The sequence below is a fragment of the Streptomyces sulfonofaciens genome (assembly GCF_014656295.1).
Taxonomy (GTDB): Bacteria; Actinomycetota; Actinomycetes; order Streptomycetales; family Streptomycetaceae; genus Streptomyces; species Streptomyces sulfonofaciens.
Window position 1 is genome coordinate 57,672 of record NZ_BNCD01000026.1, and the last position, 45,504, is coordinate 103,175.

Consider the following 45,504-nt stretch of genomic DNA (forward strand, 5'->3'; position numbering starts at 1 on the left):
GTGACCCCTTCGACGAACGCCCGCTGCGCGAAGAAGAACACGACGATCACAGGGGCCATGACCAGAACGGTCGCGGCCATGGTCAGGTTCCAGTCGGTGTGGTGGGCGCCCTTGAACGACTCCAGGCCGTAGCTGAGCGTCCAGGCTCCGGGGTTCTCGGACGCGTAGATCTGCGGTCCGAAGTAGTCGTTCCAGGCGTAGAAGAACTGGAAGAGCGCGACGGCCGCGATCCCCGGGCGCGCCATGGGCAGCACGATCCGCAGCAGCACCCGCAGTTCCCCGCAGCCGTCGACCCTGGCTGCGTCCAGGTACTCGTCCGGGATCGTCATCAGGAACTGCCGCAGCAGGAAGATGGAGAACGCGTCGCCGAACGCCATCGGGACGATCAGCGGCCACAGCGTGCCGGACAGGCCCAGCTCCTTGGCCCAGAACAGGTACATCGGGATGATGATCACCTGCGGCGGCAGCATCATCATCGAGATCACCAGCATCAGCGACAGATGCCGGCCGCGGAAGCGGAACTTGGCGAGCGCGTACGCCACCGGCACCGACGAGACCACGGTCAGCACGGTGCCGAGGCCCGCGTAGAGCAGCGTGTTGCGCCACCAGGTGAGGAACCCCGGAGTGTCGAACACGGCGCGGTAGTTGGACCACTGCCAGGTGCTCGGTACCAGGTCGCGGGTCAGGGCCTGTTGGTCGGTCATCAGCGAGGTCAGGACCACGAACACGAACGGGAGGACGAAGAAGAGCGCGGCGGCCACCCCCAGGGCGTGCACGGCGATCCACTCCAGCAGCGCTGTGCGGCGCGCCCTGCGGGCGGCCCGGCCCGGCGCGGCCGCCCGGGTGGGACGGGCGGGCACGCGGCCCGCGGACGTGTCGGTCATCGCTTCACTCACCCGTCCCGATCAGCCCGCCCCTGCGCCGCATCAGCAGTGCGGTGAACGCCATGGCCAGCGCGAACAGCACCAGTGCGATGACGCACGCGGAGCCGTAGTCGAAGCGCTGGAACCCGAGGTTGTACACCAGTTGCGGCAGGGTCAGGGTCGACTTGTCGGGATAGCCGGGCTCGAACTGCTGCCCGGAGCCCCCGATGACGCCCGAGGCGACCTTTCCGGCCACCAGGGGCTGTGTGTAGTACTGCATCGTCTGGATGACGCCGGTGACCACGGCGAACACCACGATCGGCGAGATGTTCGGCAGCGTGACGTAGCGGAACCGCTGCCAGGCCGAGGAGCCGTCCAACTCGGCCGCCTCGTACTGCTCCCTGGGAACGTCGAGCAGCGCGGCCATGAAGATGACCATCAGGTCGCCCACGCCCCACAGCGCCAGCATGGTGAGCGCGGGCTTGGACCACGACGGGTCGTCGAACCATCCGGGTGCGGGCAGTCCTGCGCGTTCGAGGAGCGAGTCGACGGGACCCGTCCCGGGGTTGAGCAGGAACGCGAAGGCCATGGTGGCGGCCACCGGAGGCGCCAGGTACGGCAGGTAGAAGAGGGTGCGGAAGACGCCCGTGGCCGTCTTGATCCTGGTGATCAGCAGACCGATGCCGAGGCCGAAGACCACCCGGCAGGCGACCATGACCAGCACCAGCCAGAGGGTGTTCCACAGCGCAGGCCAGAACAGCGGGTAGGCGTCGAACACGTACGACCAGTTGGCGAACGAGTTCCACACGGGCGGTTTGAACCCGTCGTACTTCATCAGCGAGAAGTAGACAGTCGAGAGAAGCGGATAGGCGAAGAAGACCGAGAAACCTATCAGCCACGGCGACAGGAAGGCCATCGTGCGCAAGCCGGAGCGGCGGCGCTTCGCGCGCAGGGTGTTGGTGCTCATCGCGGGCTCCCGGCCGTCACTTCTGCTGGGCGATGTCCGTGTCGATCTCCTTGGCGGTCTTCTCCAGGCCCGCCTTGAGATCGGTGGTGGCGCCCTTCTCGTAGGAGAAGCCGAGGTTCTGGATCGAGGTGAGGTACTGGCCGCCGTTCGGGGAGGCCGGGGTGGTGGTGCTGTGCGGGTTCTGGGCGATGTCCAGGAAGGTCTTGAAGCGCGGATCGTACGACAGCCTGCCGGACTTCAGGGCGGCCAGCGTGGAGGGCACGTTGTGGATGGCGTTGGCGAAGTCCACCACCGCGTCGGTGTCGGTGGTCAGGAACTTCACGAACTCCCAGGCGGCGTTCTGCTTCTTGCTGGTGGCGGCTATCCCGGCGATGGTGCCGGTGATGTAGCCCTTGCCGTACTGCTCGCGCTGGTCGTCGGGCACCGGCAGCGGCGCGACGCCGATCCGGAAGTGCGGATGGGCGGCCTCGGCCATGCCGAGCCGCCACTCCCCGTCGAGCTGCATGGCGACCTGCCCGGTCTGGAAGGGGTGCTTGGCGCCCCACTCGTCGCCGAAGGTGGACCGGTACTTCTCCAGCTTCCGGTAACCGCCCAGATCGTCGACGAGCTTCTTCTGGAACGCGAAGCCCTTGGCGAGGGCCGGGTCCTCGGCCACGGACGAGGTGCCGTCCTCGGCGAAGTACGTCGGCGACCACTGCGCGAAGTAGTGCTCGGTCGTCGATTCGTAGCCGTGGTAGGTCGGCATGAAGCCGAGCTGTGCGTACGAGTCGCCCTCGGGCCTCGTCAGCTTCTTCGCGTCGGCCTCGAACTCCGACCAGGTCCTCGGCGGCGCCTTGATGCCGGCCGCCTCGAACGCGTCCTTGTTGTAGTACAGGCCGTAGGCGTCGCCGAGCAGCGGGGCCGCGCAGCGCACGCCGTCGTACTGGGTGTAGTCGGCCATCGGCTTCGGGAACGTCTTCAGCGGGTCGATGCCCGACTTCTGAAAGAACGGCTCCAGGTCGACGAAGGCACCGGAGGAGCAGAACTTGCCGACGTTGTTGGTGGTGAAGGAGGAGACCACGTCCGGCGCGTCCGCGCCGCCCGCCCGCAGCGCCTGGTTGACCTTGTCGTCGTTGATGTTGCCGACGACCTTCACATGGATGTTGGGGTGGGCCTTCTCGAAGGCCCGCACGTCCGCGTCCACCGCCTTCACCTCGTTCGGTGCGCTCCAGCCGTGCCAGAACGTGATGGTGGTCTCCTCGGAGGCGTCGTCCGTGGCACCGGAGCCCGACTGCCCGGTACACGCCGCGGCGAACAGGGCGGTGGAGGCGACGGCGAGCGCCGCGGCGGCCTTCCTACGGCTTACGGACATGGGCATCTCCCAGGGATGAGGGGGCGGGTCAGCGGCGGCCGGTGTCGAAGACCTCGTCACGGGTGGTGGCGAGCGCGCTCTCCAGGGCGCCGCGCAGCACCGGGTGCTCCGTCACCTCGCCCACGACGAGCCGGGGCCGGGAGGCGGCCAGATCGTCGAGCTCGGCCTGCACCAGGGCCCGCAGCGGTTCGCCGCCGGCGGTGAACAGTGCGCCGCTGAGCACGACGAGTTCGGGGTCGAGCACGGACACCAGCGAGGCGAGACCGGTGGCGAGACGGGTCGCATAGGTCTCCAGCAGCCTCAGCCAGGGACCCTCCTGCCGGGCCGCGGCCTCCGCGACGGTCGCGGCGGCCACCTCCGCGTACGGGCCCTGCGGCACCGGGCTGACGCCCAGCTCGCGGGCCAGCCCGGGCACCGCCTGGGAGCCGGCCAGCTCCTGGTAGCCGCCGCTGTTGGCCCGGGTCACCTGCCGGACGAGCGGTGCGCCGGGCACCGGCAGGAAGCCGACCTCGCCGGCGCCGCCGCGCCAGCCGCGGTGCAGCCGGCCGCCGATGACGAGCGCGGCACCCAGGCCCTCCTCGTTCCACAGCAGCACGAAGTCGTCGTGGCCGCGGGCCGCGCCGAGCCGCTGCTCGGCGAGTGCGGCGAGGTTGACGTCGTTCTCGTACTCCAGGGGGATCGGGAGGGCGGCGGCCAGCTCGTCCAGCAGTGCGGGGGAGTGCCAGCCGGGCAGGTGCGAGGCGTACCGCAGGCGGCCGGTGTTCGGGTCGAAGGCGCCCGGTGTGCCGATGACCACCCGGTGCAGGTCGCCGCGGGTGAGCCCGGCGGCCCCGGCGGCCCTGTCGACGGCCTCGGTGACCTGCTGGACGACGGAGGCGCCGGGGTGCCGCTGCCTGGTGCGCAGTTCGTGGCGGCCCACCGTGGTGCCGGTGATGTCGGCGACCGCGGCGAGGATGCGGTCGGGGGTCACGTCGAGTCCCGCGGCGTGGGCGGCGGCCGGGTTGACGGCGTAGAGCTGGGCGTTGGGGCCCGGCCGGCCCTCGCTGGTGCCGGTGGCCAGGACCAGGCCCGCGGCCTCCAGGCGGGCCAGCAGTTGGGAGGCGGTCGGCTTGGACAGGCCGGTCAGATTGCCGATCCTGGTACGGGACAGCGGGCCGTGGGCGAGCAGCAGGTCCAGGGCGGCGCGGTCGTTCATGGCGCGCAGCACGCTCGGGGTGCCGGGGGTCCCCGCGGAACCTGCCATCAGACGACACCAGTCCTTCGCCCTGCCGGAGCACTGTTAGGAAAGTTTCCTATTGGCGTGATCAACGTAGGGGCGCCCGGAACGGGCCGTCAAGAGCGGACGCCCCCGGGGCAACCAAGTCGTTACCTCGGGGGCGCGGGGCCGGGGCCGGGGGCGCGGGGCCGGGGGCTGCCAGGGGCTACTTGGGGCCCTGGGGCCGTACCGGGGTGGGATTGAGCGGTTCCGCGGCGGCCGAGGCGTGGGCGGAGGGGGCCGACACGCTCGCCGCGGGGTCCGGTGCGGGCTCCTCGTCCGGCTGGGCCGGCGCCTGGCCGATGATCGGAATGCCGGCCCGGTCGAAGGCGCGCTTGATGCGCCAGCGCAGCTCGCGCTCGATGGTCACGGACTGCCCGGGCATGGTCTTGGCCGACACGTGCACCACCATCGAGTCGAGCAGCACGCTGTCCAGGCCCAGCACCTCCACGGGGCCCCACAGGCGCTCGTTCCACGGCTCGTCGGCGGCCAGCGAACGGCCCACCTCGACCAGCGTCGAGCGGACCTCGTCCAGGTCCTCCTCCGGGCGGACGGTGACGTCCACGTGCGCGGTGGACCAGCCCTGGCTGAGGTTGCCGATCCGTTTGATCTCGCCGTTGCGCACGTACCAGATGGCGCCGTTGTCGCCGCGCAGCTTCGTGACCCGCAGGCCCACCTCGATGACCTCGCCCGAGGCGACGCCCGCGTCGATGGTGTCCCCGACGCCGTACTGGTCCTCCAGGATCATGAAGACGCCGGAGAGGAAGTCGGTGACCAGGTTGCGGGCGCCGAAGCCGATCGCCACACCCGCCACACCCGCCGACGCCAGCAGCGGCGCCAGGTTGATCTTGAAGGCGGAGAGGATCATCAGCGCGGCGGTGCCGAGCACCAGGAAGGACGCCACGGAGCGGAGCACGGAACCGATCGCCTGGGAGCGCTGTCTGCGTCGCTCCGCATTGACCAGCAGCCCGCCGAGCGCGGTGCCGTCCACTGCCTGCGCCGTGCGGTTCATCCGGTCGATGAGCCGGGTGATGGTGCGCCTGATGATCGTGCGCAGGACCACGGCGATCACGATGATCAGCAGGATCCGCAGGCCGACGCCGAGCCAGGTGGACCAGTTCTGCTCGAACCAGCTCGCCGCGAGTGTGGCCCTCTTGTGAGCGTCCTGGAGCGGGTGAGGCTCGGGAGCCGGGCTCGGAGGAGCCTGAACCGGCAGGACGGACAGGAACACAGCGGGTACCTCCGTGGACGGACATGCGTACGACGGCCCGCGGGGCGCGGAACCGCGGTGAGCCCCGCCCCGCGGGCTCGACGGGGCCGGGCAGCGCCGTGAACAGCGCAGGCGCGCCCGCGCCGTGCTCACCGTGGTCCGCGCCGTACGGACAGGCCAACCACACTAACGGGGCATTGTGTGTGCATCGTCGTGATGTTCGAGGGAGAGACCGTGTTCACCTGGGGATGAAGGACGTGTGGTGGAAAACACTTCCAGCCCGTTACCGGTTCATGCTGGCGCTTCGACCAGGCATGAGGGGAGACTGAAGCAGATCGTCCCGGCGCGAGCCACGCGCCGCCGGCGTACAAGGAGGCATCCGTGCCGCATGTCCTGGTCCTCAACGCGTCGTACGAGCCCCTCGGCGTCGTACCGCTCCGCCGCGCGCTCGTCCTCGTCCTTGAGAACAAGGCAGTCTCTCTCGAGGAATCCGGCGCCTTCATGCACAGCGCCACCGTCAGCCTTCCCGCGCCCAGCGTGGTGCGGCTGAAGAGGTTCGTGCGGGTCCCCTACCGGGGGCCCGTTCCGCTGACCCGCCGTGCCCTGTTCGCCCGAGACGGCGGCCGCTGCATGTACTGCGGTGGCGTCGCAACCAGCGTCGACCACGTCATCCCGCGCAGTCGCGGGGGCAAGCACGTCTGGGACAATGTGGTGGCGTCCTGCCGCCGCTGCAACCACGTCAAGGCCGACCGCCATCTGATGGAGCTCGGCTGGCGGCTGCGCCACAAGCCCGCGCCTCCCACCGGCCTGGCCTGGCGCATCATCGGCACCGGGCATAGGGACCCGCGCTGGCTGCCCTACTTGCAGCCGTACGGCGCGGACGACGCGATGGCCCGGATCGACGGTATATCCGCCTGAGGATCCGGGCCTTCGTCGTCCTCGGGACCGGGACGCGACCGAGGACGGACGCCTGGGTGCCGCCCGCGGGGGCGGCACCTGCCGTGCGCGGGTGGCACGCGCCGGCGCCTGGGTGCCGGTATGCGGGCGCCGGTGTGCGATCGGCGCGCCGGCGTGTGGGCGACCCGTGCCACCCCGGCTCACCCGGCGACGGCGTACGCCCGGACCGACCAGAGCGAGTAGCCGAAGCGGGTGGCCCGCCGCTCGCCCTGTACGCGCACGTAGCGGACGCCACGGGCGTCCATGCGGACCACCTCCCGGCCGCCGACACCGTCGCGCACGAGCGCGGCGGTGCGCCAGGCCCTGCCGTCGGCGGACACCTGGACGCGGTACGCCGCCGCGTACGCGTCCTGCCAGTACAGCACCAGCGCGCCCAGCCTGGCCGGCCGTGCCAGCCGCATCTGCCACCAGGCGCCGTCGTCGGCCGGTGACGACCAGCGGGTGCCCGCCTCGCCGTCCAGGGCCGCCGACGCGGGGAAGCGCGGGGTCTCGTCGCCCGAGGACGCCGCCCGCGCACCGCGCGCCAGGTCGGGCCCCGAGGTGCGGGGGAAGGCGCGCACCGTCACCATCCGGGTCTCACCGGCGAAGCTCAGCGGGATCCGGTACGTGCCCGGGCGCGTACCGGGCCGCACGGACAACTCCACGGGGACACCGACCCCGGTGCCGCGCGGCACCGCCGACCGCCCGGGCACACGCACCGAGAAGCCCTCCGGGGTCCGCACGGACAGCCGTCCCCGCACGGCGCCGGGGCGCAGCGACGCCAGGTGCACCGTGAGGTGCACCGGGGCCCCGCCGATGGCGGCGTCCGCCTCCGACCTGGCCAGGGTGAAGCGGGCGGCGGGGCCGTCGGTGCACCAGGGGACCACCCGGCGCACCGCGGACACGGGCGCGCCGGCCACCCGGACCGCGTCCACGCGCGCGTGCCCGCCGAGGTGCCCCTCGACGCCCGCCTCCGTCCAGCCGCTCCCGGCGAGCGTGCCGAGGCGCTGCCAGCCCCCGCCCGGGACGTGCGCCTCCACCCGTCCCGCGGTACCGGGCTCGGCCAGGACCGTCACGGTGCCGAGGGGGCGCGGGTGCGCGAAGCGGACGGTCAGGGCGTCAGGGCCGGCCCCGCGATCGGCGCGGTCCCGGTCGAGGCCGTCCGGGCCCACCCAGGTGTCGTACGCCTTCCGGGCCCGGTCCAGGAACGGGTCGAGCACTCCCTCGCCGACGGTCGCCCTGCGCCCGTGCGGCTCGTCGCGCAGGTGCCGCAGCGCCCGTGCCGCGCGCCAGGCCGCCGGGCCGTCGCCGCGGTCCTGGGCGGCCAGCATGTCGAGGGCGCTCTGCCCGGCAGCGCCGTACCGCGCGAGCCGCTCCGACCAGGGGCGCACCTCGTCACCGAGCGCCGTGCCGGACAACTGCCGCGGAACGCCGCGCAGGACTTGGAAGGCGGCCCTGAGCCGGTCGGCCGCCGCCGCGGGGTCCGCCGGGTCCGCCGGGTCCGCCGGGTCCGCCGGGTCCGCCGGGTCCGCCGGGTCCGTGGGGTCCGCCGGGTCCGTGGGGCCCGCTCCCGCGCCGCCGGCGGGCGCGCCACCGCCCTCCTGCGCCCCCGCCCCGGCGCTCGCCGCGCCTCGGGAGCCGTGCGTGCCCGCGGGGTCGTCCGCTTCTGCGGGGCCGCGCACCCCTGCGGGGCCGCGCGACTCGCCGGGGGCCGCGGTCCCCGCCCCCGCCGCGCTCGGTGTGCCCGTGGTGCCGGTCGTGCCGGTCGGGTCCGTCCCGCGGGCCGTCCAGAACGCGTCGATCAGCGGGCGCAGATACGCCGACTCCTGCCCGCCGAGGACCGAGGAGGCGTCGTTGGCCGCCAGTGCCCGTACGGCCGTCACACGCTCGCGCGGGGCTGCGGCACCGGGCGCCGTCTCGGCGGCGGCCGCGGCGATCGCGGCCTGCCAGGATTCCGCGGGCCGGTAGCCGCGCGGGTTCCAGGCGAAGTCCGCGGCGGTGAAGAGCGGGATGCGGGAGGCGGCCGGTTGCTGCATGGCGGTGGACAGGAGTGCGGCGGAGCCGGCGGCCACCGCGGGTTCGCGCCCCGAGTAGGGGCCGAGGAGGACGCGGTCCGGGGCGTAGTCGTTGACCGGGTAGTTGTCCATGGTGACGAGCGGGTGGCCGAACGCGTCGCGGGTGGCGGCGAGTTCCCGGCCCGTGATGGTTCTGGGCACCACGCCCACTCCGGTCCAGGCGACCTCCACCGCGTCGTCCAGGTGCCGGGCGAGCGCGCCGCGGTACGGCGTGGAACCGGCCTGGTAGTACTCGGTCGGCATGACGGAGAGGGCCGCGGCACCCGGATGGCGCTCCGCGAGGTGCCGCGCGACCGCGTTCGCGACCCGCGCCTGCGCCCGCGCCGCCGCCTCGGGGCCCGAGCCGAAGGCGTCCGCGTCCCGGGAGCAGTGCCACTCCGTGTAGCTGACGTCCTGGAACTGCAACTGGAACGCGCGCACCCCCAGTGCCCACATCGCGTCGATCTTCCGGTCCAGCGCCCGCACGTCGTCGTCGGAGGACATGCACATGGCCTGCCCGGGTGCCACCGCCCAGGCCAGCGTGACGTGGTTGCGGCGGGCGCGGTCGGCGAGCGCGCGGAAACCGGCTCGCTGGTCCCCGGGGTAGGGCTCGCGCCAGCGGGCCTGCCGGTAGGGGTCGTCGCCGGACGCGTACAGATAGCGGTTCTGCTTGGTGCGCCCCATGAAGTCGAGCTGGGCCAGGCGCTGCTCGCGCGTCCACGGTGTGCCGTAGAAGCCCTCGGTGACCCCCCGCACGCGCGTGCCGGGCCAGTCGCGCACCACCGCGGGCGCGATCCGGTGTCCGGTCACCAGCCCGCGCAGCGTCTGCACGCCGTGGAAGACGCCGTCGGGGCCCGCGCCCGCGAGCGCCACCGTGTCCCGGCCCTCCAGGCGGCCCACGGCGAGCCGGTAGCCGCCCGGGGGCAGAGCGCCGCGGGCGGGCGCGTGCAGCGATCGAAGGGCGGCGGCGAGCGTCGGCACGCGGCGGTGGGCGGCGCGGGCGGAGGCGGAGCCAGGAAGGTCGGCGGTGTCGGCGCCCACCCGGACGACGAGGGCGCCGCCAGCGGGCAGCGGCGCGTCGTCGCGCACCTCGGTGATCCGCCGTGCCCCCGCCCCGCGTAACAGCGCGCGCAGGGCGTCGAGGGCGTACGGATCGGGCCGGTCCCGGTGGTCCGTGACGAGGACGGCCTCGTCGCCCACGGGGACGGCGGAGGTGCGGACGGCGCGGATCGACTGCGGGCGCGGCCATACGGCGGGCGGGGCGGGGGCGGCCGTGCGGCGGCCGGGGCGCGGCGGTTGCGGGGGAGGGGCGGTGGTGCCTGGCTCGGTGCCGGTGCCGGTGCCGGTGCCGGTGCCTGCGGCGTCGCTCGGGACGGCGGTGCGGGTGGTGGTGCCCTCGCCCGTGGCGTCCTGGCCCGCCCGGGCCTCGCCCGGGCCGGTGCCCTCGCCCGTACCGCCTCCCGGCCCGCCCGTGCCGCCTTCCGGACCCTCGGCGCCCGCGCCCGCCGCCACGTCCTGCGCACCGGCTGCCACGTCCTCGGAGCCGGCGGCTGCCACGTCCTGCGCGGCGGCTGTCCGCCCCAGGGCGGCCGCCTGGGGGCCGGGCCCGCCCCCGAGCGCTCCGGCGATCACTGCCACCGCGAGCGCTGCCGCGCTCTTGCCGCGCCCCAGTCGCACCGTCACTCTCCCTCGATCGGCCGATTCTGCGGTGTTGCCGGTGTTGCCGGGGTCCCCGGCGTCTGCGGCAGGGCCGTGCGGGTCGCCCGCCGTTGCCCACCGAGAGCCCCGCAGCGAACGGCACCGAGCCCACCACCCGTCCGTCCGGAGTGTCAACGGGAGGGGGCCACTCCACGTCACAGCACGGCGCGTGACGGCGCGTGCACGCCGCGGCGACGCCGCCTCCTGGATCGGGCACCTCCTCTGGTCCAGAATGTGACCAAGAACACGTTGAGAGGCGTAGGACGTCTGTGGTCGAGCCCGCTGGGTAGGGGCTGCCCTGACCAGACCTGCCGCCCCTGACAAGGAGGCCCCCGGTGGCCGCAACGGCGAACCTTCTGCGCTCGACCCTCTCCAAACGCCCGGACGGTACGGACCGCCCGGACGCGGCACCCGCTGCGGACGGCACGTACCGTCCGGTCCCCCGGTACACGCCCGAGGCCCCGGCCGTCATCGGCGTCCGGGGCCCGCTGCTGGCCGCCGTGCCGGAGCCGGGCCCCGCGCCGGACGACTCCGGGGCCTTCAGCGCGGAGAGCGCGGAGAGCGAACCCCCACTGACCAGCGAGCCGCCGATGGCCGACGCCGCCCCGCTCACCAGCGAGCCACCGCTCGCCGACGCCGCCCCGCTCACCAGTGAGCCCACCGCCACCGGCACGGCCGCGGGCACGGACCCCTCGGTGGAGTAGATGTCCCTGTCCCGGCTCGCCGAGCTGTACGGCGTCGCCACCTCGTACTCCCCGTCCCCGGGCCGTACCGTCCACGTGGCGGACGCCGCGGTGGTCGCGGCACTGGCCGCCCTGGACGTGGACGCCGGCACCCCGGAGGCGGCGGCACGCGCGCTCGCCGAGCGCGAGACGGAACTGGCCGAACGGCTGCTGCCCGAGACGGTCGTCTGGTGGCAGGGCCGTGCGCCGCGGGCCCTCCAGGGCCTGCCGGAGGGGACCCGGCTGCACGTCGAGACGGAACAGGGCGGCACGCACGCGTGGACGACGCCTTCCGCACCGGCCGCACAGGGCGCGCCCTCCGGCCCCGCCCCGCCCTCGCTGCCCCGGGGCGCGCACGTGCTCACCGCGACCGCGCCGGACGGCCGCAGCGCACGCGTGCACCTCGTCGTCGCGCCCGAGCACATGCCCGACCTCTCCGTCGAACGGGTGCACGGCCTGCTCCTCCAGCTCTACTCGCTGCTTTCCGAGCGCTCCTGGGGCATGGGCGACCTGGGGGACCTCGCCGAGGTCGCGGCCTGGGCGGGTCAGGTGATGGGCAGCGGGTTCGTGCAGATCAACCCGCTGCACGCGGCGGTGCCCGGCGTGCCCACCGACCCCTCTCCGTACCGCCCCTCCACCCGGTACTTCACGGACCCCGTCCACCTGCGCATCGAGGACGTCCCCGAGTACGCCTACCTGTGCGCCGAGGACCGCGCCGAGGCCGCCGACCTCCTGGAGCGCGCCGCGGCCCTGCGCGCTGCCGTGCTGCACGACGGCGCCCTGATCGACCGCGACGCGGTGTGGGCGCTCAAGCGCCGCGCCCTGGAACTGCTGGTGGCCCGTGTCCCCCTCGCCCCCGGCCGGCGTGCCGCCTACAACGCCTTCCTGGCCACCGCGGGCCAGGGCCTGGAGGACCACGCCACCTGGTGCGCCCTCGCCGACGCCCACGGTCCCGACTGGCGCGGCTGGCCCGAGGGGCTGCGCGACCCCCGCTCCGCGGAGACCGCACGCGCGCGCGTGGAGCTGCTGGACGGCGTCGACTTCCACAGCCGCCTCGCCTGGCTCGCGGACGGCCAGCTCGAAGCGGCCCAGCGCGCGGCGCACGGGGCGGGCATGCCGGTGGGCGTGGTGCACGACCTGGCGATCGGCGTCCATCCGAACGGCTCCGACGCCTGGGCGCAGCAGCAGTTCCTGGCGCCCGGCATGTCGGTCGGCGCCCCGCCGGACGCGTTCAACTCCCGTGGCCAGGACTGGGGCCTGCCGCCGTGGCGTCCCGACCGGCTCGCCGCCGCGGGCTACGCCCCGTACCGGACGCTCCTGCGCTGCCTGCTCCGGCACGCCGGGGGGCTGCGCATCGACCATGTGATGGGGCTCTTCCGGCTCTGGTGGGTGCCCGAGGGGCAGGCGCCCACCGAAGGCACCTACGTCCATTACGACGCCGAGGCGATGCTCGCCGTGCTGGCGCTGGAGGCGCACCGTACGGGCGCCGTGGTGATCGGCGAGGACCTGGGCACCGTGGCGCCCGGAGTGCGGGAGACGCTGCGCGGGCACGGGGTGCTCGGCACGTCCGTGCTCTGGTTCGAACGGGACTGGGAAGGGGACGGGCAGCCGCTGCCGCCCGAGCGGTGGCGCACCGACTGCCTGGCCGCCGCCACCACCCACGACCTGCCGCCCACCTCGGCCCGGCTCACCGGCGAGCACGTCGACCTGCGGCACGGCCTGGGCCTGCTGACCCGTCCGCTCGCCGAGGAGCAGGCCGCGGCCGCCGAGGAGACGGCGGAGTGGCTGGAACTGCTGGGCCGGCTCGGGCTGCTGGAGGACGGCACGTCCGGCGGGGTGGCGACGGCGGCCCACGACGAGGCCGGGTCGGCGGAGGACTTCCAGTTCGCGGGCGACGAGGAGCGGATCCGTGCGGTCCACCGGTATCTGCTGCGCACCCCGGCCCGCATGATCGGCGTCTGGCTGCCCGACATGGTCGGCGACCGCCGTCCGCAGAACCTGCCCGGCACCTGGCGCGAGTACCCGAACTGGCGGCTGCCGGTGGCCGACGCCGATGGCCGCCCCGTCACCCTGGAGGAGCTCACCGGATCGCGGCGGCTGCACGCCCTGCTGAAGGTCGTGCGCGGGGAACGGTGACCCCGGGCGCGCGGCGCCGGAAGGCGTTCGCTACTTTGGGCAGCGTGGAGAAGACAAACGCCCAGCAGGCCCGGCGGGCCCCGTACGCGCTGCGCGCCGGCTCCCTCGCCGCCGCCACGACGCTGATGACCCTGCTCCTCACGTCCCCCGCGCTCGCGCTGACCCGCGACGACGGCGACGACCCGGGCCACGGCCTCTCGGTGGCCGAGACCCTGGGCCTCTACGTCTTCACGCCGCTCGCGATCTTCCTGATCATCGCCGGTCTGGTGTCCCTGGGCAGCAGGCCCCGCAAGGGGCAGAAGCAGGGCTGACCGCCCGCTCCCGCCCCTCCCGCGTCCGCCGTCCGAGGGCGCCGCCCGCGCACCAGCGAAGGCGGCGCCCTCGGCGCGCGAGGACACCCTGCCGCCCCTCCTGCCTCCCGGGCGCCCTCGCGTCCGCCGCCGAGCGGGGCGCACGGAGGCGTCCGCGCGGGCCCGCTCAGCCATTCCCGGGAGCGGGCGCGACCGGCGCCCCGGCCTCCTCCGTGAGGTACCGCTGCACCGTCGGCGCCAGCCAGTGCACGAGGTCGTCGCGGCTCATCGCGACCGCGGGCGGGAAGCACAGCACGTACCGGGTGAGCGCCATGCCCAGGATCTGCGAGGCGACGAGCGCGGCACGCTCCGGTGCCTCGGCCGGGTCGGGACAGACCGTCCGCGCCACCGGGAGTAGCTGCTCCTTGAAGATCTCCTGGGTGCGCTCGGCGCCCGCCGCGTTGGTGACCCCCACCCTCAGCAGTGCCTTCAGCACCTCGGCCTCCTCCCAGACGCTCAGGAAGTGCCGTACCAGCGCCCGGCCGACGCCGTCCCGCGGGACGGCGGAGAGGTCGGGAAGCCGCAGGTCGAACTCGACGGCGGCGGCGAACAGCCCCTCCTTGTTGCGGTAGTACCGCATCACCATCGACGGGTCGATGCCGGCGTCCTTCGCGATCGACCGGATCGTGGCGCGCTCGTAGCCGTCGGAGGCGAAGCGCTCACGGGCCGCCGCGAGGATGGCGGTACGGGTCGCGTCCGAGCGGCGCGGGCGTGCGGACGGTTCGTTCTGGGCCATGCCAACAACTGTAGGCCAACGGGTGTTGACACCCCATGAGTGCGGTCCTACGTTGGTCAACGTACGTTGGCCAACATGTGTTGACCGCGCTGTCGTCGACATCAGGAGGCTGCGATGGACGGCACGACCGGCACCGAGGACGGGTCCGTCCCGCCCCCTGCCGACCACGGCGCACCGGAGCGCTCCGTGGTCGTGGTCGGCGCCGGCCCCACGGGGCTGCTGCTCGCCGGGGACCTCGCCGAGGCCGGGGTGCCCGTCACCCTCGTCGAGAAGCGCGCGCCGGGCATCAGCAACCTCTCGCGCGCGTTCGTGCTGCACGCCCGCACCCTGGAGCAGCTCGACACGAGGCCGGCCGCCGCCGGGCCCGGCGACGGCGCCCCGCCCCCGGCCGCCCCGCGGGCCCCGAGCCTCGCCGACGAACTGGTGGCGAGGGGGCGGGCGCTTGACACCCTGCGCCTGTTCGACCGCCTGACCCTCAGGCTCGACACCCTCCCGTCACGCTTCAACTTCCTGCTGGTGCTGCCGCAGTACGAGGTGGAGGAGGCGCTGCGGCGGCGCGCGGCCGCGGCCGGAGCGCGCTTCGCGTACGAGAGCGAGGTGACCGGGCTCGACCAGGACGAGGACGGCGTCACCCTCCGGGTGCGCGGCCCCGGCGGGCGGCAGGACACGTTGCGCGCCGCGTACGCGGCGGGCGCGGACGGGCTGCGCAGCGCCGTGCGGCAGGCCGTCGGACTGCCCTTTCCGGGCCGGTCGGTGATCCGCTCGATGGTGCTCGCGGACGTCCGGCTCACCCGGCCGCCCGGGTCCGTGCTGACCGTCGGTGCCGTGGGCGGCGCCTTCGCGTTCCTCGTGCCCTTCGGAGACGGGTACCACCGCGTCATGGGCTGGCACCGCGCACGCGACGTGCCCGACAGCGCGCCCCTCGACCTCGACGAGGTCAGGGAGATCACCCGGCTCGCCCTCGGCCAGGACTTCGGCATGCACGACGCGCGCTGGATGTCACGCTTCCACAGCGACGAACGCCAGGTCCCCGCCTACCGGGTGGGCCGGGTGCTGCTCGCCGGGGACGCCGCGCACGTGCACACTCCGGCCGGCGGACAGGGCATGAACACGGGGCTGCAGGACGCCGCCAACCTCGGCTGGAAACTGGCGGCCGTGCTCAGCGGCCGGGCGGAGGAGTCGCTCCTGGACAGCTACCAGGCCGAGCGGCACCCGGTGGGCCGGTCCGTGCTGCGCAGCAGCGGGGGTCTGATCCGGCTGGCCATGGCCGACCGGCCCTGGACGCGCGCCGCACGCGCCGCGGCCACCGCCCTCCTGGGAGCGGCCCGGCCGGCCCGCGCCGGACTCGTCGGCCGGATCACCGGGACCGGATACGCCTACCGGGCGCCGCGCGGCAGCCACCCGCTCACCGGCAAGCGGGTGCCGGACGTGCCGCTGGCCGATGGCGGACGGCTGCACGAGGCGCTGCGCGGCGGCCGTTTCGTCCTGATCGGCCCTGCCGGAACGGATGTCGGCGACCACACCGGACGGGTCGTTGCGGCCCACTGGGCGAGCGGCCGCCGCACCACGGTGCTGGTCCGGCCCGACGGGTACGCGGCGTGGGCGGCCGAGTCGCCCGACCGCGCGGCACTGTCCGCCGCGCTGGCCCGGCACGCGGGGGCGCCGTGCGGTACCGGGCCGGCCTCGCACGCCGGCCGCTGACCGCCGTTCGCGTGGCGGCCCCGGTGCGAGGCGGTGCGGAGGGCGGTGCGCGGGCGCGCGCTCGGATGCCACCGCGGGCGATGTTCGCGTCCTGTCCGCCGGTGACGCCCGTCTTTCCCGCCTGCCGGTGGTGCGCGCGTGTCCCGTCCGCCGGTGACGCGCTTGGCCTGCCGGTGGCGCGCCCGTCTCCCGTCTGCCGGTGGCCGCCGGCTAAGGCCCTGACGCCTCATCCGGTGGCCACCGCGGGTGCGCAGCGGCTGCTCGCGCAGTTTCCCCGCGCCCCTCGGGGCGCCCCGGGAAGGGGTGCCCCGTCACTCAGGCGGTTCTCAGGCGGTTTCTCAGACGTCGGCCGCCTGCGCCCGCAGCGCCCGCTCCACGCCGGCGCGTGATTCGAGGACCACGCGCCGCAGGGCGGCGCTCGGCGACGCGGACGCCAGCCACTCGTCCGTGGCCGCCAGCGTCGCCTCCTCGACCTGAACCGCCGGGTACAGGCCGTGCGCGATCTGCTGCGCCATCTCGTGGGAACGGCTGTCCCAGGCGTCCTTCACCACGGCGAAGTACTTCTCCGTGTACGGCGCCAGCAGCTCCTGCTGGTCGGTCTGGACGAACCCGCCGATCACCGCCTCCTGGAGCGCGTTCGGCAGCTTGTCGGACTCCACCACCGCCTCCCACGCCTCTGCCTTCGCCTCGGCGGTGGGCCGTGCCGCTCGCGCCGTCGCGGCGTGCCGCTCGCCGGCCGCCGTCCTGTCGCGCTCGTACTCCGCGGAGATCTCCGCCTCGTCGTACCGTCCCACCGCCGCGAGCCGCTGCACGAACGCCCAGCGCAGCTCGGTGTCGACGGCCAGGCCCTCGATGGTCTGGGTACCTTCGAGCAGCGCTTCGAGCAGGTCGAGCTGCTCGGGTCCGCGTGCCGTCGCCGCGAAGGCACGCGCCCAGGCCAGTTGGTGGTCGCTGCCCGCCTCGGCGGCCCGCAGGTGCGCGAGGGTCGCCTCGGTCCAGCGGGTCAGCCCCGCCTCGCGCCACGACGGGTTCGCGTACAGGTCGAGTGCCAGCTTCACCTGGCGGTGCAGCGACTGGACGACGCCGATGTCCGACTCCTTGCCGATGCCGGACAGCACCAGGTCCAGATAGGCGCGGGTGGGCAGCTCCGCGTCGCGGGTCATGTCCCACGCCGCCGCCCAGCACAGGGCCCGTGCGAGGCCGGACTCGAAGTCGCCCAGGTGCTCGACGACGGTCCTGAGGGACGCCTCGTCGAGCCGGACCTTGGCGTAGGAGAGGTCGTCGTCGTTGAGCAGGACCACCGCGGGCCTCGGCCTGCCCAGCAGCTCGGGCACCCCGGTCAGCTCGCCGTCGACGTCGAGTTCCAGGCGCTCTGCGCGCACCAGCCTGCGGGTGCCCTCGTCGTCGTCCGCGAGGTCGTAGAGGCCGATCGCGATGCGGTGCGGGCGCAGCGTCGCCTCGCCCTTGGCGCCGGACGGCAGCGCGGGCGCCTCCTGGCGGACCGCGAAGGAGGTGAAGACGCCCGCGTCGTCGGTCTCGAACTCGGGCCGCAGGATGTTGATGCCCGCCGTCTCCAGCCACAGCTTCGACCAGGTCTTCAGGTCCCGCCCCGAGGTCTCCTCCAGGGCGGTGAGCAGGTCGCTCAGCCGGGTGTTGCCGAACGCGTGCCGCTTGAAGTACGTCTGCACGCCGCGGAAGAACTCGTCCTGGCCGACATAGGCCACCAACTGCTTGAGGACGCTCGCGCCCTTGGCGTAGGTGATGCCGTCGAAGTTCACCAGGACGTCGTCGAGGTCGTTGATCTCGGCCATGATCGGGTGGGTGGACGGCAACTGGTCCTGCCGGTAGGCCCAGGTCTTCATGGAGTTCGCGAACGTCGTCCAGGACTGCGGCCAGCGCGAGCCGGGCGCGTCCGCCAGGCAGGAGGCCTCGGCGAAGGTGGCGAACGACTCGTTCAGCCAGAGGTCGTTCCACCACTCCATGGTGACCAGGTCGCCGAACCACATGTGGGCCAGCTCGTGCACGATCGTCGTGGCGCGCATCTCGTAGGCCGCGTCCGTCACCTTCGAGCGGAAGACGTACTGGTCCCGGATGGTGACCGCGCCGGCGTTCTCCATCGCGCCGGCGTTGAACTCCGGCACGAACAACTGGTCGTACTTCAGGAACGGGTACGGGTAGTCGAACTTCTCCTGGAAGAAGTCGAACGCCACCCGGGTCACCTCGAAGATCGCGTCCGCGTCGAGGTACTCGGCGAGCGACGGACGGCAGTAGATGCCGAGCGGCACCCGCTGCCCGTCCTTCTCGTAGACGCTGTGCACCGCGTGGTAGGGGCCCGCGATCAGGGCCGTGATGTAGGAGGAGATGCGCGGCGTGGGCTCGAAGGCCCACACGCCGTCCACCGGCTCGGGCGCCGGGGAGTTGGAGACGACCGTCCAGCCGGCCGGCGCCTTGACGGTGAACTGGAAGGTCGCCTTGAGGTCCGGCTGCTCGAAGCTGGCGAAGACCCGGCGCGCGTCCGGCACCTCGAACTGCGTGTACAGGTACGCCTGCTGGTCCACCGGGTCGACGAACCGGTGCAGGCCCTCTCCGGTGTTCGTGTACGCGCAGTCGGCGACGACCGTCAGTTCGTTCGCGCCCGCCCGCAGGCCGGGCAGCGTGATGCGCGAGTCGGCGAAGGCGGTCTCGGGGTCGAGCGCCCCGCCGTTCAGCACGATCTCCCGGACCGCGGGCGCCACCAGGTCGATGAACGTCTCGGCACCCGCCTCGGCGGAGTCGAAGCGGACCGTGGTCCGCGACCGGTAGGTGCCCCCATCCTGCGCGCCGGAGAGATCGAGGTCGATCTCGTACGAGTGAACGGTGAGCAGCTTCGCCCGCTGCTGGGCCTCGTCTCGGGTCAGATTGGTGCCAGGCACTCGGTCATCTCCTCGTGGGTCAGAGCCTTTGCGGCCATCCTTCCACGTCGGGCTGTCGCCGCGGAGTGGCATCAGGGGTCCTACCATCGGTAGGATCACAAGTATGAAGATCAGTGTGAGCCTGCCGGAGGAAGACGTTTCCTTCGTGGACGAGTACGGCGAGAAGAACGACGCCGGCTCCAGGTCCGCCGTGATCCACACCGCCATCCGGATGCTTCGCGACGCATCCCTGGAGGACCAGTACCTGGCCGCCTGGGACGAGTGGTACGCGAGCGGGGAGGCCGAACCCTGGGGCGGGACCGTGCAGGACGGCTTCGCGGACGAGGACCGGACCGATCGGTGAGGCGCGGTGACATCTGGCTCGTGGACCTCGAACCCGCCCGGGGCCGCGAGACCGGCACACTGTCCCCTGCCGTGCTCGTCACCAACGACGCGGCCAACCGGGCGGCCGCCCGAGGGGGCCGGGGCGTCCTCGCGGTGGTCCCCGTCACCTCGAACACCGCGCGGATCCTGCCGTTCCAGGTGCTGCTCGACGCGGGGAACTGCGGGCTGGAACGGGATTCCAAGGCCCAGTGCGAGCAGATCCGCGCCCTGGACTTCAGCAGGTTCCGCCATCTGGTCGGGGCCGTTCCGCCCAAGGCCCTGGCCGAGATCGACGGGGCGCTGCGCAGGCAGCTCGCCCTCTGAGGCACGGGCGCGGGTGCGGGCCCGGCGCCATGTCCGTAATCCGCCGGTGCGCGAGGGCGTCCGGGCGGATGCTCGGTGCATGACCACGCACACCGCATCCCGCCTCGCCCACACCGCCCGCCCCATCGAGCCGGCCGCACTGGCCGAGCTGCGCCGCACCGACGACGCCGGCCGCCCCTGCGTCCCGTACACCGCGGCCGATCCCGACGCCGGCAGTCCGCTGCGCTGCTGCCTGCGGGCGATCCGGCCCGGTGAGCGCATCGCCCTCGTGTCGTACGCACCGCTGCGGCGGTGGGCGGCGGACACCGGCGCCCGGCCGGGGGCCTACGACGAGCAGGGCCCCGTCTTCATCCACGCCCGGCCCTGCGCGGGCCCCGCCGCCGACCCGGACGGCTACCCCTTCGCCAGGACGGGTGCGCTGCGCACCGTGCGCCGCTACGACTCCCGGGGACGCATCGCGGGAGGCCGGCTGCTGGAGATCCCCGAGGACGCCGTCGCCGGCTTCGACGCGGCCTTCGCGGAGGCGTTCGCCGACCCGGACGTGGCCCTGGTGCACGTCCGCGCCGTCGAGTACGGCTGCCTGCACTTCGAGGTGCGCAGGCCCTGACACACGCCCGACGCGGGTGCACGCGCGCGGGGCACCGACAGTAAGCGGCCACCGCGGGCAAGGGGTGCCCGGGTGAGCGGGGCGCCACGGGCAGGTGGGGCAGCACGGGCAGGCGCGGCCTCGGGTAAGGGGCGGCCGCACAGGGCGGCGCCCCTTACCCGGGTCCCGCGGCCGGGTCAGGCGGCCGCGGCCGTCAGCTCCCGCGCCACCAGTTCCGCGACCTGCACGGCGTTCAGCGCGGCCCCCTTGCGGAGGTTGTCGCTGGACACGAAGAGGGACAGGCCGTTGTCCACCGTCTCGTCGGCACGGATCCGGCCCACGTACGAGGGGTCCCTGCCGGCGGCCTGGAGCGGGGTGGGAATGTCGGAGAGCTCCACGCCGGGAGCGGCGGCCAGCAGCTCACGGGCGCGCTCGACGCTCAGCGGGCGGGCGAAGCGGGCGTTTATCTGGAGGGAGTGCCCGGAGAAGACCGGGACCCGTACACAGGTGCCGGACACCTTGAGCGCGGGGACCTGGAGGATCTTGCGGGACTCGTGGCGGAGCTTCTGCTCCTCGTCCGTCTCGCCGAGGCCGTCGTCGACGAGCGAGCCGGCGAAGGGCAGCACGTTGAAGGCGATGGGGCGCTTGTAGACGCTCGGCTCGGGGAAGTCGACCGCCGTGCCGTCGTGCGTCAGCTTGTCCGCCTCGGGGACCACCTTCTGGGTCTGCCCGTGCAGCTCCGCGACGCCCTTGAGCCCGGATCCGGACACCGCCTGGTAGGTCGCGACCACCAGCGCCTCCAGGCCCGCCTCGGCGTGCAGCGGCTTCAGCACCGGCATGGCGGCCATCGTGGTGCAGTTCGGGTTGGCGATGATCCCCTTGGGGCGGTGGGCCGCCGCCTGCGGGTTCACCTCGGACACGACCAGCGGGACGTCGGGGTCGCGGCGCCAGGCGGAGGAGTTGTCGATCACCACGGCGCCCTGGCCCGCGACCTTCTCCGCCAGCGCCTTCGAGGTCGCGCCGCCCGCCGAGAAGAGGACGATGTCCAGACCGGTGTAGTCGGCGGTGGCGGCGTCCTCCACCGTCACCGCGGTGCCCTTCCAGTCGAGCGTGGAACCGGCGGAGCGTGCCGAGGCGAACAGGCGCAGCTCCTTCACCGGGAAGTCCCGCTCGGCGAGGATCCTGCGCATGACCGTGCCCACCTGACCGGTGGCTCCGACGATTCCGACCCTCACGGGGACTCTCCTTAGCTCGCTGTCATGGTCCGGCCGCCCGCCCTGGCGGTCATGCGAACCGTGTCCGGCAATCCATGATGCGTATGTCCGTGGCCACCCTGTCCAATCGTTTGTCCGCCAGGTGGGAAACGTGACCAGCGCCACGTCCCCCGTCCGGACCCGGCCGGGCCCCCGGCGAACGGATCAGGGCGGGCGCCCACCGGCGCCCGCCCCGTCCGTCATGCCCAGGGCACCGAGTGCCCCGGTGGCCGCGTCACTGCGTGACCTTCCCGATCGTCACGCTCGCCGTACCGGCGACCATGCCGCGCTCGTTCAGCATCTGGAGCTCACCGAAGAGCTGCCGCCCCTCGGCGGCCGGCGCCTTGGCCACGACCTCCGCGGAGATCTCCGCCGACGCGCCGTTGGCCAGCTTCACGTGCTGCGACGGGTCGACCGAGACCTGGCCGAGGGAGGTCGAGTAGAAGACGTCGCGGTAGTCGTACGCCGTCGAGCCGGACGGCACCGAGTAGCCCACGACCTCGACGGTGTAGGTCCCCGGATCCGGGTTCGAGATGCTCACCGCCTCCTCGGAGTCGCCGTCCGCGGACTGCGCGACGACGTTGCCGTCCGCGTCGTAGACCGTGAGGTCGAGGTCGGCCGACGCGTCCGAGACGCCGCCGATGGCCGCGTCGAGGCTCTCGGCGCCCTCGGGGACCACGACCTCGGTGGTCCGGGTCTCGCCCTCACCGATCGAGGGACGGGCCGTCTCCGCCGAGCCGAGCGCACCGCCCGCCAGGGTGCCGTCGACGGCGGCGAAGCCGTTCGTGGCCTTCCAGGACACCTTGGCCGCAGTGCCGGCCTCGGCCTCCGGGACCGTCTGCACGGCCGGGTCGAAGGTCACGCCCAGCACCGCGACGTCGAGCCGGTACGGGTTGTCCAGCAGCGGCGACGTGCGGCGCGCCTCCACCTCGACCTCCCAGACCCCGGGCTGCGGGTCCGCGTACGAGCGCAGGTCCGGACGGCATACGTTGTCCGGGTTGTCGTAGTTCGGGTAGCAGCTCGGGGTGGAGGTGTCGTCGGAGGGCACCCCGTACGGGTGGATCGCTATGAACCTGGTCTGGCTGTCCTTCGCCAGGCCGCCCAGCGATATCTGGAGGTTCTCGGCGCCCTCGGGCACCGTCAGGAAGTACGACCGGGTGCTGTTGCGCTGCACCGAGCCGGACTCCGTGGCGGTGTAGGCAGGGCCCGCGAGCGGCTTCGACACCACCACGGTGGCCAGGATCTGCTGGTCGACGCCCTCGGTGCGGGTGTCGTCCACCGCCAGGATCGCGCTGTGTACGCCCGAGGAGCGCGGGTGCGCCTCCACGCGGACGGTCACCGCCTTGTGCAGCGGCAGTACGACGCTGTCCCCGCCCAGGACGCGGAACGTGCCGTCGTCGTTCCTCAGGCGCAACTGGTGGCGGATGCCGCCGGCCGGACCCGACGTACGGGTGAGCGTCACGGCGTAGGTCTTCTTCTGGCCGGTCCTGAGCCCGCCCTCGCGGTCGTAGACGCCGACGCCGGAGTCCGGGGTCGCCAGGGAGCCGGAGAGCACCGTGTCGACGGGCGCCTTCACCGTGAAGGAGTGGGTGTCCTGGGTGTGCGTACGCGCGCCCCGCTCGATGGCCTTCCAGGCGCCCACGACGTCGAGCAGCCCCGCGCCCTCGCGGTAGGCCTGGACGCCCTCGATGTGCTTCGCGGTGGACGTCAGCGCGGTGCGCAGCGTCGCCGGGCTGAGCGTGATGTGCTCCTTCTTCGCCGCCGACAGCAGCAGCGCGACACCGCCCGCGGCCTGCGGCGAGGCCATCGAGGTGCCCTGGAGCATCGAGTAGCCGGCCGGCAGGCGGTAGCCGGCCTCGGCGACCGGGGCGCCCGGCAGCCAGGTCTGGGTGGAGTTGACCGCGGCGCCGGGCGCGGAGATCGTCGGTGCGAAACCGCCGTCCTCACGCGGCCCCGCCGACGAGAACGGCATCATCGCGTACGGCGTCTTCACCTGCGAGCCGTAGTCGGCCGCCCACGTCTCCTTGGAGACGGCGGCGCCCACCGAGACGACCTTGTCGGCAAGGCCCGGGTCGCCGATCGTGTTGACGCCGGGGCCGTCGTTCCCGGCGGATATCACGAGCTGCACGCCGTAGGTGTCGATGAGGCGGGTGTACAGCTCGGCGCGGGCGTTGTTGGCGTCGTTGAGCGCGGGCAGGCCGCCTATGGACATGTTGACGACGTCGACGCCGCGGTTGGCCACCAGGTCGATCATGCCCTCGGTGAGCGCGACGTTGGTGCAACTGCCGGTCCAGGTGCAGGCCCGCGACGAGACGATCTGCGCGCCGGGTGCCGCGCCGTTCATCGCCCCGCCGAACAGGCCGTTCGCCGCGGTGATGCCCGCGACGTGGGTGCCGTGCTCCGCCTCTATGACGCCGATGTTGACGAAGTCGGCCTTCTTGCCGACCCAGTCGCCGCCGTAGGGGTCCATGGGGACGTCCTTGCGGATCTCCACCACGAACGGGATCTGCTCGACGACGTCCGTGGCCGGGTCGTCCGTGCCGAAGTGGGCGACCTGGTGGCTCTCCTTGTACGGCTTCATGGCGGTGTCGTCCGTGAAGTCGTGGTCGCCGTCCAGGTCGACGCGTACCGTGCCCGCGGCCGGGTCGTAGAGCACGCCCCAGGAGTCGGTGGTGTCGCCGTCCCGGTTGAGGTCGCCCTTCGCGTCACCGCCGAGCGATGCGGACTCCTTGAAGACGCTCACCTGGTAGGAGCCCGCCGGTGCCGTCCAGGAGGTGCCGTTGTAGGTGAAGGCGGGGCCCTCGACCGGGTTGACCATGGGGCGCCAGGTCGCGTCGCCGTCCAGGATCGGGTCGGTCGACGTCACCCAGTCGACGATCTTCCGCTGGCCCGTGGTCGTCTTCTGCAGCGCCGGGTGGGCGAGGTCGACCCCGGAGTCCAGGATGCCGATGGTGACGCCGCGGCCGTCGGCCTTCGGGTGCTGCTTCACGAAGTCGACGGCACCGGTCTCGAAGGACGGGTTGTAGGGGTTCTTGGCGGGGGTGTGCCGGTCGGGAGCCGGATAGCCGGCCTTCGGCGCCCCGCCGGCCCCCTCGGCGCTCCGCGCACCGCCCGCGCCGGCCGGACGCGGGTCGTCCAGCTTGATCTCCTGGCGCAGGTCGATGCCGTGCACGGTGGACAGCTTCTCCGCCGACGCGATCGCCGCGTCCGCGCGGGAGGTCGGCACGGTCGCGCGGACGTAGCCGAGCTTGTCGTACACCCGGCCGACGGAGCCACCCCTGACGGCCTTCAGCCGGCCGGCGACCTCGCCGGTGGCGCCCGGCGCGGTCGCGATCATCATCGTGACGTTCTTCTGGCCCGCGGCCTTGGCGTCGGCCAGCAGGTCCGCGTCCGCGGAACCGAGCTTGTCGCCGGCCGACTTGACCACGGGGGCCGGGCCGGGGCCCGTGTCGGCCGAGAAGGCCCGGGGGAGTGGGCCGCCCGCTGACAGGACGGCCACCAGGCCCGCGGCCAGGGCCACACGGGCCGTACGTCTGGAGCGCGCACCGGAGTCCGGTGCGCGGTGGTACTCATGACTCATCATTCGGCATCCCTGCTGCGTGAAGGGTCGAATCGAGCGTGAAGTCCGGTATGTGGGTGCCGGATGCGCGCTCGTCCTGATCTAATCACCGGCAGGCCGCGCGGAGTTGCCCAAGCGGAAATGAGACCGCGGCGTAATGAGTCCCCGTGCGCCGACGGGCGCGCGCCCGTCGCGCGCCCTAACGTGCGCCCATGCACAAAGAACTCAGGGTCGCGGCCTACGCGGTGTGCGTACGGGACGGGCAGGTGCTGCTGGCCCGCTGGGTCAACCGCCGCGACGGCCGGAAACGGTGGACGCTGCCGGGCGGCGGCATGGAGCACGGCGAGGACCCCTACGACACCGTGATACGCGAGGTCGACGAGGAGACCGGGTACACCGTGACCCCTCTCGCACTGCTCGGCGTGGACTCGCTGCTCCGCCAGTACCCGCGCAGACTCGGCGGCACCGCGGACTTCCACGGACTGCGCATCGTCTACGAGGGCCGGATCACGGGTGGTGAGCTGCGCAGCGAGACCGGCGGCTCCACGGACCTCGCCGCCTGGCACCCCCTGGAGGAGGTGACAGCCCTCGACCGGGTGGAACTGGTCGACGTGGGCCTCGCCCTGTGGCGCGACCGGCCCGCCGACGGCAGGGCCCCGCTACCCCGGGAGATGAACTCCCCGTAACCGTTCTCCCTCCGGCGGACAAGGGCCGCATGGCCACCGGAGACGGCCGAGATCCACGTCAAAGGATCGGTGTCGGCCGTTGCCGTCGAGTTAACGCGCAGGTCACCCCAGGTGCCAACCATCGAGTGGAGCGGGAGGTTCGGGTCCCGAGCCCCCCGCGACCACTGCCGACGCGTTCGCACCCGGGGAGGCCGCGCCATGCCGCGCCTACGCTCTGTCGCCAATGCGGCCAATGCGGCCGCCGCGGCCGCCAGGAAGGTCGACCGCCGCACCCTGCTGGCCGCCGCCGGCGGGCTCTCGCTCAGTGCCGGGATCGGCTGTGCGCTCGGCCTCGGCGGCAGCGAGGCCGCCGGTGCCACCGCACCGGCGGCCGGCTCCCGCAAGGCCCCGCCCCCGCCGCCGGCCCCCTACACCGCGGGCACCACCCTGGACACCGTCGCCGCGCCCACGGGCCGGGAGGGCTACCGGCGGCTCGGCCGCGGCCCCGCCTGGCAGCGCACGGTACGCGCCGAGCTGGCCGCGCCGCACCGCGGCCGGGCCGGGCGGCGCACCGCCCTGGCCGCGTTCGTCCAGCTCACCGACCTGCACCTGGCCGACGTCCAGCATCCGCTGCGCCTGGAGTACCTGCGCCGGCACGTCACCAACGGCTGGCGGCCGCACGAGGCGCTCACCGTCGCGGGCGCCGTCTCCCTGGTGGAACGGGTCAACGCGTTGCGCGGCGCACCGGTGACCGGTGCCCCGCTGCAGTTCGTGATGACCACCGGTGACAACACCGACAACAACGCACGCTGCGAACTGGACTGGTTCCTGACCACCATGAGCGGTGGAGCGATCACGCCCAACACCGGCGACCCGCACCGTTACGAGGGTGTCCAGGACAGCGGCCTCGCGCTCTACTGGCAGCCGCAGGACGCGGCACTGCGCGACGCCGACAAGCAACTCGGCTTCCCGCACCTGCCCGGCTTCCTCGACGCCGCGATCCGCGGCCTGCGCAGTCCCGGGCTCGACCTCCCCTGGTACTCGACGGTCGGCAACCACGACGCGCTCGCCGGCGGCTGCTACGGCGGCGGCGACTCGTACCTGGCCGAGTTCGCCGTCGGCGACCGCAAGCTGTTCAGTCTGCCCGGGGCCGAGACCAAGGCGGTCTACAACGGCATCCACCAGGCCACCGATCCCACCGGCGGACTGCTGGAGCAGGTGCTGCGCGGTCAGGCCAGGCACATGCGGACCGTCACCCCCGACGCGTCCCGAGCGCCCTTCACCGCCGCCGAGTACGTGGCGGCCCACCTCGATCCCGCCCACCGCGGCCCGGGCCCCCTCGGCCACGGCTACACCGCCGACAACCTGGCGTCCGGCACCCGGTACTACACGTTCCGCGTGTCCGACGACGTGCTCGGCATCAGCCTGGACACCACCGACCCCGGCGGAGCCTACGAGGGGTCGATCGGCGGCGAGCAACTGGCCTGGCTGGAGCGGACCCTCAAGGCGAACAGGGACACGTACACCCTCGTCTTCAGCCACCACACCAGTGCCAGCATGGGCAATCTGCGCCCCGACCCCGCGCGCCCGCACGACACCCGGCACGGCGGGGCCGAACTGCTCGACCTGCTCGGCCGCCATCCGCGCGTGCTGGCCTGGATCAACGGCCACAGCCACCGCAACGAGATCACCCCGCACGGCACGTTCTGGGAGGTCACCACCGCCTCCCACGTGGACTACCCGCAGCTCGCCCGGGTGATCGAGCTGGTGGACAACCGGGACGGCACGCTCTCGCTCCTCACCACCCTCGTCGAGTCCGCCGCCCCGCACCGCACGGACTTCGCCGACCTCTCGGCGCCCGGCCTCGCCGCGCTCTACCGCGAACTCGCCTTCAACGCCCCCGGCGGGCGTACGGACCTGGCGGGCGACCCCGGGGACCGAAACACGGAACTGGTGCTGCGCGCCTGACGCACCCGGTGGGTCCCGGTGCCCCCGCCGGACCGGGTGGGCCCGGCGGGGCCGGGGCGGCGGAGCCCGCGGCGGGGCCAGCATCGCCGCCGGGGCCCGGCGGGGGCGGGGCGTCCGATCGGGATCCGGCCCGCCGGCGGGGCGTCCGGTGGGGCGCGCTCACCGCGGCAGGACGCGCACGTACGCCGCGGGGTCGCGGTCGGCCGACGCCATCAGGGCGGTCCGCACCACCACGGCCTGCTCGCCGGGCGACTCCCACAGCGCCCGCGGCGGCACCCGCACCACCACGATGCCCAGCCGTTCCAGGTGCTCGCGACGGCGGGCGAACTCGGCCCACAGCACGTCCTCCCCGAAGCGGCCGCCGTCCGTCCGCGGCGCCTCGGTGTCCAGTTCGAGGGCGACGGCGTGGCCGGGCCAGTAGGCGTCGACGGCGCCGAGGTGCGGACCGCCGGGCAACTGGAGGTCGACGTTCCACAGCGGCTCCGGGAGCTGGTGCCCGTGCACCGTGCGGTACAGCAGGTCCTCGGCGAGCGGGCGGTGCCCGTCGAGCAGCATCTCGACCGCCTCGGCCACGTGCGGCAGCTCCAGCAGGTGGGCGCTCCGCAGCTCCGCCGCCACCCCGGTCACGTCGCAGTGTCCGCCGTGCACCGCCTCCGCGAGCACGCCGTGCACCGCGGCGGTGCCGGCGAGCCGCGCCACCGCGTCGGCGAGCGCCCGGGGCACCGGCGCCACCGGCACGCCTCTGACGCGGTTCGGGTCGGGCAGCCGCGCACAGCGCACCAGCCGTGCGAAGGAGACCGACCGCAGCCGCCGGGTGCGCGGCACCAGCACGTCGATGCCCTCCAGCGCGGGCAGCGGGGGAGCGGACATGAACCGGTGCAGGGCGAGGGCCGCCAGACCGGTGATCATCGCCTCGCCGTACGGCTCACCGCAGCAGGCCGCGCCGCGCCGTGCGGGAACCGGACGGGCGGCGGCCGCCGGGGCGTGCGCGTGCGGGTCCGATGCGTGGGGACCTGCTGCGCGCGGGGCCGGCGTGTGGGGACCTGCTGCGTGCGGGGCCGGCGTGTGGGGACCTGCTGCGTGCGGGCTTGGCGCCTGCGGGCCCGGTTCTTGCGGGCCCGGTGCCCGACGGTGCGGGGTCTGCCGGGCGGGCTCCTGCGGGCCCGGCTCCTGCACACCTGGCTCCTGTGGGCCGGGCTGCCCCGCTTTCCACCGGCCGGGCTGGGCGGACTCCCACCGGTCCGGCGAGGCGGGCTCCTGCTCGGCGACCGCCTGCTGGGCGGGCAGGGCGGGCAGCGGGGCGGACGACGGCGACCGCACCGCGTACAGCAGTGCGGCGTGCAGCCGCTCCTCGCCGGACGGCGGCCCCGGGTGCAGCAGGAAGACGCCCGGCAGGAGCTGCTGCCAGCCGCCGCCGGGGCGGCACCGCTCACGTGCCTGTGCGAGCGGGACGCCGTGCGCCCGCAGTTGCGCGCTGCTGAGCACCCGCCGCTGTGCCTGGCAGAGATGGCTCAAGGGGTGGGGGGAGACCGGGCTGTCGTGGCTCATGCCCGCAATGTCCCCACTGCGGAGCCCGCAACGAACCGCTGTTACCAACCCGTCGACAAACCCAGACAACACCCCCGGAACCTCCGAAAGCGTGTCCGTCAGGCGGATGTTGACCGCCCGCGGCCGTCACCCGGCAGCCGCGTCCGCCTGCTGCCCCCTGAGCGCCCTGGCCAGGTCGTCCCGGCACTCCAGCACCAGCCGCCGCAGCGCGGGCGGCGCGTCCTCGTGCGCCGAGAGCCAGGCGTCGGCCGACTCCAGGGCACCCGCCCCCTGAAGCATCGGGAAGAAGTCCCGCACCACGTGCATCGCGATCTCGATCGAGCGCTCCTCCCAGATCCGCGCGAGCACCCCGAAGTACTTCTGCGCGTACGGCGCGGTCAGCTCGCGCTGCGACGGCTGGGAGAACCCGGCGATCACCGCCTCGACCAGGGCGTTGGAGAGCCGATCCGACTCCACCACGGACGCCCAGGACTCCGCCTTGACCTCCGCGGACGGGCGCGCCGCCAGGCACCGCACCTGGTGCCGCCTGCCCGACGCGGTGTCGTCCCTGGCCAGCTCGGCCGCGAGCGCGCCCTCGTCGGCGGCGCCGTGCACGGCGAGCGGCTCCAGGAACGTCCAGCGCAGCTCCTGGTCGACCTGGAGGCCGTCCACGACCGTGGTGCCGTCCAGCAGGCCCTGGAGGAGCTCCAGGTCGGCCTTGTCGCTCGCCACCGAGGCGAAGAACCGTGCCCAGGAGAGCTGCTGCTCACTGCCCGGCGCCGCCAGCCGCAGCTCGCGCAGCGCGCCCTGGGCCAGCAGCCTGCCGCCCTCCTCGCGCCACTCGGGAGCCGCGTAGTGCACCACGGCGGACCGCGCCCAGGAGTGCAGCATCTGGAGCACTCCGATCGCGCTCTCCCGGCCCGCGAACCGCAGCACCAGGGAGACGAACTCCCGCGCCGGCAGCAGCGCGTCCCGCGTGAGGCTCCACAGCGCCGACCAGCACAGGGCGCGCGGCAACGGCTCCATGACGTCGCCGAGGCCCTCCCGGAGGGTGTCCAGCGAGTTCTCGTCGAAGCGGATCTTGCAGTACGTGAGGTCGTCGTCGTTGACGAGGACGAGCTCCGGGGCCTCGGCACCGGCCAGTTCGGCGACCACCGTGCGCGCCCCGTCGACGTCGGCCGCCGCGCTCGCGTACCGCACCAGGGCGCCCGGCTCGACGCCCTCCAGCTCGGCGCGCCGGTACAGGCCCACCCGCACCCGGTGCGGGCGGAGCGTGGGATGCGACTCGGGGGCCTCCTGGACGACGGCCAGCTCCGTGACGCGTCCGTCGGCGTCCAGGACCACCTGCGGCGTGAGCGAGACGACGCCGGCGGTCTGCAGCCAGGCGCGGGACCAGGCCGCCATGTCGCGCCCCGAGGTCTCCTCGAGCACCGACAGCAGGTCGCCCAGGCGGGTGTTGCCGTAGGCGTGCCGCTTGAAGTAGCGGCGGGCGCCCTCCAGGAAGGCGTCCTGGCCCACGTAGGCCACCAGTTGCTTGAGCACCGAGGCGCCCTTAGCGTAGGTGATCCCGTCGAAGTTGAGCTTGGCGTCCTCCAGGTCGCGGATGTCCGCCGTGACGGGGTGGGTGGACGGCAGTTGGTCCGCGCGGTACGCCCATGCCTTGCGGTTGTTGGCGAAGGTGACCCAGCCGTTCGTGAACCTGGTGGCCTCCACCAGCGAGAAGGAGCCCATGAAGTCGGCGAAGGACTCCTTGAGCCACAGGTCGTCCCACCAGCGCATGGTCACGAGGTCGCCGAACCACATGTGCGCCATCTCGTGCAGGATCACGTTGGCGCGGCGCTCGTACGCCGCCTGGGTCACCCGGCCGCGGTAGATGTACTCCTCACGGAAGGTGACGCAGCCCGGGTTCTCCATGGCGCCCAGGTTGTACTCGGGCACGAACGCCTGGTCGTACTTGCCGAAGGGGTACGGGTAGCCGAAGTGGTCGTGGAAGAAGTCCAGGCCCTGCTTGGTGACCAGGAAGACGTCGTCCGCGTCGAAGTACCGGGCCAGGGCCTTGCGGCACATCGCGCCGAGCGGGATCCGCAGCGTGCTGCCGTCCTCCAGGGTGCGGGTCCAGGAGTCGGTCACATAGTGGTACGGCCCCGCGACGACCGCCGTGATGTAGGTGGAGATCGGCTTGGTCTCGGCGAACCGCCAGACGGAGTCGACGAGTTCGCCCGTGCCGTTGCTCCACACCCGCCACCCCTGGGGCGCGGTCACCTCGAAGCGGAAGGGCGCCTTGAGGTCCGGCTGCTCGAAGTTGGCGAAGACGCGGCGGGCGTCCGCGGGCTCGTACTGGGTGTACAGGTACACCTCGCCGTCCTCCGGGTCCACGAAGCGGTGCAGGCCCTCGCCGGTGCGGCTGTAGGCGCACTGGGCGTCGACCACCAGTTCGTTCTCCGCGGCGAGGTCCTCCAGGGTGATCCTGCTGCCGTCGAAGACGGCCGCCGGGTCGAGGTCGCGGCCGTTCAGGGACAGGGCCGTGACGCTCGGCGCGATGAGGTCCGCGAAGGTGCCGGCGCCCGGCTCCGCACAGCGGAACCTGATCGTGGTGACCGAGCGGAAGGTGCGCGGCGCGTCCTCGTCGGCGCCGGGCGCCCCGCCCACCGCGGAGCGCACGTCGAGCGCGACCTCGTAGGCGTCCACCGACAGCAGTGCGGCCCGCTCGCGGGCCTCGTCGCGGGACAGGTTCTCACCGGGCACGGGCGGCACTCCCTCGTGGCTTGCTGGCTTGCGTCTCGAACGGCTCTCGTACGGCTCGGCGGCTCGCCGCCCCGGGCCCACGCCGGGTGACGCGCGTAACCGGAACGGCGCACGGTGTGCGGACAGGCACCGATCCTGCCATGGACGACCGATGGCGCACACCGGGAATGGCATGGGTGACCAGTGGCGTTGCCGCAGGGGGAGGACGACGCGTGCCGCATCCCGGGCTCCGGGAGCCGTGGCACGGGCCGTACCACCTGCAAGATCAGCCGTACGGCAGGTGCGCCCGAGTGGCGCCCGGCCCCTGATGAGGCTGCGCTTCCATGAGGAGAATCATGACCGAGAAGACTCCCGTCGACTTCTGGTTCGACCCGCTCTGCCCCTGGGCCTGGATGACCTCCCGCTGGGTGCTGGAGGTGGAGAAGGTGCGGGACATCGAGGTCCGCTGGCACGTGATGAGCCTCGCGGTGCTCAACGAGCCCAAGCTGGACACGCTCCCGGAGCACTACCGGGAGGGCATGAAGAAGGCCTGGGGCCCGGTGCGCGTGGTGATGGCTGCCCAGGATCAGCACGGTGAGGAGGTGCTGGGCAAGCTCTACACGGCCCTGGGCACCCGCTTCCACAACCGTGGCGAGGGCCCCACCCGGGAGGCCGTCCTGGGCGCCCTGGAGGACAGCGGCCTGCCCGCCTCCCTCGCCGACTACGCCGACTCCGACGAGTACGACACCCAGTTGCGCGCCTCGCACAAGGTGGGCATCGACAAGGTGGGCGAGGAGGTCGGCACCCCGGTGATCGCGGTACCCGGCCCGGAGGGCGAGGAGGTCGCCTTCTTCGGCCCGGTCGTCACTCCCGCGCCCAAGGGCGAGGCGGCGGCCCGGCTCTGGGACGGCACCCTGATGGTCGCCTCGACCCCCGGCTTCTACGAGATCAAGCGCACCCGTACGGTGGGCCCGATCTTCGACTGAGTTCCCGGTGCTGCCCGCTCCCGGTCCCTTCCGGGGCCGGTTCGGGCGTATGGATGGGAAAGGCCCCCGCGAGTCGCTCTCGCGGGGGCCTTCCCCTTCCGCCCGCCGTGTGAACGGTGAGAAGACGATCACCAGCAGGGCGCCCGGCCACACTCCCGGCCGCACGGCGACCGGGGCGGGCACGGGGTCACGGGGCCGTGGGCCACGGGGCCACGGCGTTCGAGCGGTGGGGCGCCAGGGGGCCGGGGCGTCGGGAACTCGCGCGGGCCGAGGCGGGCGCAGGGGCAGGGGCAGGAGGTCACGGGGCGAGCAGCGCGGCGTCGCCCCGCTCCTCGGCGGCCGTGCGGCGGCGGGCCACATCTTATTGCAAATATCTCGCAGGTGCATGGTAGTGGCAGTCCGGTCGGTGTGCCCCGGAAACGCACGGGAGGACGGGCCCCGGCGGTGGCCGCACCCGGCGCGGGTGGTGGGCACGGCGGGCGGGTGGTGGGCACGGCGGTGCCGGCCCGTGGGCGCGGCGGTGCCGGTCGGGTGACGCACGCGGCGGGATCCGCTCGGGCGGCGGCGGCCCGTACGCAGGACCCCCGTAGGGGACCGGGACGGTCCCGTACGGGGGTCGGATGCGGAAGAGAGGTGCGCGGCGGGGTTAGGCGCCGTCCTCGGGCCCCTGCGCCGCCGCGGGGCGCGCCGTGCGCCGCGCGCGCAGCTCGCGCAGGCCCGCGGCGGCGAGTACCGCCGCCAGCGCGCCCGTCGACCAGAGCACCTGCGGCCGGGCGGACGAGTCGTCCAGCATCAGGCCGAGCACCACCGCCATCACCGCCAGCGTCACCCAGGTCAGCCACGGGAACGCCCACATCCGCAGCGTCAGCCGCTCCGGCGCCTCGCGCTCCAGGCGGCCGCGCAGCCGCAGTTGCGACACGGCGATCAGCGCCCACACGTAGAGCAGCACCGCGCCGACCGCGTTGAGCATGTACAGGAAGACCGTGTCCGGCCACTTGAGGTTGAGCAGGACCGACACGAAGCCGAAGGCGACCGAGGCGAGCACCGCCCGCTGCGGCACGCCGGCAGCGGGGGCGGCGTTGCCGGAGGCACCGGTACCGCGGGGGTCGGACGCCCGGCGGGATCCGGCGCCGGATCCCGCGGCGGGTCCCGCGCCGCGCCGCCCGCCGAGCAGCGGCAGCCCGTTCGCGACCTTCAGCAGCGCCCTGGGGGCCTCACCGCGCTCGGCCAGCGAGAAGATCATCCTGGACGATCCGTAGAGGTTGGCGTTGAGCGCCGACAGCAGCGCCACGAAGACCACTATATTCATGATCGTGGCCGCCGACGGCACCCCGATGGAGTCCAGCACGGTCACGTACGGGCTGAGTCCCGCCTTCTGCGCCGTCCACGGCAGCACCGTCACGATGACCAGCATGGAGCCGACGTAGAAGAAGACGATCCGGTACACCGCACTGCGCACGGCACGTGCCACCGAGCGCGCGGGGTCGTCGGACTCGGCCGCCGCGATGGTCACGACCTCCAGACCGCCGAAGGCGAAGACGACGGCGAGCACTCCCGACGTCACGCCGTCCCAGCCGCCCGGCAGGAAGCCGCCCTCGCCGCCGGTGAGGTTGTCCAGGCCCACCGCGTGCGTGTCCGGCAGCAGGCCGAAGACCGCCAGCACGCCGAGCACCAGGAAGAGCACGATCGCGGTGACCTTCAGGGCCGCGAACCAGAACTCGAACTCGCCGAAGTTGCGCACCGCCGCGAGGTTGCTGACCGTGAAGACCAGCATGAAGACCAGCACCCAGGCCCACTGCGGCACCGCGGGCAGCCAGCCGTGCGCGATCTGCGCGGCGCCCGTCGCCTCCACGGCGAGCACCACCACCAGCAGGAACCAGTAGAGCCAGCCGGCCGTGAACCCGGCCCAGCGGCCGAGGCCGCGCTCCGCGTGCACCGAGAACGAGCCGGACGCGGGCAGTGCCGCCGACATCTCGCCCAGCATCCGCATCACGCACGTCGCGAGCGCCCCCGCGATCAGGTACGACACGATGATGCCGGGCCCGGCGACCGAGATGCCCGCACCCGACCCCACGAAGAGCCCGGCGCCGATCACCCCGCCGAGGCCGAGCATGGTGAGGTGGCGCTGCTTCAGGCCGGCGCCGAGCGGCTCCGGCCCGGCGGCGAGCCCGGCTCCGCCGGGCACCGCGGACGCCGGTGCGGCACCGGCCGCTGTGCCGTCCGGACCCCGGGCGGGCGCGGGAACGGACGGGGCGGAGGAGGGGGCGGTGGCCGGCCGGGCGACGCCGGCGGCCTCGGTGGCGGGCCCTTCGGACCCCTGCTGATGCATCGTGGCGAGCGCTTTCGATCGGGGGTGGTCGGGTGTGCGGGTCCGGCCGCGCACGGGTCCGGCGGCGACCCGCGGCCGGCTCCTCCTGCGGCTCGCCGGACGGCATCGGCGGACGGCCTCGGTGGCGGCCCCGCACCCTTCCGCGGTGCGCGCAGGGCCGCGCGGCCCGAGCCCGTCGCGGCATCGGGACGACGACGTTAGCGGCTCGGCGGCGCCCGCGAAGGGATGAGGGAGACCCGGGAAAGAAATTGGCGGGATTCCACAGCACGTCCCGATGGCCACGCCCCGTCCCGGTCGCCACTGCCGAGCTGGGCGCGAGTGACGCGCGTCACGCCGACACAGGAGTAAGCCGCGGCCTTTGTGTGGAACGTACCAAGCGGGTGCGCGCCGCTTGTGGATGGCCGATGGTGAGCGGCGCCCGCCGTCTGGGTTAACGTCACGATGTCCCGGCCTGTCCGCACCCGCCCGGCCCTGTCCCCCCGACCCCGCGGAGCCCCGATGAGTACCGCTGCCGTCTCCTCCCGTCCCGGCGTCCTCGCCGATCTGCTGCCCGCGCAGTCCGGCGCACGCGCCCGTGCGCGCGACGCCGTGCTCATCGCCGGCGGTGCCACCCTCACCGGCCTGGCAGCCCAGCTCGCGGTGCCGGTGCCCGGCTCGCCGGTGCCGGTGACCGGGCAGACCTTCGCGGCCCTGCTGGTGGGCACCGCGCTCGGCACCGGCCGCGGCTTCCTCTCCCTCGCCCTCTACGCGCTCGTGGGCGTGGCGGGCGTGCCGTGGTTCGCACAGGGCGCCTCGGGCGTCGGCGGCGCCTCGTTCGGGTACGTGCTCGGCATGGTGCTCGCCGCCACCGTGACCGGTGCGCTGGCCCGCCGTGGCGGCGACCGCTCGGTGCTGCGCACGGCGGGCACCATGGTGGTCGGCTCCGCGCTCGTCTACGCGGTCGGCGTCCCCTACCTGGCCCTGGTCACCGGGATGTCCGCCACCCAGGCGATCGCCGCCGGCCTCACCCCGTTCCTCATCGGCGACGCGCTGAAGGCCGCGCTGGCCATGGGGGCGCTGCCCGCCGCCTGGCGGTTCGTCAGGCGCTGACCGCCGCAGGGGGCGCTCCGGCCGCGCGCCGGCCGGGCCCCGCCGGCCGCGGCCCGCAGCTCACCGCTGCGCCACCGTTGGTCCGCAGCCCCTGCGGAACACGCGCTCGGGGCCGTAGTGCTCCTTGAGCGCGGCGAGCCGGGCCGCCGCCCCGGGTCCTTACAGGCCCTGCGGGCACTCGCCCCCGCCGAAGGAGTTGTTCAGCAAGCGCCCCGTCGTCCAGGGGGCGAGCAGTCCGAACACCTCGGCGTAGTGGGCCCGCACGCTCCCCGGTCGGTGCCGCCGAGCCGGACAGCAGCCGCACCGGGAACCGGCCGTCCCGGTGCGGCACCGCGTTCGGCACCGGGGGCTCGGCGCCGAGCGCGCCCGCCAGGTGGTTGACCTGCGCACATCATGGGCGCGGCCGGCCCGGTCAGCGCCGGCGGTTCGCGCGCGGCCGCCGGGCCGAGTCCGCTGAGCACGGCGCTGTCCCCGTGGTAGCCGTACCGGAAGTCGGGGCCGCTGCGGATGGTGCGGCTCTCGGCGTACGGCCTCTCCCGCAGCGAGTCGGCCAGCACCGGCCCCAGCCTCCTGAGCGGCGCCACCAGCCGCTCGCCCTCGCCGGCCCGCCCGGTGCACACGATCCGCACGCCGGCCACGTACCGGCCGCGCAGCCCCTCGGGGAGCGCGGGGAGGTCCGGGTAGGGGACCGCGACGAACGAGGACGTCGGTTCGTCGGGCACGGTGCGCGTCCACTCCTCGTAGGCGCACGGCACGGCCCCGGATCGGCCCCGCCCCCGTCGAAGGCGAGCGAGCCGCCGTACAGTTGCGCCACGGGCACCGGAGCCGTTTCCAGCCCCGTCACCCGCCGAAGTCCGCGCCGCCGCCGAGCAGCGCCCAGAACAGCTCGGGATCGCTGTCGGGAGCGACCCGCCGTGGCCGTCCGTCGGCGGTCACCACGTCCAGGGACCGCACGTGGTCGGCCGCGTGACCGCAGGTGCGGCCCAGGATGCCGAGTCCGCCGCCCAGGGGGTCAGGAGACCGCGGCCCGGGGTGCAGGAGACCGCGCAGGTACCGGGCGCGGAGCCGTTCAGCGGCGCGAGCCCGTGGCGCCCGGCGGCGGCCACGACCCGCCCGGTCCGCGCACCGGCCGCGATCCGGGCGGTGCGGGCCACCGGGCCGACGCCCACGGCGTCCATCCGCCGGGTGGTGATCAGCAACCGGCCCCGCGAGGCGCCGGGCGTGCCGTGTCCCGTCGCCTGGACGTCGACCGGCGTGCCCGCGGGGCCGCGTACCGTACCGCCGCCGTGACGTCGCCGGCCGACGACGCGGCCCAGGCCGGCGCGGACCGCCGGGCGAAGCCGGTCTGGAAGCCGGCCGTCCCCTGGTCGTACCCGGCGTCCGAGGGCCGTAGGACGAGACGGCCGGCGGCATGGGTCCCCAAGCTCACGAGAGCTCCCTTCGGTGCGTTGACGGGGTCCGTCGCGGACCCGCACCCGCAGGCTCACGCACCAACCCGACAACCGCCGTCAGGTTTTGTCGGGGCTTTTCGAGCCCGCTCCGGGGCTTGCCGGACCCGCCCCGGGGCTCCCCGGGCCCGCTCCGTGCGAGCTGCCGGCGGTCTGCGCGGTGCGCCCGTCCGCGGCCCCCGCCCCGGCCGCCCGCTGCCGCCACTGCCTGAGCAGCGCCGCGGCCACCACGACGGCCGCGGCCAGCAGCGACATCAGCACCTGGTCGCGTCCCGCGTCGTCGGTCAGCATGTAGACCAGCACGAAGGCGATCATCGCGATCGTCGCCCAGGTGAGGTACGGGAACAGCCACATGCGGACGACGAGCCGGTCGGGCGACTCGCGCAGCACGATCCCGCGCATCCGCAACTGCGTGCAGCAGATCACCAGCCACACGAAGAGGGCGACGGCGCCGGACGAGTTCAGGAGGAAGGCGAAGACCGTCTCGGGCCAGCGGTAGTTGAAGAACACCGCGAGGAACCCGAAGACGACCGAGCCCAGGATGGCGGCCCGCGGCACACCACGGGTGCTGGTGCGCGCGAACGCCTGCGGGGCGTCACCGCGTCTGCCGAGCGAGAACGCCATCCTGGAGGCGGTGTACAGACCGGAGTTGAGGCAGGACAGCACCGCGGTCAGCACGATCACGTTCATCACCTGCCCGGCGTGCGCGATGCCGATCGAGTCCAGGCTCGCCACGTAGGAGCCGTCCTTGGCGATGGCCGCGGAGTTCCAGGGCAGCAGGAGCAGCACCACCAGGATGGAGCCCAGGTAGAAGACCGAGATCCGCCAGATCACGCTGTTGGTGGCCTTGGTGACGGCCCGCTGGGGGTCGGACGACTCGCCGGCGGCGAGGGTCACGATCTCGCTGCCCATGAAGGAGAAGACGACCGTCAGCACACCGGTGAGGATCGACCCGGGGCCGTGCGGCAGGAACCCGCCGGTGTCCGTGAGGTGGCCGAACCCGGCCGCCGCGTTGTCCGAGCCGGGCAGCGCCCCGAAGGCGGCCAGCAGGCCGACCACGATGAACGCGCCGATCGCCACGACCTTGATGCCGGCGAACCAGAACTCGAACTCGCCGTACGAGCCGACCGAGGCCAGGTTCGACGCGGTGAGCAGCAGCATCACGATCAGCGCCCAGGCCCACTGCGGGACGGCGGGCACCCAGCCGTTGAGGATCACGGCGCCCGCGGTGGCCTCCACCGCGAGGACCACCACCCAGAAGAACCAGTACAGCCAGCCGATGGAGAAGCCCGCCCAGTGGCCCAGCGCCCGATCGGCGTACTCGGAGAACGAGCCGGAGGACGGCCGGGCCGCGGCCATCTCGCCGAGCATCCGCATGACCAGCACCACCATCGCCCCCACCAGTGCGTAGGAGAGCAGGATGGCGGGCCCGGCCGCGGCGATGCCGGCGGAGGACCCGACGAACAGGCCGGCGCCGATCACACCGCCGATCGCGATCATCGACAGATGGCGGTTCTTGAGCCCCGCCCGCAGGGCGTCACCGCCCTCGCCGTGGGGCGGCCCGGGCTTCCCTGGGTCGTTGTCCGCTGGTGCAGGCGATCGCCGGGAGGTCATGGACGGATCCTTCAGGTCATCGGGTCACGAGCCCCCGCATTCAAACTCACTGTCATACGGTACGGAAGTCCCGACTCCTGATCGTTGTACGACGGGCCGCGGGGCGCCCCGCGTGCGCCGCCCGCACCCGCGGACCGGACCCTGGGGCGTCCCGCGGGCCCGTGACGTGCCACACTCGGTGCATGCGCGTGTACCTCGGCTCGGACCATGCCGGATACGAACTCAAGAACCACCTCGTCGAATGGCTCAAGGACCAGGGCCACGAGCCCGTCGACCGCGGCCCGCTCGTCTACGACGCCGCCGACGACTACCCGCCGTTCTGCCTGCGCGCCGCCGAGGGCGCGGCCGGGGACCCGGGCTCCCTGGGCATCGTGATCGGCGGCAGCGGCAACGGCGAGCAGATCGCCGCCAACAAGGTCGAGGGCGTCCGCGCCGTCCTCGCCTGGAGCGAGCAGACCGCCGCCCTCGGCCGTGAGCACAACGACGCCAACGTCATCGCGATCGGCGCCAGGATGCACACCACCGAAGAGGCCGTCAGGTTCGTCGAGACCTTCCTGAACACCCCCTTCTCGGGTGACGAGCGGCATGCGCGCCGCATCGCCATGCTGTCGGCGTACGAGACGTCGGGCGAGCTGCCCGCCGTCCCCGCGCACCACCCGCAGCCGTAGCGCACCCGCCACCGGCACCTTCCGCACCGGACGGGGCCGGTCGTGCCGCGGTGCCGGCGGCGGTCGGCACGGCGGTGCGGCGCCCGCGGCGCACCGCCGCCGAGACCATTCGCAGAACCTCTGGATCCAAGGAGGCCGGGCGTGCCCGAAGGGCACACGATCCACCGGCTCGCAGCCGACCACAGGGCGTACTTCCTGCCAGGGCCCGTCGCGGTGAGCAGCCCTCAGGGGAAGTTCTCCGACGCCGCCGCCCTGCTCGACGGCACCGCCCTGTCCGGGGCGGAGGCGCACGGCAAGCACCTGTTCCTGGGCTTCGGACCGGCCGGCTGGGTCCACGTCCACCTGGGGCTGTTCGGCAAGTACACCTTCGGGACGCCTCCCGTGCCGCCGCCCGCGGACACGGTCCGGCTGCGGCTGGCGGGCCCGCGGGCGTACGCCGATCTGCGCGGCCCGACCACCTGTGCGCTCATCACGGACGCCGAGAAGGACGCCGTGCACCAGCGGCTCGGGCCGGACCCGCTGCGGGCCGAGGACGCCGCGGGGGACGGCGCCGAGCGCGCCTGGCGCAGGATCTCCCGGAGCCGGACCAGTATCGCGGCCCTCCTGATGGACCAGAAGGTGATCGCGGGCGTGGGCAACGTCTACCGCGCCGAAGTCCTCTTCCGGCACGGCATCGACCCCTACCGCGCGGGCCGCGACCTCACCCGTGCGCAGTGGCAGGCCCTGTGGGCCGATCTGGTGGTCCTGATGCGGGAGGGCGTGCGCACCAACCGCATCGACACCGTCCGTCCCGAGCACGCACCCGAGGCCATGGGCCGTCCGCCGCGCGTCGACGACCACGGCGGAGAGGTGTACGTGTACCGCAGGGCGAACCGGCCCTGCCACCTGTGCGGCGGCGAGATCCGCACCGCCGGTCTCGCCGCCCGCAACCTTTTCTGGTGCCCGGGCTGCCAGACCCGCTGAGACCGCGGCCAGGCGTCCTCCGAGCCCGGGCGGAGGGGTGGGACGGCCGGGGACGGCAGGGCCCGGGAGCGCACCGCCAGGACGCGCCGGGGCCCTCAGAAGCCGTGCGGCAGCCAGGGCGCCGGATCGGACCCGAAGGCCGACGAGACCTCGCCCAGCGCCCCCTGGCGCAGCTCCCCGACCCATCCGGCGGCCGCCATCGACACCAGGCTCCGGCCCCCCAGATAGGCGGCGCCCAGTTCGCGGACCGAGAGCGCCAGGTCCGCGGGGTCGGCGGTCCGCTCGCACAGGGGGGCCTTGCCCGGAGCCGCCGTCAGCCGCCAACGCCCCTCGTTCCACGGGCAGAAGGCGTCGGACACCTCCAGGACGGCGTCCACCGGCGCGCGGTAGGCACGCGCCTGGAGGGCCGCGCCCACCTCCACCAGGCGTACGTGCAGCCCGTCGCGCGTCTGCATCCTGCACCTGCGGAGGTCGGACACCAGGTGCTGGAGGGCGTCGTCCACCGGCCTGTTGTGCGCCACCACGGTCGACGTCAGGTCGATCGACACCAGGAACCGCCACAGTGCCGCGTACCCGGCGGGATCCAGCGCCTCCAGGTCCCGCAGCACGACGGTGCCCTGCGGCCCCGCCTGGTCCCAGCCGGGCTTGTTGTGGAAGCGCGCGTAGCCGACCACCTCGCCGTCCCGCTCCGCGAGCACGCACTGCAGCGGTGAGGAGCCCTGCCGCTCGGACACCGGGTCGAGCAGCGGCAGCCGTGCCCAGCCCGAGTCGGGACGCCGTTCGAGGAGCCCCGGCCTGCGGGGCACCAGGCGTCCGTAGACCGCCTCGCACGCGGCGGCGGCGTCCGCGGGCGGGGCGTAGCGCAGGCGCACCTCGTCGGTGCCCCGGGGGGCGTCCACCCGCACCCGGTGGCTGTCGATCTCGAAGCTCGTCCGCAGGGTGCCGGTGCCGTAGCCGAACCGGCCGTAGATGGCGGGCTCCGAGGCGGTCAGCACGGCCAGCGCCTCGCCGCGGGCGCGTACGTCGTCGAGTTGCCTGCGCATCAGCGCGGTGAGCAGACCGCGCCGCCGGTGGGTGGCCGAGACACTGACCATGGTCACGCCCGCGGCGGGCACCACGGCTCCTCCCGGCACGGCGATGCGGAACGAGAACGCCCCGGCCGTCCCGACGCACTCGGCACCCTCCCAGACGCCCAGGGAGCGTTCGTGCTCGGTGAGGTCCCGCCACAGCGCCCGCTCCTCGAAAGGCTCCGCGACCCCGCCGAACGCCCGCTCCAGCGTTGCGTACCACGTGTCCCAGTCGGCGGCGTCCAGTACTCGCACTTCCGTCGTCATGGAGGCATCCTTACCAGGCGGCCCCGACGAGGAGCGACGGATTTCCACCGGCCGGACAGTGCGCGAGGGCCGACCCCACCGGTTCCGGACGCAGTTCGGCGGGCTTACGACGGCCGTCGGACAGCAGTCCAACGAAGGACAACCGGAACCTCCCGTGCGAAGTGCGGGCATCGCTGGATAGGGTCCACGAGCGATGGCAGGAAGACGCGCGGCAGCGGACACGTTCCCGGCCCGGATGAAGAAGCGACTCCACCGGGCCCGAATCGGCCTGCGCAGATCCGGTGTCGACTACTTCCGCGGCGACGGCTCTGACTGGATCGCGCTCGCCGGCCTCCTGCTGACGATCCCGCTGATCGCCTGCGGCACCGTGATGGACTCCGTGTGGTGCTCACCGTCGCTGCTGGTGCTGCCGATCGTGGCGGGCGGCCTGCTGCTGCGTCCCGCGAGCCTGCTCGGCCTGTACGCGGGCGCGGCCACCGCCCTCATCGTGGAGTCCATAGCCCTCGGCCCGTACACACTCGGCCCGTCGCGGGTGACGCCCGGCGTGGTGCTCGTGGTCGCCGCCTGCGGGTTCTTCGGGCTGCTGATCGCGCAGTTCCGCAGCCGCGTCGGGGTGCCCTGGCGGCGCGGTGGAACCATGCTCTTCGACCTGCGGGAGCGCATCCGGGTGCAGAGCAAGCTGCCCACGCTGCCGCCCGGCTGGCACCGCGAGATGGCGCTGCGGCCCGCGGGCGGCCAGTCGTTCTCCGGCGACTTCGTGGTCGCCGCCCGCACCAACGCGGGGCGCAGCCTGGAGGTCGTGCTCACCGACGTCTCCGGCAAGGGCATGGACGCCGGCTCCCGCGCCCTGCTGCTGTCCGGCGCCTTCGGCGGTCTGCTGGGCTCCCTGCCGCCGCACGCGTTCCTGCCCGCGGCCAACGGCTATCTGCTCCGCCAGGACTGGGAGGAGGGTTTCGCCACCTCCATCCACCTGGTGCTCGACCTGGAGTCCGGCGACTACGAGCTGTACTCGGCCGGCCACCCGCCGGGCCTCCAGCTCAGCGCAGGCACCGGCCGCTGGGAGGAGAAGGCGGCGGAAGGGCCGCTGCTCGGCGTGTACGACGGGGCGCAGTTCGACCCGATCAAGGGCACCCTGCGCCCGGGAGACGTCCTCATGCTGTTCACCGACGGCCTGGTGGAGACCGCGGACCGCGACCTCGCGGAGGGCCTCGACCGCCTCACCGGCGAGGCCGACCGGTATGTCGCGGGCGGCTTCCACGGCGCGGCCTGGCACCTCATCGAGGCGGTCGCCAAGGACGTCAACGACGACCGCGCGCTGCTGCTGATCTGCCGCGAGCCCGCTTAGCGGCGGCTCCCTCCCGGGCGGCACCGGCCGCGGCGGGCCGGCGGCGGGCGCGCGGAGGCGCGGAGGCGCGGAGGTCGGTGCGCAGGCCGGCGGGGCCGTCCGGGGGTCCCGGACGGCCCGGAGGCCGGGAGGCCCCGGACGGGATGTCGCCGCTCGGACGGCATGTCGCCGCTCGGACGGGATGTCGCCGCTCGGACGGGATGCCGCCGCTCGGACGGGATGCCGCCGCTCGGACGGCACGCGGCCGCTCGGACGGCACGTCGCCGCCCGGGCGGCCGGGCCGACGGCGTCAGCGCCCGCTGGTGCCGCACATCCCCTGAATGAGGCGCGCGTTCTGTGCCAGGAGCGCGTCGCGCACCGCCGCCGTGCGGGCGCAGAGGCGCGCGTAGTCCCCGGGCGGGGTGTCGCGGACCACCGTGCCCCAGTGCTCCGGATGTCCCGCGGGGGCGTCGGGGCGAAAGCGCACCATGCAGTCCGCGAAGAGCGGGTCGGCCGCGGTGTAGTGGTCGTAGTCGTCCTGGTGGGTGAGCATCGGCACACCGCAGGACAGCGCCCAGCCGGCCGCCGCGGTGAGCTTTCCGTGCAGGTACTCGGGGTTGACGGTCATCACGGCGACGTACCGGGACGCGTCGAGGGCCCGGTAGAACGCGGGGAAGCCGGGGTTGGCCAGCACCGTCAGCAGACGCCCCGGGATGCCGCTCGCCTCGATCGCCGCCCGCACCCTCCGCCGCCCCTCGTCGTCGGCCTGGCCGAGGAGCGTCAGCGGCACTCCGGCCTCGGCCGCCAGCCGCAGTGCCGTCGGGTAGTCGCGGCGGGAGAACTCCATCCGTCCTGGCACGACCACGCCGGAGCGGTCCGCAGGGGGCGTGCGGAGCGGGTCGGCGCCGGCCGGCGGGGTGCGGAAGACCGGGAAGAAGCGGCTGACGCGGCGCCGCAGCTCCGCGGGCAGCTCGGCGACGGCCTCGGCCGGCGCCACTCCGGCATGGGCCAGGTGGAGCCCTTCATGGTCGCGCAGCAGGGCCGCCACCCGGTCCGTGTCGTCGAAGAAGCCGATGTCGTGCACCAGCGCGAGCACCCGGGCCGAGGCGGCGAACGCGAGCCTGAGTATGCGTTCGTCGGGAAGCGGATAGGTGCCTATCAGCACCGCGTCGAAGGAGCCGCGCCGGTCGCCGATCAGTACGGCGTCGCGGAGATCGGTGAGCGGGCCGTACGAGCACTCGACGCCCAGCTCCTCGCGCAGCAGAGCGCCGGCGCCCCAGTAGTCGTGGCTGTACACGGAGATGTCGCAGCCCGGGCGCAGGGTGGCCGCGGCGCTCGCGAGGGAGAACAGGACCTCCGCGTGGAAGGCGTTGGCCTCCATGACCACCACGTGGGGCCGACGTGAGGGATGAGCCGCATCATGCATGACGGGTACCTCGATGCCTGGTCGAAGGATGTGCGGCCCGACCCGCCACCTGGTGACGTGAGCACGTCATGTTGGGCCGGTGAGGGGTGCGGGACCGCGGATCATCTTGGAGCGGCGTCGGGGGTGGAGGACGGCGGTCTGCGGGTCCCGCCGGGCGTACCGGCGGCGGCGTCCTCAACGCGGCTTTGCGACGTGTGACTGCCGGGCGCGGCACCACCCCCCCGTAGGTATGCGACCGCAGCACGGTACAAGGCGCCGCCGGCCGCGCCCCGCCGACACGCCGCCGCGGGAGGCGGAGGCCGTGTCGACGGGGCGCGGCCGACGGCGTGTCGGCGACCGTGGCCGGCGGCGGGGGCCACCGGCGGCGGAGGTGGTGCGGGTCCGGCGGGCGCACCGAGCAGCCCGCCGAGCCGACCGAGCGGGAGGTTTCGGGCTGGTGCCCCTGACGTCAGGGGCACCAGCC

32 protein-coding genes (1 of these 32 cut by a window edge) are annotated in these 45,504 nt (G+C 73.8%); 15 read left to right on the top strand and 17 right to left on the bottom strand.

Features of this window, described 5'->3' with window-relative positions:
• The 5 genes from IE313_RS30180 to IE313_RS30200 form a co-directional block, all read right to left on the bottom strand.
• Positions 1–884: the 5' portion of a carbohydrate ABC transporter permease gene (locus IE313_RS30180; RefSeq protein ID WP_229925084.1), read on the bottom strand. It extends 22 nt beyond the left edge of the window; only the first 884 of its 906 coding nucleotides appear in the window; it begins with the start codon at positions 882–884; its stop codon lies off the left edge, out of view.
• A gap of 4 nt (positions 885–888) precedes the next feature.
• Positions 889–1,830, bottom strand: a complete 942-nt coding sequence (locus tag IE313_RS30185; RefSeq protein ID WP_189937849.1) for a carbohydrate ABC transporter permease — start codon at positions 1,828–1,830, stop codon at positions 889–891.
• 16 nt (positions 1,831–1,846) lie between these two features.
• Complete coding sequence (locus IE313_RS30190) at positions 1,847–3,181, bottom strand: ABC transporter substrate-binding protein (RefSeq protein ID WP_373317096.1); 1,335 nt, start codon at positions 3,179–3,181, stop codon at positions 1,847–1,849.
• Positions 3,182–3,209: 28 nt separating this feature from the next.
• Positions 3,210–4,424 carry an ROK family transcriptional regulator gene (locus tag IE313_RS30195; RefSeq protein WP_189937853.1) on the bottom strand — a complete coding sequence of 405 codons (1,215 nt, stop codon included), beginning with the start codon at positions 4,422–4,424 and terminating at the stop codon, positions 3,210–3,212.
• Positions 4,425–4,602: 178 nt separating this feature from the next.
• Complete coding sequence (locus IE313_RS30200; RefSeq protein WP_189937855.1) at positions 4,603–5,667, bottom strand: mechanosensitive ion channel family protein; 1,065 nt, start codon at positions 5,665–5,667, stop codon at positions 4,603–4,605.
• A gap of 360 nt (positions 5,668–6,027) precedes the next feature.
• Here IE313_RS30200 and IE313_RS30205 point away from each other — a divergent pair, with 360 nt between their 5' ends.
• Positions 6,028–6,564, top strand: a complete 537-nt coding sequence (locus tag IE313_RS30205; RefSeq protein WP_189937857.1) for an HNH endonuclease — start codon at positions 6,028–6,030, stop codon at positions 6,562–6,564.
• Positions 6,565–6,743: 179 nt separating this feature from the next.
• On the opposite strand, the gene IE313_RS30210 is transcribed toward IE313_RS30205, so the two are convergent.
• Positions 6,744–10,319, bottom strand: a complete 3,576-nt coding sequence (locus IE313_RS30210) for a glycoside hydrolase family 84 protein (RefSeq protein ID WP_229925085.1) — start codon at positions 10,317–10,319, stop codon at positions 6,744–6,746.
• A gap of 350 nt (positions 10,320–10,669) precedes the next feature.
• Between IE313_RS30210 and IE313_RS30215 the strand changes: the two genes are divergently transcribed.
• From IE313_RS30215 to IE313_RS30225, 3 genes are all read left to right on the top strand, one after another.
• A complete protein-coding gene (locus IE313_RS30215; protein ID WP_189937859.1) occupies positions 10,670–11,038 on the top strand; it encodes a hypothetical protein in 369 nt (122 codons plus the stop codon).
• Positions 11,039–13,192, top strand: a complete 2,154-nt coding sequence (gene malQ / locus IE313_RS30220; protein ID WP_189937861.1) for a 4-alpha-glucanotransferase — start codon at positions 11,039–11,041, stop codon at positions 13,190–13,192.
• 125 nt (positions 13,193–13,317) lie between these two features.
• Positions 13,318–13,503 carry a hypothetical protein gene (locus tag IE313_RS30225; protein WP_189937915.1) on the top strand — a complete coding sequence of 62 codons (186 nt, stop codon included), beginning with the start codon at positions 13,318–13,320 and terminating at the stop codon, positions 13,501–13,503.
• 166 nt (positions 13,504–13,669) lie between these two features.
• On the opposite strand, the gene IE313_RS30230 is transcribed toward IE313_RS30225, so the two are convergent.
• Positions 13,670–14,278, bottom strand: coding sequence for a TetR/AcrR family transcriptional regulator (locus tag IE313_RS30230; RefSeq protein WP_189937863.1), 609 nt, complete (start codon positions 14,276–14,278; stop codon positions 13,670–13,672).
• 114 nt (positions 14,279–14,392) lie between these two features.
• Between IE313_RS30230 and IE313_RS30235 the strand changes: the two genes are divergently transcribed.
• On the top strand, positions 14,393–15,979 hold the full coding sequence (locus tag IE313_RS30235) for an FAD-dependent monooxygenase (protein ID WP_189937865.1): 1,587 nt from the start codon (positions 14,393–14,395) through the stop codon (positions 15,977–15,979).
• Positions 15,980–16,317: 338 nt separating this feature from the next.
• Here IE313_RS30235 and pepN (IE313_RS30240) read toward each other — a convergent pair whose 3' ends face one another.
• The gene (gene pepN, locus IE313_RS30240) at positions 16,318–18,891 is read right to left on the bottom strand and encodes an aminopeptidase N (protein ID WP_189937867.1); all 2,574 of its coding nucleotides are present in this window, start codon (positions 18,889–18,891) and stop codon (positions 16,318–16,320) included.
• Between the two features lie 103 nt (positions 18,892–18,994).
• On the opposite strand from pepN (IE313_RS30240), the gene IE313_RS30245 reads away from it, so the two are divergent.
• From IE313_RS30245 to IE313_RS30255, 3 genes are all read left to right on the top strand, one after another.
• Complete coding sequence (locus IE313_RS30245) at positions 18,995–19,234, top strand: ribbon-helix-helix domain-containing protein (RefSeq protein ID WP_189937869.1); 240 nt, start codon at positions 18,995–18,997, stop codon at positions 19,232–19,234.
• Positions 19,231–19,578, top strand: coding sequence for a type II toxin-antitoxin system PemK/MazF family toxin (locus IE313_RS30250; protein WP_189937871.1), 348 nt, complete (start codon positions 19,231–19,233; stop codon positions 19,576–19,578). Before IE313_RS30245 ends, IE313_RS30250 begins: the two co-directional genes overlap by 4 nt.
• 79 nt (positions 19,579–19,657) lie before the next feature.
• Entirely contained in the window at positions 19,658–20,185 is a 528-nt protein-coding gene (locus IE313_RS30255) for a DUF1203 domain-containing protein (protein WP_189937873.1), read from the top strand.
• Between the two features lie 176 nt (positions 20,186–20,361).
• Here the strand turns inward: IE313_RS30255 and IE313_RS30260 are convergent, their stop codons facing one another.
• Both IE313_RS30260 and IE313_RS30265 read right to left on the bottom strand, forming a co-directional pair.
• Complete coding sequence (locus IE313_RS30260) at positions 20,362–21,399, bottom strand: aspartate-semialdehyde dehydrogenase (protein ID WP_189937882.1); 1,038 nt, start codon at positions 21,397–21,399, stop codon at positions 20,362–20,364.
• Positions 21,400–21,652: 253 nt separating this feature from the next.
• Entirely contained in the window at positions 21,653–24,997 is a 3,345-nt protein-coding gene (locus tag IE313_RS30265; protein WP_189937917.1) for a S8 family serine peptidase, read from the bottom strand.
• 191 nt (positions 24,998–25,188) lie between these two features.
• Here IE313_RS30265 and IE313_RS30270 point away from each other — a divergent pair, with 191 nt between their 5' ends.
• Positions 25,189–25,662, top strand: coding sequence for an NUDIX hydrolase (locus tag IE313_RS30270; protein WP_189937883.1), 474 nt, complete (start codon positions 25,189–25,191; stop codon positions 25,660–25,662).
• Positions 25,663–25,860: 198 nt separating this feature from the next.
• Positions 25,861–27,609 carry a TIGR03767 family metallophosphoesterase gene (locus tag IE313_RS30275; RefSeq protein WP_189937885.1) on the top strand — a complete coding sequence of 583 codons (1,749 nt, stop codon included), beginning with the start codon at positions 25,861–25,863 and terminating at the stop codon, positions 27,607–27,609.
• Positions 27,610–27,768: 159 nt separating this feature from the next.
• Here the strand turns inward: IE313_RS30275 and IE313_RS30280 are convergent, their stop codons facing one another.
• Positions 27,769–29,157 carry a hypothetical protein gene (locus IE313_RS30280; protein WP_189937886.1) on the bottom strand — a complete coding sequence of 463 codons (1,389 nt, stop codon included), beginning with the start codon at positions 29,155–29,157 and terminating at the stop codon, positions 27,769–27,771.
• A 126-nt stretch (positions 29,158–29,283) separates the two neighbouring features.
• The gene (gene pepN / locus IE313_RS30285) at positions 29,284–31,881 is read right to left on the bottom strand and encodes an aminopeptidase N (RefSeq protein ID WP_189937888.1); all 2,598 of its coding nucleotides are present in this window, start codon (positions 31,879–31,881) and stop codon (positions 29,284–29,286) included.
• Between the two features lie 335 nt (positions 31,882–32,216).
• Here pepN (IE313_RS30285) and IE313_RS30290 point away from each other — a divergent pair, with 335 nt between their 5' ends.
• Positions 32,217–32,846, top strand: coding sequence for a mycothiol-dependent nitroreductase Rv2466c family protein (locus IE313_RS30290; protein ID WP_189937890.1), 630 nt, complete (start codon positions 32,217–32,219; stop codon positions 32,844–32,846).
• Between the two features lie 646 nt (positions 32,847–33,492).
• Here IE313_RS30290 and IE313_RS30295 read toward each other — a convergent pair.
• Positions 33,493–34,959 carry an amino acid permease gene (locus tag IE313_RS30295; protein ID WP_189937919.1) on the bottom strand — a complete coding sequence of 489 codons (1,467 nt, stop codon included), beginning with the start codon at positions 34,957–34,959 and terminating at the stop codon, positions 33,493–33,495.
• A gap of 714 nt (positions 34,960–35,673) precedes the next feature.
• Between IE313_RS30295 and IE313_RS30300 the strand changes: the two genes are divergently transcribed.
• The gene (locus tag IE313_RS30300) at positions 35,674–36,264 is read left to right on the top strand and encodes a biotin transporter BioY (protein WP_189937892.1); all 591 of its coding nucleotides are present in this window, start codon (positions 35,674–35,676) and stop codon (positions 36,262–36,264) included.
• A 200-nt stretch (positions 36,265–36,464) separates the two neighbouring features.
• Here the strand turns inward: IE313_RS30300 and IE313_RS35720 are convergent, their stop codons facing one another.
• Both IE313_RS35720 and IE313_RS30310 read right to left on the bottom strand, forming a co-directional pair.
• Positions 36,465–36,986, bottom strand: coding sequence for a hypothetical protein (locus tag IE313_RS35720; protein ID WP_229925086.1), 522 nt, complete (start codon positions 36,984–36,986; stop codon positions 36,465–36,467).
• 786 nt (positions 36,987–37,772) lie between these two features.
• A complete protein-coding gene (locus IE313_RS30310; RefSeq protein WP_189937894.1) occupies positions 37,773–39,326 on the bottom strand; it encodes an amino acid permease in 1,554 nt (517 codons plus the stop codon).
• A 182-nt stretch (positions 39,327–39,508) separates the two neighbouring features.
• Between IE313_RS30310 and IE313_RS30315 the strand changes: the two genes are divergently transcribed.
• Together IE313_RS30315 and IE313_RS30320 are read left to right on the top strand one after the other, a co-directional pair.
• Positions 39,509–39,994 (top strand): ribose-5-phosphate isomerase, encoded by a 486-nt coding sequence (locus tag IE313_RS30315; protein ID WP_189937896.1) that lies wholly within the window; start codon positions 39,509–39,511, stop codon positions 39,992–39,994.
• A gap of 141 nt (positions 39,995–40,135) precedes the next feature.
• Positions 40,136–40,957 (top strand): Fpg/Nei family DNA glycosylase, encoded by an 822-nt coding sequence (locus IE313_RS30320; RefSeq protein WP_189937898.1) that lies wholly within the window; start codon positions 40,136–40,138, stop codon positions 40,955–40,957.
• Positions 40,958–41,052: 95 nt separating this feature from the next.
• Here IE313_RS30320 and IE313_RS30325 read toward each other — a convergent pair whose 3' ends face one another.
• Positions 41,053–42,291 (bottom strand): GNAT family N-acetyltransferase, encoded by a 1,239-nt coding sequence (locus IE313_RS30325; protein WP_189937900.1) that lies wholly within the window; start codon positions 42,289–42,291, stop codon positions 41,053–41,055.
• A gap of 193 nt (positions 42,292–42,484) precedes the next feature.
• Here IE313_RS30325 and IE313_RS30330 point away from each other — a divergent pair, with 193 nt between their 5' ends.
• The gene (locus IE313_RS30330) at positions 42,485–43,636 is read left to right on the top strand and encodes a PP2C family protein-serine/threonine phosphatase (protein ID WP_189937902.1); all 1,152 of its coding nucleotides are present in this window, start codon (positions 42,485–42,487) and stop codon (positions 43,634–43,636) included.
• Between the two features lie 289 nt (positions 43,637–43,925).
• On the opposite strand, the gene IE313_RS30335 is transcribed toward IE313_RS30330, so the two are convergent.
• Positions 43,926–45,041: a hypothetical protein gene (locus tag IE313_RS30335; RefSeq protein WP_189937904.1), complete on the bottom strand. Its 1,116-nt coding sequence runs from the start codon at positions 45,039–45,041 to the stop codon at positions 43,926–43,928.
• Positions 45,042–45,504 lie beyond the last annotated feature (463 nt).

Coding starts and splice junctions, on each gene's coding strand:
- IE313_RS30185 (WP_189937849.1), bottom strand. CDS start 1,830: ATGAGCACCAACACCCTGCGCGCGAAGCGCCGCCGCTCCGGCTTGCGC.
- IE313_RS30190 (WP_373317096.1), bottom strand. CDS start 3,181: ATGTCCGTAAGCCGTAGGAAGGCCGCCGCGGCGCTCGCCGTCGCCTCC.
- IE313_RS30195 (WP_189937853.1), bottom strand. CDS start 4,424: ATGGCAGGTTCCGCGGGGACCCCCGGCACCCCGAGCGTGCTGCGCGCC.
- malQ (WP_189937861.1), top strand. CDS start 11,039: ATGTCCCTGTCCCGGCTCGCCGAGCTGTACGGCGTCGCCACCTCGTAC.
- IE313_RS30225 (WP_189937915.1), top strand. CDS start 13,318: ATGACCCTGCTCCTCACGTCCCCCGCGCTCGCGCTGACCCGCGACGAC.
- IE313_RS30230 (WP_189937863.1), bottom strand. CDS start 14,278: ATGGCCCAGAACGAACCGTCCGCACGCCCGCGCCGCTCGGACGCGACC.
- IE313_RS30235 (WP_189937865.1), top strand. CDS start 14,393: ATGGACGGCACGACCGGCACCGAGGACGGGTCCGTCCCGCCCCCTGCC.
- IE313_RS30245 (WP_189937869.1), top strand. CDS start 18,995: ATGAAGATCAGTGTGAGCCTGCCGGAGGAAGACGTTTCCTTCGTGGAC.
- IE313_RS30255 (WP_189937873.1), top strand. CDS start 19,658: ATGACCACGCACACCGCATCCCGCCTCGCCCACACCGCCCGCCCCATC.
- IE313_RS30265 (WP_189937917.1), bottom strand. CDS start 24,997: ATGAGTCATGAGTACCACCGCGCACCGGACTCCGGTGCGCGCTCCAGA.
- IE313_RS30270 (WP_189937883.1), top strand. CDS start 25,189: ATGCACAAAGAACTCAGGGTCGCGGCCTACGCGGTGTGCGTACGGGAC.
- IE313_RS30275 (WP_189937885.1), top strand. CDS start 25,861: ATGCCGCGCCTACGCTCTGTCGCCAATGCGGCCAATGCGGCCGCCGCG.
- IE313_RS30280 (WP_189937886.1), bottom strand. CDS start 29,157: ATGAGCCACGACAGCCCGGTCTCCCCCCACCCCTTGAGCCATCTCTGC.
- IE313_RS30290 (WP_189937890.1), top strand. CDS start 32,217: ATGACCGAGAAGACTCCCGTCGACTTCTGGTTCGACCCGCTCTGCCCC.
- IE313_RS30295 (WP_189937919.1), bottom strand. CDS start 34,959: ATGCTCGGCCTCGGCGGGGTGATCGGCGCCGGGCTCTTCGTGGGGTCG.
- IE313_RS30300 (WP_189937892.1), top strand. CDS start 35,674: ATGAGTACCGCTGCCGTCTCCTCCCGTCCCGGCGTCCTCGCCGATCTG.
- IE313_RS30310 (WP_189937894.1), bottom strand. CDS start 39,326: ATGACCTCCCGGCGATCGCCTGCACCAGCGGACAACGACCCAGGGAAG.
- IE313_RS30315 (WP_189937896.1), top strand. CDS start 39,509: ATGCGCGTGTACCTCGGCTCGGACCATGCCGGATACGAACTCAAGAAC.
- IE313_RS30325 (WP_189937900.1), bottom strand. CDS start 42,291: ATGACGACGGAAGTGCGAGTACTGGACGCCGCCGACTGGGACACGTGG.
- IE313_RS30330 (WP_189937902.1), top strand. CDS start 42,485: ATGGCAGGAAGACGCGCGGCAGCGGACACGTTCCCGGCCCGGATGAAG.
- IE313_RS30335 (WP_189937904.1), bottom strand. CDS start 45,041: ATGCATGATGCGGCTCATCCCTCACGTCGGCCCCACGTGGTGGTCATG.